Source organism: Cupriavidus sp. UBA2010, assembly GCF_002335265.1.
Lineage (GTDB): Bacteria > Pseudomonadota > Gammaproteobacteria > Burkholderiales > Burkholderiaceae > Cupriavidus > Cupriavidus metallidurans.
Window position 1 is genome coordinate 1 of sequence record NZ_DDCI01000024.1, and the last position, 57671, is coordinate 57671.

At 61.8% G+C, this 57671-nt stretch carries 50 protein-coding genes, 2 tRNA genes and 1 pseudogene (1 of these 53 running past the window's edge); 37 read left to right on the top strand and 16 right to left on the bottom strand.

The annotated features are described in order from the left end of the window. Nucleotides 1-461: 461 nt before the first annotated feature. Genes B2246_RS19195 through B2246_RS19205 form a run of 3 tightly spaced genes read left to right on the top strand, consistent with a single transcriptional unit; the run spans nt 462 to nt 2457 of the window. Nucleotides 462-1088: a hydrolase gene (locus B2246_RS19195; protein WP_008651590.1), complete on the top strand. Its 627-nt coding sequence runs from the start codon at nt 462-464 to the stop codon at nt 1086-1088. 47 nt (nt 1089-1135) lie between these two features. Continuing rightward, entirely contained in the window at nt 1136-1849 is a 714-nt protein-coding gene (locus B2246_RS19200; RefSeq protein WP_008651591.1) for a YoaK family protein, read from the top strand. 8 nt (nt 1850-1857) lie between these two features. Continuing rightward, entirely contained in the window at nt 1858-2457 is a 600-nt protein-coding gene (locus B2246_RS19205) for a TMEM175 family protein (RefSeq protein WP_286880494.1), read from the top strand. Between the two features lie 55 nt (nt 2458-2512). On the opposite strand, the gene B2246_RS19210 is transcribed toward B2246_RS19205, so the two are convergent. Together B2246_RS19210 and B2246_RS19215 are read right to left on the bottom strand one after the other, a co-directional pair. Beyond that, on the bottom strand, nt 2513-3166 hold the full coding sequence (locus B2246_RS19210) for a DsbA family oxidoreductase (protein WP_286880497.1): 654 nt from the start codon (nt 3164-3166) through the stop codon (nt 2513-2515). A gap of 145 nt (nt 3167-3311) precedes the next feature. Next, nucleotides 3312-3989, bottom strand: a complete 678-nt coding sequence (locus B2246_RS19215; protein ID WP_411860069.1) for a hydrolase — start codon at nt 3987-3989, stop codon at nt 3312-3314. On the opposite strand from B2246_RS19215, the pseudogene B2246_RS19220 reads away from it, so the two are divergent. After that, nucleotides 3927-4385 (top strand): annotated as a pseudogene (locus B2246_RS19220) (response regulator transcription factor); the annotation flags it as partial. The gene B2246_RS19215 and the pseudogene B2246_RS19220 sit on opposite strands and share 63 nt — an antisense overlap. A 206-nt stretch (nt 4386-4591) precedes the next feature. Here B2246_RS19220 and B2246_RS19225 read toward each other — a convergent pair. Continuing rightward, a complete protein-coding gene (locus B2246_RS19225) occupies nt 4592-5290 on the bottom strand; it encodes a hydrolase (RefSeq protein ID WP_008651604.1) in 699 nt (232 codons plus the stop codon). A 280-nt stretch (nt 5291-5570) separates the two neighbouring features. On the opposite strand from B2246_RS19225, the gene B2246_RS19230 reads away from it, so the two are divergent. The 9 genes from B2246_RS19230 to B2246_RS19270 all read left to right on the top strand — a co-directional run bounded on the left by B2246_RS19230 (nt 5571) and on the right by B2246_RS19270 (nt 13736). Further along, nucleotides 5571-6137, top strand: coding sequence for an antibiotic biosynthesis monooxygenase (locus B2246_RS19230; protein ID WP_286880507.1), 567 nt, complete (start codon nt 5571-5573; stop codon nt 6135-6137). A gap of 198 nt (nt 6138-6335) precedes the next feature. Continuing rightward, nucleotides 6336-7274, top strand: coding sequence for an intradiol ring-cleavage dioxygenase (locus tag B2246_RS19235; RefSeq protein ID WP_186425109.1), 939 nt, complete (start codon nt 6336-6338; stop codon nt 7272-7274). 67 nt (nt 7275-7341) lie between these two features. Next, nucleotides 7342-8091 carry an SDR family NAD(P)-dependent oxidoreductase gene (locus tag B2246_RS19240; protein WP_040011300.1) on the top strand — a complete coding sequence of 250 codons (750 nt, stop codon included), beginning with the start codon at nt 7342-7344 and terminating at the stop codon, nt 8089-8091. A 28-nt stretch (nt 8092-8119) separates the two neighbouring features. Beyond that, nucleotides 8120-9004 (top strand): 3-keto-5-aminohexanoate cleavage protein, encoded by an 885-nt coding sequence (locus tag B2246_RS19245; protein WP_035882654.1) that lies wholly within the window; start codon nt 8120-8122, stop codon nt 9002-9004. A 26-nt stretch (nt 9005-9030) separates the two neighbouring features. Further along, nucleotides 9031-10008, top strand: a complete 978-nt coding sequence (locus tag B2246_RS19250; RefSeq protein WP_035882655.1) for a quinone oxidoreductase family protein — start codon at nt 9031-9033, stop codon at nt 10006-10008. Continuing rightward, the gene (locus B2246_RS19255) at nt 10005-10355 is read left to right on the top strand and encodes a cupin domain-containing protein (protein WP_008651613.1); all 351 of its coding nucleotides are present in this window, start codon (nt 10005-10007) and stop codon (nt 10353-10355) included. Before B2246_RS19250 ends, B2246_RS19255 begins: the two co-directional genes overlap by 4 nt. Before the next feature lie 112 nt (nt 10356-10467). Next, nucleotides 10468-11583, top strand: a complete 1116-nt coding sequence (locus tag B2246_RS19260; RefSeq protein WP_035882605.1) for a porin — start codon at nt 10468-10470, stop codon at nt 11581-11583. Between the two features lie 51 nt (nt 11584-11634). Further along, the gene (locus tag B2246_RS19265; protein ID WP_186425112.1) at nt 11635-12612 is read left to right on the top strand and encodes a tripartite tricarboxylate transporter substrate binding protein; all 978 of its coding nucleotides are present in this window, start codon (nt 11635-11637) and stop codon (nt 12610-12612) included. A 56-nt stretch (nt 12613-12668) separates the two neighbouring features. Then, nucleotides 12669-13736 (top strand): LacI family DNA-binding transcriptional regulator, encoded by a 1068-nt coding sequence (locus B2246_RS19270; protein WP_286880518.1) that lies wholly within the window; start codon nt 12669-12671, stop codon nt 13734-13736. A 327-nt stretch (nt 13737-14063) separates the two neighbouring features. On the opposite strand, the gene B2246_RS19275 is transcribed toward B2246_RS19270, so the two are convergent. Continuing rightward, nucleotides 14064-14390: an EthD family reductase gene (locus tag B2246_RS19275; RefSeq protein ID WP_286880520.1), complete on the bottom strand. Its 327-nt coding sequence runs from the start codon at nt 14388-14390 to the stop codon at nt 14064-14066. Between the two features lie 133 nt (nt 14391-14523). Further along, nucleotides 14524-15747, bottom strand: coding sequence for an MFS transporter (locus tag B2246_RS19280; RefSeq protein WP_286880522.1), 1224 nt, complete (start codon nt 15745-15747; stop codon nt 14524-14526). Between the two features lie 75 nt (nt 15748-15822). Here B2246_RS19280 and B2246_RS19285 point away from each other — a divergent pair, with 75 nt between their 5' ends. After that, on the top strand, nt 15823-16869 hold the full coding sequence (locus B2246_RS19285) for an AraC family transcriptional regulator (RefSeq protein ID WP_035882611.1): 1047 nt from the start codon (nt 15823-15825) through the stop codon (nt 16867-16869). A 284-nt stretch (nt 16870-17153) separates the two neighbouring features. Here the strand turns inward: B2246_RS19285 and B2246_RS19290 are convergent, their stop codons facing one another. Continuing rightward, entirely contained in the window at nt 17154-18011 is an 858-nt protein-coding gene (locus B2246_RS19290) for an alpha/beta hydrolase (protein WP_286880677.1), read from the bottom strand. Between the two features lie 138 nt (nt 18012-18149). Between B2246_RS19290 and B2246_RS19295 the strand changes: the two genes are divergently transcribed. The 6 genes from B2246_RS19295 to B2246_RS19320 all read left to right on the top strand — a co-directional run bounded on the left by B2246_RS19295 (nt 18150) and on the right by B2246_RS19320 (nt 24424). Then, nucleotides 18150-18935: an AraC family transcriptional regulator gene (locus B2246_RS19295; protein ID WP_286880678.1), complete on the top strand. Its 786-nt coding sequence runs from the start codon at nt 18150-18152 to the stop codon at nt 18933-18935. A gap of 146 nt (nt 18936-19081) precedes the next feature. Further along, nucleotides 19082-19546 (top strand): RidA family protein, encoded by a 465-nt coding sequence (locus B2246_RS19300; protein WP_051705380.1) that lies wholly within the window; start codon nt 19082-19084, stop codon nt 19544-19546. Nucleotides 19547-19549: 3 nt separating this feature from the next. After that, entirely contained in the window at nt 19550-20908 is a 1359-nt protein-coding gene (locus B2246_RS19305) for an adenylosuccinate synthetase (RefSeq protein ID WP_035882612.1), read from the top strand. 12 nt (nt 20909-20920) lie between these two features. Further along, the gene (locus B2246_RS19310) at nt 20921-21547 is read left to right on the top strand and encodes a pyridoxamine 5'-phosphate oxidase family protein (protein ID WP_200876283.1); all 627 of its coding nucleotides are present in this window, start codon (nt 20921-20923) and stop codon (nt 21545-21547) included. Nucleotides 21548-21766: 219 nt separating this feature from the next. Beyond that, a complete protein-coding gene (locus B2246_RS19315; RefSeq protein ID WP_286880527.1) occupies nt 21767-23140 on the top strand; it encodes an MFS transporter in 1374 nt (457 codons plus the stop codon). A 981-nt stretch (nt 23141-24121) separates the two neighbouring features. After that, entirely contained in the window at nt 24122-24424 is a 303-nt protein-coding gene (locus B2246_RS19320; RefSeq protein WP_286880528.1) for a hypothetical protein, read from the top strand. A 724-nt stretch (nt 24425-25148) separates the two neighbouring features. Here the strand turns inward: B2246_RS19320 and B2246_RS19325 are convergent. Continuing rightward, the gene (locus tag B2246_RS19325; RefSeq protein WP_008651640.1) at nt 25149-26168 is read right to left on the bottom strand and encodes an AraC family transcriptional regulator; all 1020 of its coding nucleotides are present in this window, start codon (nt 26166-26168) and stop codon (nt 25149-25151) included. Nucleotides 26169-26267: 99 nt separating this feature from the next. Here B2246_RS19325 and B2246_RS19330 point away from each other — a divergent pair, with 99 nt between their 5' ends. The 5 genes from B2246_RS19330 (at nt 26268) to B2246_RS19350 (ending at nt 32563) form a co-directional block, all read left to right on the top strand. Beyond that, a complete protein-coding gene (locus tag B2246_RS19330; protein WP_286880529.1) occupies nt 26268-27797 on the top strand; it encodes a flavin-containing monooxygenase in 1530 nt (509 codons plus the stop codon). Between the two features lie 31 nt (nt 27798-27828). Next, nucleotides 27829-28776 carry an alpha/beta hydrolase gene (locus tag B2246_RS19335; RefSeq protein WP_035882617.1) on the top strand — a complete coding sequence of 316 codons (948 nt, stop codon included), beginning with the start codon at nt 27829-27831 and terminating at the stop codon, nt 28774-28776. A gap of 83 nt (nt 28777-28859) precedes the next feature. Continuing rightward, nucleotides 28860-30302, top strand: coding sequence for a DUF1254 domain-containing protein (locus B2246_RS19340; RefSeq protein ID WP_051705381.1), 1443 nt, complete (start codon nt 28860-28862; stop codon nt 30300-30302). A gap of 76 nt (nt 30303-30378) precedes the next feature. Then, complete coding sequence (locus B2246_RS19345) at nt 30379-31413, top strand: DUF1254 domain-containing protein (protein ID WP_286880530.1); 1035 nt, start codon at nt 30379-30381, stop codon at nt 31411-31413. A 181-nt stretch (nt 31414-31594) separates the two neighbouring features. Then, entirely contained in the window at nt 31595-32563 is a 969-nt protein-coding gene (locus B2246_RS19350) for a SphA family protein (protein ID WP_286880531.1), read from the top strand. Nucleotides 32564-32965: 402 nt separating this feature from the next. On the opposite strand, the gene B2246_RS19355 is transcribed toward B2246_RS19350, so the two are convergent. Together B2246_RS19355 and B2246_RS19360 are read right to left on the bottom strand one after the other, a co-directional pair. Next, nucleotides 32966-33862: a hypothetical protein gene (locus B2246_RS19355; protein WP_040011301.1), complete on the bottom strand. Its 897-nt coding sequence runs from the start codon at nt 33860-33862 to the stop codon at nt 32966-32968. A gap of 585 nt (nt 33863-34447) precedes the next feature. Beyond that, a complete protein-coding gene (locus B2246_RS19360; RefSeq protein WP_008651648.1) occupies nt 34448-35350 on the bottom strand; it encodes a LysR family transcriptional regulator in 903 nt (300 codons plus the stop codon). A gap of 230 nt (nt 35351-35580) precedes the next feature. Here B2246_RS19360 and B2246_RS19365 point away from each other — a divergent pair, with 230 nt between their 5' ends. Next, nucleotides 35581-35802, top strand: a complete 222-nt coding sequence (locus B2246_RS19365; protein ID WP_080709714.1) for a nuclear transport factor 2 family protein — start codon at nt 35581-35583, stop codon at nt 35800-35802. Nucleotides 35803-36057: 255 nt separating this feature from the next. Then, nucleotides 36058-37770, top strand: a complete 1713-nt coding sequence (locus B2246_RS19370; RefSeq protein WP_286880533.1) for a thiamine pyrophosphate-dependent enzyme — start codon at nt 36058-36060, stop codon at nt 37768-37770. A gap of 29 nt (nt 37771-37799) precedes the next feature. Here the strand turns inward: B2246_RS19370 and B2246_RS19375 are convergent, their stop codons facing one another. From B2246_RS19375 to B2246_RS19385, 3 genes are all read right to left on the bottom strand, one after another. Then, nucleotides 37800-38021 carry an aldehyde dehydrogenase family protein gene (locus B2246_RS19375; RefSeq protein ID WP_411431793.1) on the bottom strand — a complete coding sequence of 74 codons (222 nt, stop codon included), beginning with the start codon at nt 38019-38021 and terminating at the stop codon, nt 37800-37802. 15 nt (nt 38022-38036) lie between these two features. Next, on the bottom strand, nt 38037-38447 hold the full coding sequence (locus B2246_RS19380; RefSeq protein ID WP_035882630.1) for a tautomerase family protein: 411 nt from the start codon (nt 38445-38447) through the stop codon (nt 38037-38039). 138 nt (nt 38448-38585) lie between these two features. Continuing rightward, nucleotides 38586-40130: an acetolactate synthase large subunit gene (locus B2246_RS19385; protein ID WP_035882631.1), complete on the bottom strand. Its 1545-nt coding sequence runs from the start codon at nt 40128-40130 to the stop codon at nt 38586-38588. Nucleotides 40131-40279: 149 nt separating this feature from the next. Between B2246_RS19385 and B2246_RS19390 the strand changes: the two genes are divergently transcribed. Then, a complete protein-coding gene (locus tag B2246_RS19390; protein ID WP_286880536.1) occupies nt 40280-41254 on the top strand; it encodes a LysR family transcriptional regulator in 975 nt (324 codons plus the stop codon). A 38-nt stretch (nt 41255-41292) separates the two neighbouring features. On the opposite strand, the gene B2246_RS19395 is transcribed toward B2246_RS19390, so the two are convergent. From B2246_RS19395 to B2246_RS19405, 3 genes are all read right to left on the bottom strand, one after another. Beyond that, entirely contained in the window at nt 41293-41742 is a 450-nt protein-coding gene (locus B2246_RS19395) for a YdeI/OmpD-associated family protein (protein WP_008651656.1), read from the bottom strand. A 247-nt stretch (nt 41743-41989) separates the two neighbouring features. After that, the gene (locus B2246_RS19400) at nt 41990-42514 is read right to left on the bottom strand and encodes a phospholipase D family protein (protein ID WP_040011307.1); all 525 of its coding nucleotides are present in this window, start codon (nt 42512-42514) and stop codon (nt 41990-41992) included. A gap of 1565 nt (nt 42515-44079) precedes the next feature. After that, a complete protein-coding gene (locus tag B2246_RS19405) occupies nt 44080-44937 on the bottom strand; it encodes a 23S rRNA (adenine(2030)-N(6))-methyltransferase RlmJ (RefSeq protein ID WP_008651658.1) in 858 nt (285 codons plus the stop codon). 123 nt (nt 44938-45060) lie between these two features. Here B2246_RS19405 and mnmC point away from each other — a divergent pair, with 123 nt between their 5' ends. The 8 genes from mnmC (at nt 45061) to B2246_RS19445 (ending at nt 56190) form a co-directional block, all read left to right on the top strand. After that, complete coding sequence (gene mnmC, locus B2246_RS19410) at nt 45061-47079, top strand: bifunctional tRNA (5-methylaminomethyl-2-thiouridine)(34)-methyltransferase MnmD/FAD-dependent 5-carboxymethylaminomethyl-2-thiouridine(34) oxidoreductase MnmC (RefSeq protein ID WP_286880538.1); 2019 nt, start codon at nt 45061-45063, stop codon at nt 47077-47079. 149 nt (nt 47080-47228) lie between these two features. Then, complete coding sequence (tig, locus tag B2246_RS19415; protein ID WP_008651660.1) at nt 47229-48578, top strand: trigger factor; 1350 nt, start codon at nt 47229-47231, stop codon at nt 48576-48578. A 109-nt stretch (nt 48579-48687) separates the two neighbouring features. Beyond that, nucleotides 48688-49338: an ATP-dependent Clp endopeptidase proteolytic subunit ClpP gene (gene clpP, locus B2246_RS19420; protein ID WP_008651661.1), complete on the top strand. Its 651-nt coding sequence runs from the start codon at nt 48688-48690 to the stop codon at nt 49336-49338. A gap of 279 nt (nt 49339-49617) precedes the next feature. Next, nucleotides 49618-50895 (top strand): ATP-dependent Clp protease ATP-binding subunit ClpX, encoded by a 1278-nt coding sequence (gene clpX, locus B2246_RS19425; RefSeq protein ID WP_008651663.1) that lies wholly within the window; start codon nt 49618-49620, stop codon nt 50893-50895. A gap of 246 nt (nt 50896-51141) precedes the next feature. Further along, entirely contained in the window at nt 51142-53553 is a 2412-nt protein-coding gene (lon, locus tag B2246_RS19430) for an endopeptidase La (protein WP_008651665.1), read from the top strand. A gap of 253 nt (nt 53554-53806) precedes the next feature. Further along, nucleotides 53807-53882 (top strand) — tRNA-Val (locus B2246_RS19435). Between the two features lie 41 nt (nt 53883-53923). After that, a tRNA-Asp gene (locus B2246_RS19440) sits at nt 53924-54000 on the top strand. Between the two features lie 243 nt (nt 54001-54243). Beyond that, a complete protein-coding gene (locus B2246_RS19445; RefSeq protein WP_286880544.1) occupies nt 54244-56190 on the top strand; it encodes a SurA N-terminal domain-containing protein in 1947 nt (648 codons plus the stop codon). A gap of 135 nt (nt 56191-56325) precedes the next feature. Here B2246_RS19445 and B2246_RS19450 read toward each other — a convergent pair whose 3' ends face one another. Further along, nucleotides 56326-57006, bottom strand: coding sequence for an arylesterase (locus B2246_RS19450; RefSeq protein ID WP_411860068.1), 681 nt, complete (start codon nt 57004-57006; stop codon nt 56326-56328). On the opposite strand from B2246_RS19450, the gene B2246_RS19455 reads away from it, so the two are divergent. Beyond that, nucleotides 56993-57671, top strand: partial view of an ABC transporter ATP-binding protein gene (locus B2246_RS19455; RefSeq protein WP_008651672.1) — the 5' portion only. It continues 20 nt past the right edge of the window; the window shows 679 of its 699 coding nt (coding positions 1-679); the start codon lies at nt 56993-56995; its stop codon lies beyond the right edge, outside the window. The two genes, B2246_RS19450 and B2246_RS19455, sit on opposite strands and share 14 nt — an antisense overlap.

The following is a 57671-nucleotide window of genomic DNA, read 5'->3' on the forward strand; positions in this document are numbered from 1 at the left end:
TCCAGCGATCAGCATCCGCCCGAAACAGGTGAGCACGTTCCCCCGAAAGCTCTGATCACGCGCCCCGAAATACGCAATCGAGGGATACGACCCTCCTGAGGGGTGGGGGTGGTGCTACGTCGATCGGGAGGAAGTCACGCTTCCGGACCAGACACCGCAGAGAGGACCGATTCCACGGTTCGTCTGATGGTCGGGTGTGCAGTCGCGTCGCCCTTGGCGGCGGCGTCGCTGGATGAAATCTTGAGTTCAAAAAATTTGATTGATTTGTGCGCGAATCCGAGGATTCAAGTACAGAGTCCGCCGCTATAGTTCCCTTCATCGCGCAGAAACTAGCCAAAAACACCGCCAAACAGTGCGACCACGCGACGCCAGTTCGATTGCTGAATTTAGTTGAATAGACTTGCTGCGCAGCCCCCAGGATTGCAACGAGATTGCAGTCCCAGACACACAGGAGAATCCACATGTCCAAACTACCGTTGCTCGACCCTGCCGATTGCGCCCTGATCCTCGTTGATGAGCAGGCGGGCCTAGCGTTTGCTGCTGGGTCTCAAGACCCGCAGATTCTGCGCAGCAACGGGCTTGCGGTTGCCAAGACGGCGGTCGCCTTCGACTTGCCGGTTGTGGTTTCCACCTCGGCCTCGAAGGTGTACAGCGGCCCATTGATGCCAGCGTTCCGGGAAGTGCTGAAGGACGTCACCCCGATCGAACGGCGCAACATGAATCTGTGGGAAGACGATGCGGTGCGCAATGCGATCACGGCGACCGGAAAGCGTACGCTGATCATTGCGGGCTTGCTGACAGAGGCCTGCGTGAGCTTCCCGGTTCTTTCCGCGTTATCAGAGGGGTATCAGGTCTACGTCGTGGCCGATGCCTGTGGTGGACTGAGCCCGACAAGCCATGACCTCGCGTTGCGACGGATGGCAGCCGCTGGCGCAGTCATGACCTCCTGGCTTCAACTCCTGCTCGAATTCCAGCGGGATTGGACCCGCCACGAAACCTATGAGAAGGCTCGCGCGATTGTGGTGGAGCATGGTGGTGGGTACGGCACGGGTCTGGCGTATGCGCGTGACATGATCAAACCGGCGTGAGCGTCCTTGACGCAGGTGCTCAATGCTCTTCGGAGGACGTAACGGACATGACGGCCATCAGCGATTCGCAATCCCACGACAACCCGGCAGCCAGCCTGTGGGCGCAATGCCGCACGGCAGTGCTGCTCACCATCGTGGGTGGCGCCATCGACACCATCGGCTTCATCGCCTTGCTTGGCTTCTTCACCGCCCATGTGACTGGCAACCTGGTGCTGGCAGGCGCGGCCCTTGTGAAAGGGGGCACGGGACTGTGGGTGAAACTGGGCGCCATTCCGCTATTCATCGTCACGGTCATGCTGGCCAAGATGTGGATCGACCGCTGCAGCCAGTCCCACAAGACCTTGGGCTGGCTGTTCGTGGCGGAGGCGGTGTTCCTGTCCGCCTTCATGCTGGTGGGACTGTACTTCGATCCACTCCTTGATCCCGGCGCGGGTGAGCTGGCGCTGACGGGTGGCCTGGGTCTGATGGCTCTGGCAATCCGCAACACGGCGAGCAAGACGTTGATCAAGCACATCAGCCCCAGCACGATGATGACGGGGAACACCACGCAGTTTGGCATCGATCTATCCAACTTCGTGCGCACGTTCAGCCGCGAACATGGGGTTGCCGTGCTGAAAAGCGGAAGCATCGTCGTCGGGTTTGTCGCGGGCGCGTTCCTTGGCGCGGTGCTTTACATGCGTATCGGCTTCTGGAGTGTGCTGCCTTTCACGCTGGCGATCCTGTATCTGGCCAGTCTTGCGTTCCGCAAGCAGTTCATTTGAGCACGGCCATGACCATCAACAAAAGTCGGCTGGAATCATTCAGCGATGGGGTGATTTCCGTGAGCTTGACGCTGATGCTCTATCAGATTCAGCTTCCTGCGGAGTTCAACTGGACTGGCGTACGAGCAGAGGCGCCTCACTTCTTTGGATACGTGCTCAGCTTTATCTATGTCGGCATCTACTGGAACAATCACCATCACCTGTTCCAGATGGTGCGTGGCATCAACGGGAAGGTCATGTGGGCGAACCTCAATCTGTTGTTCTGGCTGACGATGATTCCCATCACCACCACCTGGACTGGCAAGTCAGAATTCTCGGAGATTCCAACTGCGCTGTACGCCTTTGTGCTGTTCATGTGCGCCGTATCCTATTGGATTCTGCAGCGCGTCATCATGGCATCGGAGAGACAGGGCTCCATGCTCGCAGGTGCCATTGGCAAGGATCGGAAGGGCAGGGTGTCGCTCGTCGTCTACGCATTGGCGATCGTGGTGAGTTTCTTCAGCAGTATCGTGGCAACACTCATTCTGATTGCGATGGCTGCATTCTGGTTTCTGCCCGATTCGCGAATCGAGAGCTATCTTCAGGGGCAGGGCGGCAGGGATTCATAGGCGGCCGGGAAGCGCGCCGTCTGTGTCAACCGCAGGCCAGCCTCGCCCCCCGGGGCTACATGTTCTCCACTTCGCCGGCAGCAGCCTGCAGGGCGCGGGCGAAATGCTGGGGCGGTTGACCACCGGTGATGCGCTGGCTGCCGACCCGGTATGTGGGCACCGAACGGATGCCATCCAACTGGGCCTGTAGTTCCTGGGTCACGACGCTGGCTTCTCCGGTCGAGCCGTCCAGATACTCGCGCACGTTGGCTGCGTCAACGCCGATCGAAACCGCGATGTCTACCAGTACGTCCAGAGAACCAATGTCCTGTCCGCGTGTGAAATAGGCTTCCATCACTGCGCTGAACAAGTCATCCGCGCGTGCGGCGTCGTGGTCCTGTACGTAGCGCATAAGGCGGTGTGCCAGGCGTGTATTCGGCGTGACCAGTATCCGGTCGTAGTTGAATGCAAGACCCACGCGTTTCCCAGCCGCCGCAACCTCCGCATCCAGCACCTGGGACCGCTCCCAGCTGCCAAACTTGCGGCTGCGATATGCCTTGCGATCCGAGCTGGGTTTCGGCATGTCCGGGTTGAGCTCGTAAGGCTGGTATTGCGAGCGGAATCGGCCAGCCATGCCAGCCTGCTCGATGCCGGCCTTCAGCGATTGATGCCCGATCCAGCACCAGGGGCAAATGAAGTCATAAGTGATGACGATGTCTATCGGTGTCATGGAGCGCTCCAGTCCTGAAACGAAATGGCGATGACACAAAGGTAAGGCACGCGTCCGGATTCCTGAATAGGGACGCCGCGCAACCCAGCGTTGCGTTCGATGCAAGGCACGGCCGCCGACAGGGCAGCCGTGTGTCAGTCCACCTTCAGCGTGCCGGTACGGGTGCGAGCGATTCGTGCGGCGTGGCGGTCCGTTGCGCGGCTTTATGGACCATCGTGTAGGCGTAGTCCACACCCATGCCGTAGGCGCCGGAGTGCTCCTTCACGAGCTGCATCACGGCATCGTAGGTGTCGCGATGCGCCCAGTCGCGCTGCCATTCGAGCAGTACCTGCTGCCATGTCACCGGCACCACGCCGGCCTGGATCATGCGTTGCATCGCGTAGTCATGGGCTTCCCGGGTATTGCCACCACAGGCATCCGCAACCACGTAGAACTCATAGCCGGCGTCTTGCATGGCGCACAGGGCGAAGGTGGTAATGCACATCTCGGTCCACAGTCCTGCGGCCACGATCTTCTTGCGGCCGGCCGCCTTCAGCGCATCGCGCACCTTCTGGTCGTCCCAGGAGTTCATCGATGATCGCTCGAGTGTTTTCGCGTTCGGGAACACGTCAAGGAGCTCTGGAAACGTGTAGCCCGAGAACGACTCGCTTTCCACGGTGCTGATGGTGGTCGGGATATTGAAGATCTTGGCGGCCTTGGCAAGGCCGACCACATTGTTCTTCAGCGTCTGACGATCGATGGACTGAATGCCGAACGCCATCTGCGGCTGCGTGGCCAGAGGGGACTGGATCTGCAGGCCAGGCTGGGGCAGATAGGCATTCATATTCCGATCATCTTCATGACTGGGTACGGTGACATCGCCATGAGCGTCGCGGCCATGAAGGCCGGTGCCGAAGACTTCATGGCCAAGCCGTTTCGCGACCAGGATTTGCTGGACGCCGTATCCGCCGCGCTGGAGAAAGACCGTTTGCGCCGCCAGGCGGTTGGCAAGGTTGATGAGATTCGGGCGAACTACGCCACACTCACGCCACGCGAATCCGAAGTCATGGGACTGGCCGTGACAGGACTGCTGAACAAGCAGATTGCGGGCGAGATCGGCATCAGCGAGGTTACCGTCAAGATTCACCGCGGGCAGGCGATGCGCAAGATGCGGGCGCGCACGTTTGCCGATCTGGTATTGCTGGCGCAGCAGCTTGGCATCTGCAAGGCCAATCACTGACCGATTGTCAGGACGTTGCGCGCGGGAGAGGGTTCCCCCGCGCGACTGACATGCTCAGGCAATCAGTGTCCGGGCGACCAGCGTTGCGGCCGCCACGCTTGACGTACTGACCGCCAGCCAGCATCCCAGCAGGAGGGCGCCGTTGACCACGCTTCGATCTGATTTCATCTTGTGTGCTCCGTGGGATGACTGGCTGCGGGCAGGCATCAGCGCTCGATCACCGGTGCGTGCACGGGCGCGATCGATGCGTGCGGGGTCGCCGTGCGTTGCGCGGCCTTGTGAACCATCGTGTAGGCGTAGTCGATGCCCATGCCGTAGGCGCCTGAGTGTTCCTTGGCCACGGCCATCACCGCGTCGTACGTTTCGCGGTTCTTCCAGTCGCGCTGCCATTCCAGCAGAACCTGTTGCCACGTCACCGGTACCACGCCGGCCTGGATCATGCGCTGCATGGCGTAGTCATGCGCTTCCTTGGTGGTGCCGCCCGAGGCGTCGGCCACCATGTAGATTTCGTAGTCGCCTTCAAGCATGGCGGAGAGCGCGAAGGTGGTGTTGCAGACCTCGGTCCACAGGCCGGCCACGATTACTTTCTTGCGGCCGTTGGCGGCCAGCGCGTCGCGTACTTTCTGGTCGTCCCAGGAGTTCATCGAGGAGCGTTCCAGGGTTTGCTTGCCGGGGAATACGTCGAGCAGTTCCGGGTAGGTGTAGCCCGAGAACGACTCGCTTTCTACGGTGGTGATGGTGGTCGGCACGTCGAAGACCTTCGCAGCCTTGGCCAGGCCCACAACGTTGTTCTTCATGGTCTGGCGGTCCATCGACTGGACGCCGAAGGCCATTTGCGGCTGGTGGTCAATGATGATCAGCTGGCTGTTGCGCGGGGTCAGGACTTCCAGTTTGGCGTTCGACATGGTGCTCTCCACTAAGTTTTATTCAAGGAATTTGAGTTCTTGATCTGGCAGCGCCGCTTTCGCTTCGTTGCGTTGTTGCGCTGTCCATGTGCAGAACTATAGCGATGGCGAGCGCACAAACATCCGATCTGGATTGTCAGTGTTATTCAAATTTTTTGATCTTTGGAATTGGGCGGTGAAATCATGGGCGCGAAGTCGAACCGCATGCCATGCGCGGTCCTGAAGCCCTGACGCGCTCTCGCATTTCAAAAGCGACTGAGTTCTATCCATTGGGAGCGAGATGAACACGACAACCCTCAACCCTCAGGACATCGTGACCAGCATCATTGTTCACGAGGTCGAGCCCGGCGCCGCCGGGCAGTATGAGACGTGGCTCGCCGACATCCGTGTCGCCTGCTCCAGGTTTCCCGGCTACCTGAGCACCGATGTGATCCGCCCGGTCGGCAAGAGCCGTGAATACGCGACGATCGTCCGTTTCGCTGACTTCAAAAGCCTGAATGCCTGGACGGAATCCGATGAGCGCCGGCAGCATATTGCGCGGATGCAGTCGTCGCTGCGGCAGGGCGATCGCTACGAGATCCGAACCGGTCTCGATTTCTGGTTCACGCCGAAGCACGCACCGGTCAAGGTGCCGACCGCGTGGAAGCAGTGGCTTGTCACGTGGAGCGCGATCTTGCCGCTCAGCATTGTTGTACCGCTGGGGGTGGTGCCAATGCTCACCCGTCTCGGCTTCGCCCGCGACTCGTTTGCCGACAAGGCCGTCGTTTCGGCAGCAATCGTGTTCCTGATGGTCTACGTGGTGATGCCACGCTATACCCGGCTTGTGGCGCGCTGGCTGTTCAAGTGAGGGCGCTGACGGTTTAGGCGGCCTCCCATCGGTCAACTACGGGTTTTGCCTGACACGCACCGTATCCGTTGATTTGATTGGATTTTCCGGGTCGCTGTGACGTTCCGGGTTCCTGCGGACGAAAAATTCTGCTTGATCTTCACGATTCGGTGTCCATAATGCAAACGTTTGCAAAAACATGAGAAGAAGGAAGAAACCATGGAGACGATGCAATCTCGATCGACGCCGCAATCCATTGATGACCTGGCCCTGATCGACGACGAATGGTCGGTAACCGACGTTGTCAGGCGTGCAATGGAGGGAACGGAGAATCCGCGCCTGCGCACGGTAATGGCGGCGCTGGTGCGGCATCTGCACGAATTCCTGCGCGAAGTGCGTCCGACCGATGAGGAGTTCGAGTTAGGGCTCGAGTTCATCGCCGCGCTCGGCCACGCCACGCACGCCACCAACAATGAGGTCGTGCTCGCCGCCGACGTGCTGGGCCTGTCGACACTGGTGACCACGATGAACAACAGCACAGTGGGTGGCCGTACTCCGGGCGCGCTGCTGGGGCCGTTTTATCGCGCCAATGCACCGCGTTACCAGTGTGGCGATTGTGTGGTGCAGGACGATGCACCGGGTCTGCCACTGTTTGTCAGCGGCACCGTGCGCTCGACCGACGGCACGCCATTGCGCGGCGCGACGATCGAAGTCTGGCAGGCGTCGCCGGTCGGGCTCTACGACAATCAGGACCCGAACCAGCCGGACCGCAACCTGCGCGGACTGTTCCAGACCGATGCCGAAGGCGGCTATCACTTCCGCACCGTGCGCCCGGCCGGCTATCCGGTGCCCACCAATGGCCCTGTCGGCGAACTGCTGGCCGCGCAGTTCCGCCATCCGTATCGCCCGGCGCATATCCATTTCATCGTCGCCGCGCCGGGCTATCGCACGCTAGTGACGCAGGTGTTTGCCGACGACTCGGACATCCTCGAAACCGATGTCACGTTCGGCGTGCATCGCCAGCTCGTTGGCCGCTTCCAACAGGTGGAAGCGGGACGCAGCCCGTGGGCGGACATACCCGCGCCGTTCTACACGTTGGCATTTGATTTCACGCTGGAACCCGGCGTTCAGACGTTCCCGCGTCCGCCGATCGATTGATGGGCCGACGAACCCGTCGCTCCACCGTCGCAATGTTTATCACGACCTTCCATTCATCCAACCGAACATGCCTATTCATTCCCTATCCGGCAAAGTCGCCGTGATCATCGGTGGCACCGGCGGCATTGGCCTCGCCACAGGCCATGCGTTGGCAGAGATCGGCGCCAGCGTGGTGCTGACCGGACGCGATGCGGACCGCACCGCGAGCGCCGTCGCCACGCTGCCGGCCGGCAATCATCTGGCTGCTCATGCCGAAGTCGGCGACAGCGCCACGCTGCGGCTGCTTGCGGACGACGTCCAGCATCACTACGGACGTGTCGACATCCTCGTCAACACGTCGGGCTTCACACGTGCGATTCCGCATGCCGATCTCGATGCGCTCGACGATACGTTGATCGACGAAATGTTTGCCGTCAACTGGCGCGGCCAGTTCGCCGCGATTCGCGCGTTCGCACCACTGCTGCGCGCGAACGGTGACGGCCTGATCGTCAACGTCGGCTCGATCGCGGGGCGTACCGGGCAAGGCAGCAACGTTGCGTACTGCGCGGTCAAGGCGGGCCTCGACGTCATGGCAATGTCGCTGGGCCGTGCACTCGCTCCTGCAATCCGCGTGCTCAATGTTTCGCCCGGCGTAGTGGATACCGGCTTCGTACCGGGCCGCGATAGCAGCTTCAATGAACGCGCGGCCAAGACCACACCGCTGCGGCGGATCGGCCAGGCGCAGGACGTGGCCGACGCCATCGTCGCGTGCGCCACATCGCTTCGCTTTGCCACGGGCACGACCATCGTCGTTGATGGCGGGCGCCAGCTCGGCTGATTCCTTTTCCTCTCAGTTCAACGTATCCATGCACGCACGCAAGACCATCATCACCTGCGCGGTGACCGGCAACATCGTCAAGCCAGACCAGCATCCCGGCCTGCCCATCACACCGGAACAGATCGCCAACGCCGCGCTCGAAGCGGCCGAGGCTGGCGCCGCCGTCGCGCACATCCATGTACGCGATCCGGAAACGGGCAAACCGTCGATGCGTCTCGACTACTACGCCGACGTGATCGACCGCATCCGCGCGCGCAACCGTGCGCTGATCATCAACCTGACTACGGGCCCCGGCGGGCGCTTCGTGCCCGACGAGGACGAGCCGCGCGTGGCCGCGGCGGGCACCACGCTGCTGCATCCGCTCAAGCGCGTCGAGCACATCGCCGCATTGCGTCCCGACGTGTGCTCACTCGACCTCAACACGATGAACTCGGGCGCCGACGTGGTGATCAACACGCCGGGCAACGTCCGCAAGATGGCAGAGGTGATTCGCGCCGCGGGCGTGATGCCGGAACTGGAGATCTTCGATTCTGGCGATCTGAACATGGCGCTCGACTTCATGCGTGATGGCGTGCTTGAAGGCCCGGGGCTGTGGACTTTCGTGCTGGGCGTGAAGTATGGCTTCGCACCCACGCCGGAAACGATCTTCTACGCCCGCAACATGCTGCCACCGGGCGCGCACTGGTCGGCGTTCGGCATCGGCCGCGCGGAGTTCCCGATCGTCGCGCAGGCCTGGCTGGCGGGTGGCCACGTCCGAGTCGGCCTGGAAGACAACATCTATCTCGAAAAAGGCGTGCTGGCGCCGAGCAACGCCGCGTTGGTCGCCAAGGCGCGCGACATCGTGAAGTCGCTCGGTGGCGACATCGCTTCATCCGCCGATGCGCGCCGCACGCTCGGACTGCGCGAAGTCTGATTTCTCTCTACTGCATGTCAATCATCATGAACACTATTCAGGTCAAACGAAAAGCCGCGAACATCGACGAACTCGATCTCACCCTGTTGGGCGTGCCACGCCCCGAGGCTGCCGACGGCGAATGCGTGATCGAAGTGGCCAGCGCCGGGGTGAACCCGAGCGACGTGAAGGCGACGCTCGGTCTGATGCCCCACGCGGTCTGGCCGCGCACACCTGGGCGCGACTACGCAGGCGTCGTCATAGATGGACCGGCCGCGCTTATCGGCCAGCAGGTATGGGGCAGCGGCGGCGAGCTTGGCATCCGCCGCGACGGCACCCATGGCAAGTACCTGCGCGTCAACGCGCAATCGGTGCGCGCCAAGCCGGCAACGCTGTCGCTGCTGGAAGCGGGTGCGGTGGGCGTGCCGTTCATCACCGCCTACGAGGGATTGCGGCGCGCGGGCATGCCGAAGGCAGGCGGCGTGGTGCTGGTCGGCGGTGGAAACGGCAAGGTGGGGCAGGCCACGATCCAGATCGCCACGGCGCTCGGCGCGCGTGTCTTCGCCGTCGAGCGTGGCGCCGAACCGTATCGCGGCCACGCAAGCGGACCGGTACGCATGATCGATGCCAGTCGCGAAAGCATTGCCGAGGTGGTCCGGACCGAGACCGGAGGCCATGGTGCGGACATCGTCTACAACACCGTGGGCAGCCCGTACTTCGAGCAAGCGAATCTGGCCATGGCGATTGGCGCCACGCAGATCTTCATCTCGACGATCGAGAAGCCGGTGCCGTTCGACATCTTCGCGTTCTATCGCGGCCAACACACGTATGTCGGCGTCGATACGCTCGCACTGGACAGCCAGGCATGCGCGAGCATCCTGGATGCGCTCGCCCCGATGTTCGCCTCCGGCGCGCTGAAGCCATTCCCGGTACTCGACGACTACACGTATGCACTTGCGGATGCCCGCGAGGCGTATCGCGCGGTACTGCAGGGCGCCAGCGAGCGCGTGGTGCTCAAGCCATGAACACCACCCGGTTCGCACAGGCGCCGGCCTACTTCCCGGCCAATCACGAAGGCATGCATTGCCTGCGCTTGCAGGGGCACGAAGCTGGGCCGTCCGAGGCGTTGTGGATGGGCGTGTCCGTGATCCTCCCGGGCGGCCACACGTCCATGGATGCCTCGCCCGTGGAAAAGCACTACGTGGTGCTGGAAGGCGAGGTATGCATCCGGACGCCCGGGGAGAGCGTCACGCTGGGCCAGTTCGATTCGGTGCGGCTGGCGCCGGGAGAGGGCCGTCAGGTGTCCAACCCTGGCAATCGCCCGGCGATGCTGCTGCTGGCCATGCCTTATCCGAAAGCTGTCAATCCATAACCATAAGCAGTTGACCCTTGAAGTCCTCGTCCGCCCCGGAATGCAAACGTTTGCGTGTTATGCGGCCCGAGGCGGGCATCAGAAGAACATAAAAAAACCTGGAGACAAAAAGATGCCCCCGATACTGCACCTGCGCCGACGCCACGTCATGCCACTGGTCGTCATGGCGACCGGCCTTGTAGCCGACGCCAGCGCGGAAACCAACGTGACGATCTATGGCCGGCTCAACACAGCCATCGAGTATTCGAGCGCCAGTACCTCGACGAATGGCACGTCGCTTGGCAGCGTGGTGCGCCAGACCAACAACCGTTCGGTGTTCGGCTTCCGCGGTGAGGAAGATCTGGGCGGATCGCTGAAAGCGGTGTGGCAGATCGAAAGCAACCTGTCGATCGATACCGGGCAGGGACAGATCGCGGGACGCAATTCGCGCATCGGTCTGCAGGGCGACTATGGCCTGTTTTTCATGGGGCATTGGACCACGCCCTACACCGAGGCAACGATGGGTTACGACCCGTACTACCCGACCACCGCCGGCTACATGGCGCTGATCGGCAACGGATCGACCTCGAGCTCCGACAACGTGCAGGACACCAGTTCGTTCGACCGGCGTCAGAAGAACATCGTGCAGTACCGTTCGCCGTCACTGGCCGGCGTCAGTGTTTCGCTCGGCTGGGGGCTGCCAGAGGAAAAGCTCACCGTGCCGCGCAATCCGGCGCTGTACTCGATGGCTGCCGTCTACGAACGGGGCCCGCTGAACGCCACCGTCGCCTACGAAATCCACCAGCACTATCAGGCAGCGGGCCGCAACGACGATGCGCTGAAGTTCGGCATCGCATACCAGTTGTTCCAGGGGACGCGCATTGCGGCGATCTACGAGCACCTGCATTACCGCACCGATACGGGCGACCTGCAGCGCAACGCCTATTACGCGTCGCTGGTGCAGCAGGTGGGTACCGGCAGCGTGCGCGCTGGCGTTGCGTATGCGGCGAACGGTACAGGGTCGTCGACCAGCACGATTGGCTACTTCCGTAGCGGCGCCGAGACCGGGGCTATCCAGTTCACGGTTGGCTACGACTATCCGCTGTCGAAGCGCACGGCGCTGTTCGCGTACTACAGCCGCATCAACAACAAGAAGAACGCGATCTACGACTTCGCAATCAACCAGCTTGGCATCAAGGCCGGCGCCGACCCGCAAACGGTGGCGCTCGGCATGCGCCACTTCTTCTGACGTTCGAATACCCGCACCCGCACCCGCACACGCATCGCGAGGAGACCTATCATGTTTCGACGTTTCAAGGCGCTTGGCGCCATGCTTTCCCTTGCAATCGCATCGACCATGGCGACGGCAGCGCCGCCGCACTATCCCAGCAAGCCGATCCGGCTGGTCGTGCCGTTCTCGGCCGGCAGCGCCACCGACATACTGGCGCGCATCATCAGCACCAAGATGGGTGAAGGCGGCACGTATCAGATCGTCGTCGACAACCGGCCCGGCGCGGGCGGCACGCTTGGCGCCACCACGGTGGCCCGGTCGGCGCCGGATGGGTACACCCTCATCCTGGTCTCGGTGGGCCACGCCATCAATGCGACGCTGTATCCGAAGCTCGGCTATGACACGGTCAAGGATTTCGCGCCGGTTTCGCTGGTGGCATCGGTGCCGAACGTGTTGGTGGTGAACGCGGCGAGTCCGTACAAGTCGGTGCGTGATCTGGTGACGGCGGCGAAGGCCAGGCCGGGCGCGATGAACTTCGACTCGGCGGGATCGGGCAGTTCCACGCACCTGAGCGGCGAGTTGTTCAAGATGCAGGCCGGGATCGACATCGTGCATATTCCGTACAAGGGCACTGGCGAGGCTCTGACCGATGTCATGGCCGGGCGCGGTGACATGATGTTCGCGCCGACGCTTTCCGCCATGCCGTTTGTCAAGCAAGGCAAGCTGCGCGCGCTGGCAGTGACCACGCCCGCGCGCACGAGCGTGCTGCCCGATATCCCGACGGTAGCGGAGGCCGGACTGCCGGGCTACGCCTTCGACTCCTGGTTCGGCGTGCTGGCGCCGGCGGGCACGCCGAAGGAAATCGTCGATGCGCTTAATGCGGAGATCGGCAAGGTGCTGGCTTCGCCTGACGTGCGCGAGCGGATGGCCGCACAGGGTGCCGAGCCCCGCCGCAGCACACCGCAGGCGTTCGCCAGCTATATCCAGGTGGAGATCGGCAAGCTCGCGCCAGTGGTGCGGCAGTCGGGGGTGACGGCGGGGCAGTAACCGGCGCCACCATCCGGCAGCAAGCGGGCACGGGCGTGCCGATCGCAGGCGCTAGAATGGCGCATCGCCAACCCGAAATCGCACCGCCCGCTGCCAACATGCCCGAGCGCAAACGCCTGACTCTCAAAGACCTGGCTGCCGAGATTGACGTCCACTACTCCACCGTCTCGCGCGTGATGAATCCGGCCACGCGGCATCTGGTGGCCGACGAGGTGGCCGCACGCATCCTGCAGTTGGCCGAGCAGCGCGGCTTCCGGCCGAACCGGATCGCGGCCGGGCTGCGCACGCAGCGCTCCGGACTGGTCGGTGTGGTGCTGCCCGATATTGCCAACCCGGTGTTCCCGCCGATCCTGGCTGGTATCGAATCGGTGCTGGCGCGTGACGGCTATGTGCCGATCGTCGTCAATGCCGGCGCCGACAAGTCGCGCCAGCGGTTCGTTATCGACCAGTTGATGGGGCGGCAGGTGGAAGGGCTGGTGCTGGCCACGGCCGAGCGCGACGACCCGATCCTCGACTACTGCCTGAAGCTTTCCATCCCGGTGGTGATGGTCAACCGGGGGGAGCCGACGGGGTGCGCGTCGTGCGTGGTCAGCGATGGCCTGCTGGCGATGCGGCTGACTGTTGATCACCTGGTGAAGCTCGGTCATCGGCGCATCGGTCATATCGCCGGGCCGGAGACTACGTCTACGGGCCAGCAGCGTCGCGAAGGCTTCCTGCAGGCGGTCAAGCGCCATCGCCTGCGCCGCGACGACTACGCGGTGGTGGAGGCCGCCAGCTATTCGCGCGAGGCCGGCCGTGAGGCCTGCGCCGAACTGTTCCAGTCACTGCCGGGCCTGACGGCGATCGCGGCCGGCAACGACCTCGTCGCGATGGGCTGCTATGACTATTTGCGCGAGCACGGCATCCGCTGCCCCGATGACGTATCGGTTGTCGGGCACAACGATATGCCGTTTGTGGATGCGCTGACCCCACCGCTGACGACGATCCGCATTGCCGTGCATGAGATGGGCGAGCAGGCCGCTACGCTGCTGCTCAGGAAGATCGGCAAGCCCGAGGCGCCAGTGGTATCCGTTTCGCTGACGCCCGAACTCGTCGTGCGTGGCTCGACGGCCGTGCCGCGCTAGGCGGCTACGGCCAGCATCGGCGCATCTTCAGTCCGAATTGCCGTTACATTGCACCGAATCCTGAATCACCAAGTCATCCTTGCCACGGCAAACGGGGAGGGGATGCTTGCGAAGCAACCCTCTTTTGCCGCGGCGGCAATTATTGTCCACCCCAGATTCAAAGGCCGTAGGGCCAGGCGTTTTCAGATGTCGGCACGGGTGCGCCTTTTGTGATTCGTTTTTATCGCTATGCTGCTGCCCCATCGGGCGGCGGCAATGGCCAGCGGCGGCCGGGCGAGCGCAGGGTGGGGCGCCGGCGCCGCCGCTGGAAGGCGGGCTGCGGAGAATTCAACGATCCGACCGTTCGACGACGATCTCGCTGACCTGGAGCACCGGCGCGATGTCGGTGTAATTGGCGATGTCGCCCATGATCTCAGCGCCGTGCTGTTGCATCGCGGCCTGAAAACCTTCGACGGAATCACAGATGAACGCGCACATCGCTACGAAGGCGGGTGGCGCACCTGGCGCTCCGCCAGCCAGGCCCTTTTCGACGGTGTAGTAGTTGCAGGCACTGCCTAGCCTCGCCTTTACCATCGGCATGTGCCGGTCGCGGTAGTAGGTGTGGTCGAAGCGCGCGCCTTCGGTGTACGGATACATCACGTTGACCTTGATCATGGGGTTCTCCTTGCTTTGCACTGACTGCGATTTGGGGCGGTAGAACGCCGTTCATGCATGGCGAGTGGTTCAATGGTTGCTTGGCCGGAATCGTCTGGCGTGTTGGGGCGTCTACTGTCGCACTGTGACAGATTTAATGCGGTCTACGCTCGACCAGCGCGGATACTGTCTCCACGCGTTGCGGTACGCCCGTCACGATCGTCGCAACCGCGATGGCTAGCACGACGGCGGCCCCGGCGAACACACCAGTCGCGCCGTTTGCATCAAACACGACGCCCCCTGCCGCCGCACCGGTTGCGATCGCGAGCTGCACGGCCGCGACGATCAGGCCGCCCGCGCTCTCGGCTTCATCGGGAACGGTGCGCGTGACCCATGTCGACCATGCGACCGGCACGCCGCCGAACGCCATCCCCCAAAGCGCGACTAGCACCGCATCGATCATCGGCGCGCGGCCGAGCACTACGAGCCCGATGCCGAGCACGACCATCAGTGCGGGCATTGCGATCAGCATTGGCCGCAGCCGGTGTTCAAGCACGCGGCCGGCGAGCGACGTGCCGAGGAAGTTCGCGACCCCGTAGCCGAGCAGGATCGCTGACAGCCCGTTTACTCCAACGCCCGCGACCTGTTCGAGGAACGGCCGCAGGTACGTGAAGAACGCAAAATGTCCGGTGAACACGAGCGTCGTCGCGAATATTCCGAGACCGACGGTCGGCCGGCGCAGCACGTCGATCAACGTGCGCAGGCGCGTCGTTCCGCTCGGCGGCATCGACGGCAGCGTCGCGACCTGCGACAGAAACGCGACGCCGCCAAGCGTGGCGGCTAACAGGAACACGTTGCGCCAGCCGATCAGGTGGCCGAAGTAGCTGCCGAGCGGGGCAGCGGCGATCGTCGCGACGGCCACGCCGCTGAAGATGATCGACAGCGCGCGCGGTACCATCGCAGCAGGCACGAGTCGCATAGCAGTGGCCGTTGCCATCGTCCAGAAGCCTCCGAGCGCTATGCCGAGCACAACGCGGCCAATCAGAATCGTCGTGAGGTTGGTGGCAAACGCAACCGCGAGATTCGACGCGATCAATAGTATCGAAAACGCGAGCAGCACGCGCCGTCGGTCGATCGTACGCGTCGCGGCGGCGGTCAGCAGGCTCGCGACGAGCGCGACCGTTGCGGTGGCCGTCACCGTCTGCCCGGCGACACCTTCGGTCACGCCGAGGCTGTCGGCCATTGGTGTGAGCAGGCTTGCGGGCAGGAATTCGGCCGTTACGAGGCCGAACACGCCAAGCGCCATTGCGAAGACCGCGCCCCAGGCGGGTTCACTGGAGGCCGCTTGCGGAGCGGCCTTGGAAAATCCGGGATTCATGCGTCGTTCCATGTCAGGAAAATCGGGAAAAGTGCCAATGACGGCATATCGTAAGCAGCGATGGCAGGACGGTATATGACATACAATCCGCAATCATTGATTAATCGTCCGGATCCAATGTCCGCTTCCCTTCCGGCTCCCGTTCCCGACGTGCGCGACCTCGTCAGCGAGCTGCTGCTGGGGATGCGCCTGAGCGGCGTCCAGTATCGCCGCATCCAGGTCCCGCGACCGTTCGGGTTGAGCTTCGGCCACGTCCCGGGACGCGCGCAGTTCCATTTCGTCGGGCGCGGGCCCGTGCTGCTGCGCGACGCGGCTGGCGCAACGATGAGGCTTGAAACTGGTGACGCGATCCTGTTACCGCACGGCAGCATGCACGCACTTGTGTCCGATCCAGACGCCCCGTGCCGTCCCATCGGTGCCTTCGAGAGCGCGAAGATCTGCGACTCGGTCGCGTCGGTCGGTACTCCACCGCCGTGCGCGAAATCCGATCCGACGCTCGGCGACGCGCTGATCTTCAGCGCGTGCATGGAGTTTGATCTTGGCGGCATGCAGCCGCTCGTCGGCACGATGCCGGAGTTCATGCACGTCGGCACACTGCTCGCGCGCTACCCCGAAATCCGCCCGATGCTCGATGCGATGGAGCGCGAAGCCTGCTCGGAACGCGCAGGCTTCGCGGGCATCCTCGCGCGGCTCGCGGACGTAGTCGCCTCGTTCATCGTGCGCGGCTGGGTCGAATGTGGCTGCGGCGACGCGACGGGCTGGGTGCAAGCGCTGCTCGATCCGAAGCTCGGCCGCGCGATCGTCGCGCTACATCGCGATCCGGGCCGAAACTGGAGCGTCGCGGAATTGGCCGCCGAAGCAGGTGTGTCGCGCTCGGTGTTCGCCGAGCGATTTCTCGCGGCGACTGGGATGACGCCCGTGCGCTACCTGACCGAGCTGAGGATGCGGCTCGCCGCGCAATGGATCGCACGCGACCGCGAGGCCATTGAATCCGTTGCGTACCGGCTTGGCTACGGGTCGCTCGCCGCGTTCAGCCGCGCATTCAAGCGGGTGGTCGGGCGGCCACCGGGCGCGGTACGTGCGGAGATTGACGCAGCCTACGCCACGCGTGCCGTGCCGTAGGCTGGTCGGAGAGCTGTGTTGCAACGACCGGTTGAATCCGCAATCCTTAGCGGCCTTCGCTGGCTCCCGGGCCGTTGAACGAGTGCGCCTTGGCGATGATGTAGTCGATGACGATGGGCGTCACGATATCGGCTAACGGGATGCCAAGCGCGGGCGGAAAGAGCCTTGCAGTGTAGACAACCGGCCGACAGCGAACTGGGGTCGCATGAGATTGGCCGGCTTTTCTTGCAAAGGCGGACTAGGCTAACGACTGCAAGATATCAGCGAGGCCCGCAACCTGAGCTTCAGGTTCGTTCGATCATGCGCAATACGGACGCGGCAAGGGTCCCGTCGGCATCGCCCAGCAGATCGACCGCATCGAAATGATGTCCACCCTCCTGCGGCACGATTTGCACGTCGAATCCGCATTCGGTCAGCAGCGCCTGATACTCTCGCTGGAGCCGGTGGTACTCCGGCGACTCATCTCCACCAACGGTCAGGATCATGGGCACTTTCACCATCGGCAGATGGCGCATCGGGCTGTAGTTTGCGACATCCGCTTCGGTCAACTGCACCACCTTGTTGAGATAGCACAGGCGGATGGGCTCCAGGTCATACAGGCCGCTGATCGCGCAGCCTCCCTTTACGATATCGGCGGGCACGCCGAGCGTCTCCCAATCCGTCCCTGCCAGCGTAGCGGTTAGATGCCCGCCGGCGGAGTGTCCCGAGACAAAGATACGGCTCGCGTCGAAATCGAGTTCCTCAGCGTTGCGATAGAGCCATGCCACGGCATCGCGATTGTCCCGAACGATGCCGGCCATGCCAACATCGGGGGCGAGGCGGTAATTCACCACGGCGACATTGATGTCGCGCTTCAGGTAGGGCGCAGCAATGTAGCTGAAGTCTGACTTGTCGAGCGATTGCCAATAGCCACCATGGATAAAGACAAGCAACGGACGGTTCTTCGTTCTGGCGGGAAAGAAATCCAGCGCCTGTTTGACGTTCGGTCCGTATGCAAGATTCTCCCTAACCAGATTGGCGCGCCGAAACGCCGCGCTGGTTTTTTCCCATGCCAGGAAGATGTCCTGGAAGCCAGGGATGCCCGCCCTGACGTTGTACTGATGGTCCAGTTCTTCCTGATTGAAGTTTCGATACACTGACATTACATTTGGCTCCAGACTGTTGGATCGATGTCTCGATTCCACTAGATTGTTCCGACGCGAATTGACGTCCGGCCCAAGATACTTGTCGGTGCCTGATGCGTCGCGCCCGTGGATGACAACGACTATCGCAAGGACGCCATGTTTGGAAAGAGCGAAAACCGGGATGACTACCAGGCGATAGATCGGCCGGTAGGCGGCATGGCGCGGAAGCTGAAGGATGGCTTCCATATCGGCGCGCATTCACATCCACGTGCTCAACTCATCTACGCCTATGTAGGCGCAATCCTGGTCACAACCGATTTCGGTTCGTGGGTCGTGCCGCCGCAGCGCGCGGTATGGGTCCCGTGCAATGTCGAACATGCCATGCAAGCATGCGGTGACGTCGAGATGCGAACGGTCTATGTCCGATCCGATGCCGTTCCCGAGGAATTGCATGACTGCTGTGTCGTGGCCGTCCCGCCTCTGTTGCGGGAGCTGATATCGGCGGTGGTTCGCATGCCCTTGACCTACGAAGAAGGTAGTCGTGACAGCCTGGTGGTCGAATTGCTGCTGCAGGACTTGCGACCGCTTTCCGTTGTTCCGCTGCATTTGCCGATGCCGAGGGATACGCGGCTAAGCAAGATCTGCGCGAAGATCCTCGACGATCCCTCTGACGAGACTTCGGTGGAAGCATGGAGTCGATCGGTGGGCGCCAGCGAGCGGACCATCATCCGGCTCTTCCCGGAGGAAACAGGCATGACTTACAGCCGCTGGAAGCAGCAGGCGAGACTGATGGCAGCTGTACGGCTGCTCGCCGAGGGCTGTCATGTCACGGACATTGCCTTGCAGCTTGGATATGAGAGCCCGAGTGCATTCAGTGCCATGTTCAGGCGAGCGCTGGGCATGACGCCTACTGAATATTTCAGGGATATGGCTGGGGATTAGGCATCGCGGACAGTTTGGCGTCTGCTCGACATCAACTGGCGTCACCGCGCGAATCGCATACCGCGCCGTGCGGCACAGTCAGGGTGTCGGCGGATTGCTAGCACCGTGCAGGCTCCGTCGACCTTTTATCAAGTCGAGGAGTCAGTATGTCAGTGATGGATCGTATCCGGGCCGCCGGTATTGTCTTGCCTGCGGCGGAAATCCCCAAGGCACTTTATGTCCCATACACGCTTCACCATGGTTTGCTGACTGTATCGGGGCAATTGCCGCTGCAGAATGGCAAGCCGATACTTGTCGGCACGGTTCCCGACGCAGTCACCGTGGAAGCAGCTCAGGATGCCGCACGACTGTGTCTGGCCAACATGCTGGGTTGGGTTGGCGCGGCCGTGGAGGGGGACTTCGAGCGTATTCGTGGCGTGGTCCGGGTTGGTGGCTACGTCGCGGTGAAGCCGGGTTTCAATGATGCGCCGCAGGTGATCAACGCGGCGTCCGAGCTTCTCAATCGGATCTTCGAGGAGCGGGGACGTCATGCACGCGTGGCGATGGGGGTGGCGAGCCTTCCCTTCGGTGCCCCGGTGGAAATCGAGGCGACGTTTGCCCTGGATGCGTAGTCGATGAATACCGCGACAAGAGCAGCATACGCGGACGTGCTGGTGGGGCTGCAGTACGGCGATGAGGGAAAGGCCCGGGTGGTCGACCATCTCGCCGGCGAGTATGACGTGATCGCGCGCTTCAACGGCGGCGCGAACGCAGGGCATACCATCGTCACGCCTGACGGCACATTGCGGCTACGCCAGGTTCCTTCCGGCGTGCTGCATCCAGGGGTCGCCCTCTACATCGGTTCCGGCTGCGTGATCGGCTTGCAGCAACTGGCGTCGGAAATCGAAATGCTGGCCGGGCAGGGGATCAACCTGGCCGGGCGACTGACCATCAGTGACCGATGCCCGATCGTTCAGCCCGTCCATTTCCTGTCAGATCGCCAGGATGGCGGGCAAATCGGCACAACCGGTAACGGCATCGGGCCGTGTTACGCGGACCTGGCAGCCCGCATGCGAGGCGGCGAGCGATCCGCGTGTCAGATTCGCGATCTGCTGCTGGATGAGGGCAGCGCATTCGAGCGGATGGCACGGTTGGCTGCGCAGGACAGCGATGAGGAATTGTCAATCTTCATGGATGGAATGCGCCAGGCGTGGCGGGTCGTCAAACCATTTGTGACAGACAATCCGGCGGCACTGCTGGAGCGGGTCGAACGCGGTGCGCGGGTACTCTTCGAGGGCGCACAGTCGGTCATGCTGGATGTTGTGCAGGGCGCTCAGCCTTGGGTGACGTCCAGCCATACTCTGCCTTCCTACGCCTTCGTGGGGGGCGACCTCCCTTGTCAGTATCACCGCAAGACAATCGGCGTGGCCAAGGCCATCGTCTCCCGCGTGGGCAGCGGGCCGTTGCCAACGGAGCTCGGTGCGGAGCGGTCCGAGGCCTATTGCGCCCGGGCCGGACGAGAGGGGTGGGGAAGGGCCGACGAAGCCGTCCGTTTTGATCCACAGGCGTTGCTCGCGGAAGGGGATGCGTTCTCCATCGGTGTGGCGATCCGGATGCTGTCGAACGAATATGGCACGGGGACCGGGCGACCGCGTCGGATTGGGATGCTGGATGTCGCGCAACTCCAGCTTGCCGTGCGGCAGTTTGGCGTCGACGAGGTCTACCTAAACAAGTGCGACAGCCTGGCCGCCTTTGCGCAGACTCCCAACCGATGCATTCCGGTGGTCGTCAGCCCGACGGACGGGGATGAGTCGCAGGTGGCGTTGTTTCCAGCTTTCGATGCGGACGCCATCCCGCGCGACCACGCTTCTCCGCTTCCCCCACAACTTGAAACCCTGCTCGAGTGGCTGGCCGATGCCCTTCGCCGGCCGCTACGCGGCATTGGTTTAGGTCCGGAACGTAATCAGATGCGGTTGTTCAGGACTCAACATTGAACCCACCCGATCATGACCATCGAGAAACCTTCCTACTTGCACAACGAAATGCGCCGGACCGATCTGGCCTGGGCAGACTGGCCCGCGATCGAGGAATTCCTCAGGAATGAACTGATCTGCAGGGTGGCGGTGCACGACACGCCGTTCCCCTACATCACCGCGCAGAGCTTTACCTTTACCGGCGACGCGTTCCTGATCCACAGCTCGAGATTTGGCAAGCTCGCGTCGGCGATCCGGGCGAATCCCCTGATCACTATCGAAGTGGATCGACCGGTGGCCTTGTTGAAGGCGCCCAAGGGACAGAACACGAGCCTTGAGTACTATAGCGTGATCGCGCGATGTGAAGTGAAACTCCGGGAGAGCACCGACGAAGTGCGGGCACATCAGAACCAGGCGTTGGATAAGTTCCGACCTGAGAAGGACTATTCGCCGATCGAGGACGGTGCGGCGAATCAGATCATTGCCTATCGATGCGAGATTCGCGAACTGAGTGCAAAGAAACGCATCCTCGCGGATGGCCAGTACTCGCCGCCGGGGCAACCAAAGGCTCCATACTTACGCTATCCATTCCAGTCCGGTGCCACGCTGTCCGGCTTGCCGCCGGAGGCATTTGATCCGCACAAGTTCGCGACAAGGTAACGGCTGCGCGCTGACGGCTGACGAAAAGAGGGGTGCTCAAGCACCCCTCTTTTTTTTGATACCACGTGAGTGGCTTGGCACCTTCGAGACAGACCTTGGCGTTTCCGCACGGGCCTCGACTACGTCTCCACGCGACAGTAGAAAGCGATGACGCATCGATGCGTCATCCCATTGTGATCAGCGCCTGCAGGCGCTGGCATCAAAACTACTGGAGACAACATGAAACACACACCGCTCGAGCTGATGCGCGTGCGCACAGGCGACCGGCTGGAACGACTGCCCGTGTGCGGGTACCACCGATTCCTGTTTGCCGTGATTGCCATGGCCTTCTTCTTCGACAATCTCGACCTGGCCATGATGACCTATCTCCTGGGGTCGATCCGTACAGAGTTCGGATTGACCTCCGCGCAGGCGGGGATGCTCGGCAGTGCCAGTTTCGTCGGGATGGCCATCGGCGCGATCTGCTCTGGGGTACTGGCGGACCGGTTTGGCCGTAAGCCGGTTTTCCAGTTCAGCATGATCATCTGGGGAGTTGGCAGCTACCTCTGTTCCACGGCGAGCAGTCCAATGGAACTCGGCGCCTATCGGATACTGCTTGGTCTTGGCATGGGTATGGAGCTGCCGTTGGCCCAGACGCTGTTGTCGGAGTTTATTCCGGCACGCCAGCGTGGCAAGTATCTGGCATTGATGGACGGAAACTGGCCGATTGCTTTCATCTGCGCCGGCTTGATGTCGTACTACGTGTTGAGTGCCTATAGCTGGCGCACGATGTTCCTGCTCGGTGCCGTCCCGGCCGTCTTCCTGCTTGTCATCCGCCGCTACGTGCCGGAATCCCCCCGCTGGCTGGAATCGCAGGGCCGGCATGCTGAAGCGGCCGACATTGTCGAGCGCATCGAGCATTCGGTGATGCGGCGGTTGAAGCTGGATGCGTTGCCCGAAGTCAGCCCCGTGATCACCATGGCGGAGTCAAACGCATCGGGTCCGCGTGTGCTTTGGTCTCGTGAGTATCGCAGCCGGACGCTGACTGTGTGGGGTTTGTGGTTCTTTGCCTTGCTGGGGTTCTATGGGCTGAATACCTGGATTGGGGCGTTGCTGCAACAGTCCGGGGTGGAGGTGACCAAATCCGTCCTGTACACGGTCTATATTTCCATCGGAGGAATTCCGGGGTTCCTGTGGGCCGCATGGGCAGTGGAGCGGTGGGGACGCAAGCCGGCATGCGTGGCGACGCTGGTGGGCGGTGCATGCATGGTGTTCATCTACGGCAGCCTGGCGGGCTCCAATCCAGACGCCACGGTGCTGATACTTTCAGGCGGCATGATGCAGTTCTTCATGTTCGGTATGTGGGCGGTGCTCTACACCTATACGCCTGAACTCTATCCCACGCGTGCACGCGCCTCTGGATGCGGGATGGCATCGACGGTCGGGCGGGTGGGTTCGTTGTTGGGCCCGGCGCTGGTGGGTCTGATATTGCCGGTTGCTGGGCAAGCTGGCGTGTTCTGCCTGGGTGCGCTGTGCTTCCTTGCGGCCGCAGGGATCGTGAGCAGGTTCGGCGTCGAGACCCGAGGCAGGGCGTTGGAGACCATTGCCGACTGATACGATCGCGGCAACTCACGGCGCGACGACCAGTCGAATCCGCAGTCGGATATGGTGATGTAAGGAGAGGGCGCCCGGTCGGCGCCTTCCGACCCTTCTGAGACGTTCAAAGCGAGCGGGAAGAGTGGCTGATACGCGCCGATGCCAACGGTCGCCACCTCGGAGAGGTGTTCTATTTTCGGAATCGTTTGATCCTCGCAGCGAGTTCATTGGCCGCGCTAACGCTCCCACTTATGGCTTGCCCGCCGATCGTTATCCAGCCGAGCACAATGCCGATGAAACCGACTAGAACTCCGAATATCGTGATACCAAAGCCAAGCAGAGACAGCCACCGCGTCTCGATCCCGAAGCCGATAAACCCTGTTATCGCGCCCATTGCTGCTATGCAAAATCCAGCAAAGCCGATGTTTAAATAGAGAAATCGCCTAGCCATGCTATTACCCCTTCTCGTGTGAAACCGTAGGACGCCATCACCCCAAACTAGTTGCCCTCATAATCGCGGACGCTTTTTGGGTGCGCTACGGGAAAGCGAAGAAAAGCTAGAGCAGACATGTGACCCATGGTAATGGGGGGCTGGCAGTGCGCAACGGCCGCTCCTGGCCGAACCGTGCCCTAAGCCGACGAGCGCCTGGCCTACCAAACCGCGATCCCTACCAATTCGCCAAGCAGACGAGGCTCTAGTTGCCCGTATCACCTGGATGGAGCCAGTGCGTTCACCAAGGCGTTGCGGGTGCGCAGCAGCCCCGCGAGTTGCTCGGCATCTCGCCGTGCCCCATCTCTTTGCGCTTCGAACTGAACGACGAGCGCTCCGCCCCCCTTTGGTGAATTCTCGGGGCGAGGCACACGTATCGGCGATGGGCTCTGCAGAAACATTGCTTACGGTTTGTCACAACCTCATCGTCAACGCCAAATCAACGCGGGTCGTTTTTACGGGCAAGCACGGCAACTTGCTGTGCCTCTAACCTCAAAGAAGGATTCATCATGAAGAAGCTGTTCGCCGCTGTCGCCTCTCTCGCCATCACCGGCGCCGCTTTCGCCCAAGGCGTTGCCCCGGCTCCCGCTGTTGCCCCGGCACCGGCCACCCCGGTTGCGCAAGCCGCGCCGGCTCCCGCTGTGAAAGCACCCGCCAAGGCCGCTACACATAAGCACGCCACCGCGCACGCCACCGCGCACGCCAAGGCCACCAAGGTGAGCACGGCGAAGGCTGCTGCTCCGGCAGAAGCGAAGGCCACCCCCGTAGCGGCTGAGAAGGTCGCGCCGGCCCCCACCGCCACGAAGCAGTAAGGCGGCGTTCGCAAGGCGGGCGGAAGGGTGCTCGTTCGAGCCAGACCTTCCGCAAGCCTTCAGCGGCTTCTTAAGGGAACAGCCGACCGATTGGTCGGCTGTTTTGTTTTTGGCTGTCGCGATCGGTGTGTTCTGGTCTGAACGTGATCGTGACGCCGGCTTTTGGGCGTGGCCGGTTGGGCTCTTCCCCGGCGACCGCCATCAAATCGCTCGCATGCCAGATCAATTCATCCCAGTTCAGTGCACCGTGTAATTGGGCTGCAAGATCGACGCCACGCGCGAAGTGGGATGCGTAACTCTCTGGCCAAGTTCTGGTCATGCAGATGACCGCAGCGACCGACTCTGCCCGACCCGGAACTGCCGTTCGGTGACGTCATAACAAGACGTCTCCTGCCGACGTACAGAGGGTCGTTCGCGTGCCGGTTTGGCTGGCGGATGATCGGCCGTCGGGGTTGCCCTGCTGCGCCCAGCATGAACCTGAAAGACGTCATTTAGCAAACTAAGTCCTGCAGAGTATCTTCGGCTCGGAAGGAAGCTGCGGCCAGCGTCGACCGGGTTACGCGGTAAAAGGATTCCCTGAGCGGTAGCGGTGATCCGGACGGCCGTAAGATCAGCCTCTCACAGAGCGCGACGTCGGCATCCTCTCCCCAGTCGCGGACCGTTGAGAAGCCCCTCACGATCACACATGTCGAGGGGATTTTTCAGCCTGGCAGCGAATCACTCATCAATCTGCGGTGCGTTTATGTTTGCGCAGTGTCGAAGGGGCGGCGCCATACCACTGACGGCAGGCCCGCGACAATGCAGATTGGGCGGGAAGGCCAAGAAGCAGGGTGATCTGCCCGAGAGGCAGATTGGTTTCAGACAAATAGCGCATCGCCAATTCCTTGCGCACATCGTTTCTTATGGCCTCGAAACTGGTTGCCTCCGCGGCAAGGCGGCGTTGCATCGTGCGCGGGTGCATGGCCAGCAGATCGGCCACGCTGGCCTTGCTGTGGCTCGACGTGCCCAGCGTGTCGCGCAGCACCTGCCGGACACGATCCGAAACACTGCCGTGCTCGCTGCGGAAGTTGCGGAAGATATAGTCCTCCGCGATCCGCCGCAACGTCGCGTCGACGCCCAGCAGGTCGGCCGCAAGCGTGCTGCGGCTGAGATGCAGACTGGCCCTTGGCTGCTCCACCAATACCCTGGCGCCAAAGAAGCGCTCGTAGGTGCTAAGCGACGCAATCGGCGTGTGAGGAATGGACACCGCGCGAAGCGCGTATCGGTCGCCGGCGAGTAGCCGGGTGAAGTTGTGCATATCCGCCAGGCACAGGTCAATGGCTTGCCGCTGGGCCGGCTGCCGCGAGAGCCGTATCTCGATGGAGACCTCGGCCGCATCCTTCGCAATCTCGCTGTGCTCGTGGACTGTGTAGACGAGACCCGGACTATGCACAAACATATGGTGCGCCGCGAAATCCATACCAGCGCGGATTGTCGTTGCATTCTGCAACGCAATGCTCAAGGGCCCCAGCACGTCAATGCTCTGGTGCTTGGACAAGCGCAGGCCGAAGTCAGCGGTCCGGGTCTGTTCCGCGCTGGCCTCCAGAAGATGCACGACAGCGCGCAGGGAAATCATGGCGTCGTCGCTGTCGAGCGTCCCTTCGTCGACGTGATAGCGCCGCAGCAGCGGCGCGGGGTCGCAACCCATGGCGCGCATCAGTGCCGGGTATCCACGCAGTCCGCTTGTTCGCACGAGGGCATCCATGGCTCGTAACGTAAATTAATTGTCTCGTGACGTCAAGAGTCGCTTGGCTCCACGCGCTACAGTTTCCGGACGACAAGGCAAGCCATAAGGAGACGCTGCGTGAACGCCAATTACGACGTATTGATTATCGGTGCCGGACTATCCGGCATCGGCATGGCATGCCACCTGGCTGAGGCATGTCCGGACAAGCGCGTCGGCATCCTGGAGCGGCGCAGTGCCATCGGTGGGACATGGGACCTGTTCCGGTATCCCGGCATCCGGTCAGATTCGGACATGTTCAGCTTTGGCTACAAGTTCCGCCCCTGGCACGAGTTGAAAGTCCTTGCCGACGGCCCTTCGATCCGTCGCTACATTGGCGATACCGCGCGCGAATACGGTGTCGACGAATGCATTCAGTTCGGGCAGAAAGTCCTGCGGGCATCGTGGTCGAGCGAGGACCGGTACTGGACCGTCACCACGCAGCAGGAAGGCAGCCACGATACCTGTACCCTCACTTGCAAGTTTCTGATCCCCTGCACGGGCTACTACAACTATGACCACGGGCACCGGCCTGACTTTGCCGGCCTTGAGCGGTTCCGGGGCATCTGCGTTCATCCGCAACACTGGCCTGAAGACCTGGACTATCGGGGCAAGCGCGTCATCGTGATCGGCAGTGGCGCAACGGCGGTGACGCTGGTGCCGGCCATGGCCGGTCAGGCGTCGCACGTCACGATGCTGCAGCGCTCGCCCAGCTACGTCTTCTCGGTGCCGGCATATGACAAGATCTCTGCCGTCCTGCAAACGATACTGCCCGCACGCTGGGTGTATGGCCTGGCACGGTGGCGCAATATCCGCTTGCAGCGCCTTATCTACAGGACCGCAAAGCGGTGGCCGCGGCGCGTCCGTTCCTGGCTGCTGTCGCATGTTGAACAACAGCTCGGTCATAGCGCCGACATGCGGCACTTTTCGCCCAGCTATAACCCGTGGGACCAGCGGTTGTGCGCAGTGCCTGACGGCGATCTCTTCAAGGTTATCTGCGAAGGCAAGGCCTCTGTGGTGACGGACCACATCGAGACCTTTACCGAAACCGGCATCCGTCTGAAGTCGGGCAAGAGCCTCGAGGCTGACATCATCATCACGGCCACCGGGCTTCAGCTCCAGTCCCTTGGTGGCATGGAGGTACAGGTGGACGGGCAGCCGCGGCACCCCAGCAGCCTCATGACCTACAAGAGCGTGCTGATGCAGGACGTGCCCAACCTGGCCAACCTGTTTGGCTATACCAACGCATCGTGGACATTGAAGGTCGACCTGGCTGCCAACTACATCTGCCGCCTGCTCAACCACATGGACCGCCACGGCTACGACGTCGTAACGCCATTCGCCCCAGCCGGGGAAATGCTGGAAGAAACGGTCATGGATTCCCTGCAGTCCGGTTACGTGCAACGCGGCCGGAGCACCTTGCCTCGCCAGGGCCGGACGCCTCCCTGGCGCGTTCTCCACAACTTCGCGGCCGATCGCGAGATGTTGACGAGGCATCCGATCGACGATCCAGCGCTGAGGTTCGTCCGTGCCGCAACGACTACGACGGTGGCGCGCGGCCGGCCAGCCGGCGACCTTGTGGCAACCGGCATGGACGAAACAGCCGTGTGAGGTTCAGCCGCATTCCGCATCGGAGCCCTGCATGGTCAGCATTGATTCTTCCTTCCAAAGCCACGGTGAGCGTTGCGCGGCCACGCTGATGCTGCCGAGCCAGGGGACGCGCCCGCCCGTCGTCATCATGGCGCATGGATTCGGCGCCATTCGCGCCGCCGGTCTGCCAGCCTTTGCCGAGCGGTTCGTGGCCGAAGGCTACGCCGCATATCTCTTCGATTACCGGAACTTCGGTGACAGCGAAGGGGAGCCGCGGCACTGGGTCAGCCCGCGCCGCCACCTGCAGGACTGGGCCGCCGCCATCGCACATGTGCGCTCACTCCCAGAGGTTGACGCCGATCGCATGGTGTTGTGGGGGACGTCGTTCTCGGGCGGACACGTCATCCAGACTGCTGCTGCAGATCATCGGGTCCGAGCCGTCATTGCCCAAGTCCCGCATGTCAGCGGGCTGGCCAGCATGAAGCAGGTACCCGTCCATCTCTTGCTGCGCATGATGCTTGCGGCGATGCGTGACCTTTGCGGCAGCGTCATTCGTCGCGAGCACTACAGCCCGATCATCGGTCGTCACGGCGATATGGCCGCGTTGACCGGCGACGACGCCTGGCATGGCTATGCAAGGCTGCTGCCTGCGGGAACGGCGTGGGAGAACAAGGTACTGTCCCGCATCTTTCTGGAGGTGCCACTCTACAGCCCGATTCGGCACGCGCACAAGGTCGCCGCGCCTACGTTGATCGTGGCCGGAACCCGTGACACGATCACGCCGGCCAGTGCCGCGCGACGGGCGTCCAGGCGCATACCGTACTGCGAGTTCCATCTCGTGGAATGCAACCACTTTGAGCTGCATTTGCACGATGAACCGGCGTTCGCAAGCAGTATCGCGGCGCAGGTAGCCTTTCTGAACCGACACGTTGGTGTCGTCCCCCTTGCCCCCGCAAGAGGCGGCCGAGATCATCGTGCGGGCAGTGGAAGCCGACCGTGAACGCGTGCTGTTGGGCGTCGCAATTTTCCATGTGTGCTGCACATGGCGCATGTAACCCTCTGCTGTAATGTCTGGGAGCCGTGATGTCGATGAAGGATCTGTTGGTGGCCGCTTTGCTGTCGGTCTTTGCGTTGTCGGGATGCCAGTCCGTGAAGATTGGTCCTGCGACGGAACAGGCAAATGACGAGGGAGCCGCGAGCGCAGTCAACGAAGCGGAAGTTCGCGCCATCGCGCGCGAAGCCTACATCTACGGCTACCCGGTCGTCGAAGCGTACAAGACGCTCTACGCCCAGGCAGTCGACCAGGGCGGTCCGAACTTCAAAGCGCCGTTTAACCAGATAGGCAACACGGCCAACGTCTTCACGCCGAACGACACGGCGATCATTACGCCCAATTCGGACACGCCATATTCATTTGTCTGGATGGACCTGCGCGCGGAGCCGCTGGTGTTGACGTTGCCGCCCATCGAGAATAAGCGCTACTACTCCGCCCAGCTGATCGATCTCTATACGCACAACTTCGCCTATCTTGGCACTCGCACCAGCGGCAACCAGGGCGGAAATTACATGATCGTGGGCCCCGACTGGAGCGGCGAGAAGCCAGCCAACGTGAAGGCCGTGATTCGCAGCGAATCCAGTATTGCCTATGCTATTTATCGCACGCAGCTCTTCAATGCCAAGGACCTGCGCCGGGTGCGTGCCATCCAGAACGGCTACAAGGTGCGGACGCTGAGCGCGTTTCTCGGTAGGCCGGCACCAGCGCCAGCCTCTCCCGTCGATTGGCCGAAGCCCGTCGCGGATGCCACGGATTCGCTGGCTTTCTTCCGCTACCTGAACTTCATGCTGCAGTTCGCCCCGACGGTGCCGAGCGAGCAGGACGTGATGGCGCGCTTCGCAAAAATCGGTGTGGGCCGCGGCCTGTCGTTCGACAAAAACTCGCTATCGCCAGAGATACAGAAGGCCATGGCGGCCGGCATGGCTGATGGCAAGTCGCAGTTCGTGGAATTCAAGAAGACGCAACTGGACACCAGGAAGCTCACCAGCGGCGACTTGTTTGGTACACGCGAGCACCTGAAGAACAACTATATGTACCGCTATGCAGCGGCAGTACTGGGGATATTCGGTAACTCGGCGGAAGAGGCGATTTATCCCGGCTACTTCCTGGATGTCGCAGGCAAGCCGCTGGATGCTGCCGCCACGCGCTATACCCTGCATTTCGACAAGGACAAACTGCCGCCGGCCAACGCGTTCTGGTCTCTGACGATGTATGACGGCCAGAGCAAGCTGCTGGTGGCTAACCCTCTGAACCGGTATTTGATCAACGCTTCGATGCTCGGCCAACTCAAGCGCGATCGCGACGGTGGGCTCACCCTGTATGTCCAGAAGGACAGTCCAGGCAAGGATAAGGCGAGCAACTGGCTGCCGGCGCCTGAAGGGTCTTTCTATGCCATCTTGCGCGTGTACTTGCCGAAACAGGAGATGCTGTCCGGCCAATGGCGCCAGCCGCCTATGGTGGCGGCCGAGTAAAAATCAGGCACAGGCGCCGAGGCGCCTGTGTGACTATGAAAACCCGATACGACGGAGGGGAACTGTGAAGAAAACAATGATTTCCAACGCCTTGATGGGCTTCGCGCTCGTTGGCGTGGGTACGACCTATGGCCAGATTGCCGCTGCTCAGGCGACCGGCGCACCCGTGCCGGTCACGGTAGACAACTTCGTGCGGGCGGAGTCCGACATGTATATCGTCGGCGTGGCAAAGCAGGGCGGCGTCGGTAAGCTGCAACACCGGCGCGAACCCGCGTCGATTGATGACCAGGCCGTCATCCGCCTGAACCGTGACACGCTGTATTCCTCGGGCGTGTTCGATCTCGATGCTGGCCCGGTGACAATTACCATGCCGGACCCGGGCAAGCGCTTCATGTCGCTGCAGGTCATCAGCGAGGACCACTATGTACCCAATGTGTTCTACGGTGCCGGCACGCATACGTTGACGCGCGAGAACGTCGGCACGCGCTATGTGGCCGCAGCCATCCGCACGTTGGTGAATCCAAACGATTCGAATGACCTGAAGCAAGTCCATGGGCTGCAGGACGCCATCAAGGTCAGCCAAAAGGCGACGGGGAAGCTGGAGGTGCCCAACTGGGACCAGGCCAGCCAGAAGAAAGTGCGTGACGCGCTGCTGGCATTGTCGGCCACGACACCGGACTTCAAGAGGTCATTCGGCAAGAAGGGCGAGGTCGATCCGGTGCGCCACCTGATGGGCACGGCGGCTGGCTGGGGTGGTAACCCCGACAAGGACGCCATCTACCTGAACATCACACCGGAAAAGAACGACGGAAAGACCGTGTACCGGGTGAACGTGAAGGATGTGCCCGTGGATGGATTCTGGTCGGTCAGCGTTTACAACGCCGAAGGTTACTTCCAGAGAAACGCGGCCAATGCCTACACCGTCAACAACATCACAGCGCAGAAGAACAGTGACGGGTCGATTCCGATCCAGTTCGGCGGGTGTAACGGACAGTTGCCCAACTGCCTGCCCATCGTCCCCGGGTGGAACTACACCGTACGCCTGTATCGGCCGCACGCCGAGATTGTCCGTGGCGCATGGAGTTTTCCGCAGGCTCAGGCTGTGGATTAAGCAGAGCGCGCCGGGGAAGGCGGAAGGTACTTGGACGAAGGCGGCATTCTGGATCTGAGAACGCCTTTGTCCTCTCCTGGATGGCGTTGGCCAAGGGTGAGGCGCGTCTTGGCGTTCCCTCGCAATGTCGCATCCGCACCCACTGTAATTCGTAGCAACACTCTTGACACGGAGACACACCATGAAGCGTGCAGGTGCACCCGTCCTGGCCGCCATCGCCGCTGGCAGTCTGATGGCGCCGCTGGCTGGACATGCCACGGAGGGCGCTTTGGGCCGACCGGTGGCGGGCACCAGCGTGTCGTCCAACGTTGCCGTCATCCCGGACCAGCCGGTATGGATAGCCAATCTCCAGCAACTCTACATGGACGGATCGATCAGCGGCGGTCGCCAGGTGCCGATTGGTGGCCGTACCACGCTGGGCGTTGACGCGAAGATCGCGTTCACGCTGGCCACACTGATGAAGGTGTGGGATACGGGCCCCGGCGCCTGGAGTTTTGCATCGAGCTTCACGCTACCCTATGTCTGGACTTCGGTGCACACCAACGCGGGCGTGACCGCCGGCGGCGCCAGTTTCTCGCGTGGCGCCTCGGATCGGGCATCGAATCTTTACGACATCTATTTCAGCCCGATCATCGCCGGCTTTCACTTCTCGAAGAACAGCCACATGGCCTTGAGCTTTAATGTCTGGGCCCCCACTGGGCAATATGACAAGAACGCGCTGGCCAATCCGAGCCTGAACAACTGGACTTTCGTGCCGCAGGCCGCATTCACGCACGTGATGCCGCAATACGGGCTCGAATTTAACGGCGTGGCTGCGTTCCAGTTCTATACGCGCAACAGCGCCACTAACTATCAGAATGCACCGTTGTTCACGCTCGATGTCATGGGGCTGAAGAAGTTCGGCGCCTGGGGTACAGGGATCGTCATGGGCACGGTTCAGCAACTGGGTAACGACACCGGGCCCACGGCCGACCGCCTCAATGGCTTCCGCGGCCACGACTTCACGATCGGGCCGATCGTCACGTACGACACCAAGCTTGGCGGCAAGGCGCCGCTTTCATTCAGCGTGCGCTGGGTGCCTACGGTCACCAGCAAGAACCGGCTGGATAGCACTGCCACTGTCTTGGCAACAGCAACGCTTGTATTCTGACAGCTCCATCCTGCGACTTGCATCGGTAGCCCTCGAATGCCAGATGGCCGGGCGCGGAGGCCGACGTTCGAGAGGCTATTTGGAGCCGTTGACGAACGTCGGCAAATGGCCGGTCTCGGCCCTCCGCCTATCCAGGCAAGGGCTTCCTGGCACAGAAGGCGGCTACCGAGCCTTATGAGGCAGCCGGCGTGCTGGATAAGCTGGCCGGAGCCGTTCGGTATTTGGCCATTCCGGCTTGCGGGGACCGACAGCGAGCCACGAAGTTGTATCGCAGGCGACTACCGACTCCCAGGCGGTCATTAGGTATGGATCGTTTGCACGACCATTGCAGGGGTAACACCGGACTACGTGATTGCCAGCCCCTGAGGTGGGGCGCCAGGCGCGCTGATGGCAAACGAGCATTTAGAAGCGAAAGGCCACGCTTAGCATGGGGCCCTTCAGCGTAAGCCTTTGAACAAGGTCGCCGCTGCGGAGTTGATACGTCAAGTAGCGATAGGTCAATTGCACATCTCCCCAGCTTGCCGCATAGGCCGCGCCACCGGACGCTTGCACGGTATATCTGGAAGAGCCGGTCCCGACGTCGACGTAGTACGGCACATACCATCTATCAAGGTTTCCGAGACGTAGGCGACCGCGAACACCAATAATTCCATCCCAGATATTTGCTGTCTGCGACAGGCTTCCCTGCGTCGCCAGAGTCGCGCCTTGCTGCGTGAACGTGGCGGATAGTGTCCAGTTCGCGCTGGCGCTGAGGTTCAGGTATCTAAGCCCGCCGAGCGGCTCGACCGTTCCCCATTGCGATCGCACCGCGGTATAGGCAGCGGCAAGCCCGAAGAGCCCACCGCTCAGGCTACTGCTTGTATTCGTCGCCAACTCGCGAGGGATGGCAACCACGGCGCCGCTCCCGGCGCCGACGGCATTGAGGGTGGTTTGTTGGTGGCTGAAGTCGAGATATGCCCCATCAGCGATGATCGCCCAGTCCCCCTTGCTGGCTTCGGCCTGCACCATCAGAAGAAACTGCAGATTCTGGAGATAGCTGTCCGGCCCGGTTCCCAGGTCGAGCCTACCCCCTCCTGTTGATGAGTTTCCGGAGAAGCTGAAAGCACCGCTCACGTTGGGTAACCAGAGATAGGGTGCGACTGCAAATTTCCATCCACCCGCGTCCGGCGATTCGGCATGTCCCGAGCCAGTAGCGATAGCAAGGAGGATAGCGAGGCCGATACGTTTCGCACGGAGCCTCGAAATGGGCACCCCGAAATCGCCCCTACCTGGACGACGTCCCCATTGCACCAATTCCATTGATCACGCCTTCGATGATCGAATTGTTGTCACACAGCTGCTGCGCGATGCCGTGAATGAATGAGGTAGCCCGGCTACCTCTGGGCACGAAACGTCCCGCTTCCCAACCTATCCGGTCTTGATGGGCGACTCAATTGGCCCAAAGGGAAGGCCAAGAACGCCTACCAGTTTCTGGGAGGAGGCCGCCGCCGCTCTGCCGGCATTGCGGCGGCTTACCCGGGAACAGGAGGCGCAACCGGTGTTAGACCGCAAGCTGCTGCTGGTTGCAGTCTGCGCGTTAAACCACTGGTCGGCGGAAGAGATCATCACTGCTTACCAGATTACCCATGCGGAGTGTGTGAAGCCGGATTTGCGAGCGTGCGCTAACGGCCTCGGTAAGAGGGGGCTGTAAGCCCTATGGCTCCCGCAGCGAAGAAAAGCGGAAGCCCTCAGGCTTTCGCCGCAGATTGGGGAGCGGCGCAGCAGCTATGGGCGCCGATTCCAGTCCTCTGGGTCAACTGTCTGTTGGAAGCGTTTCATAGCGCCTCTTCTGAGGCATCCGACAGGTTCGAGGTGTACGGCGATCGCGGTCATGCGACGCTGCCGTCAGCTATCGCGCGCACTCGTTACCGTCCAGACGTTTTCCAGAAACTCGCGCAGTAGTGTCGAGGAATTGTTTTTCTTCCAGATCAAATAGAACGGCAATGGAAAGTTCAAATCGTCGACAGGGCGAAGGGCCACGCCAGCCGGGCACTGCCACCGCGTCGCGTCGCTGACGAAGGCGACACCGAGGCGACAAGATACCAAGCTGAGCATCGTCGCATGATCTGTGACCTGCTGGACAATTTGTGGCGCCAGAGCCCCGTCGCGAAGGCACGCGCGTATTAAGCGATCATGGAAGAGTGGATAGACCCACCGATGGAACCAGATAAAGGGAACATCACGGAGTTCACGCAAGCGCACGCTGTCGAGCGACATGATGGGATGATCCTTCGGTGCGGCCAGCACCAGCTTGTGCCTGGCGACATTTCGATGTGCGAACTCCGAAGGGGGCTTTGTCAGGCTGAAGATGAATCCTGCGTCCAGATTTCCCGAGCTGACCGCATCAATCTGACGACTGGAAGCCATGGCATGGAGTTCGAGTTCCACAGCCGGGTGCTGTTCACTGAACGCGCGTAGCGAGTCAGGTACGGCACCATGCCACGCCTGGGTTTCACCGAATCCCACTCGCAGCGTTCCGGTTTGACCGGCGGCGATCCGCTCCACCCGAAGCTTCGCCTCATTCACCTCGCGCAGAATACGACGGACGTCGTCGAGAAATGAGCGCCCCACAGCATTTAGCCGTACTCCGCGCGGCAAGCGATCGAAGAGCGCGACGCCCAACTCAGCTTCCAGATCCCGGATCTGCCGCGAAAGCGCTGGCTGTGCGATTTTGAGCACCTTCGCTGCCCTCCCGAAGTGCTCCGCCTCGCCGACGCACGCGAAATAGCGCAGATGCCTCAGTTCCATTTCATGCCTCAAGGGTATCGGACAGATAAATAGTAGGTCTTGGACGCATCGGATGAGGCTATCTAAACTCGAAACGTCCGGCGCGGGCAAAACTGTGGTGCCCAACCGAACGCCCAGGTTGCTAGCGATATGAGCGACGACTTGGACTGCGCCTTGCTTGCACGCCCTGATAACCGCCGTTCGACCTGCGGGATGCCGGTTTTCGCTGACCTGAATCAGTACTACGCACCATGCATTGTCCTGGTCAGAGCACCTTGTTCGATCTGACATCTGACCGCGCGAAGGGAGAAACATTCTGCCTGGCTCGCCACGTAACAGTGGACGGTGAAGCGCGACAAGTAATGATCGCCGCGCTTCGGTACACCGATTCCTTCGTCAAGCAAGAAGGCGCATGGCGCTTCGCCGAACGGTTGTTGTTTGTGGTCTGGAGCGAAAACCGCGCATTGAGGTGAAGGGGAGGGTGCGACAGGTATGGTTGGAGCAACTGCTGTGTGCGCTGGTCTGGGTCGCCCCGATGCTCTCGGCGTGCGATTGATCTGACGCAACAGCGCGGCCTGGCTCTCACGAACGACGGACATCAGGCACAGCAAGCTCGGCTTTCCACTGGCGAACCAAAGAATGTTCGTCGATCTCCGGGGCCATAGGGGTGACAAGATGGCGAAGCGGACCCTCGCCAGCTTTCCAGTTCCAGCGTAGAGGAGATAAGAATGGGCAAGAAAGTTGCGGAGATCATCGTAGAGGTACTCGAGCAGGCTGGCGTCAAGCGCTGCTATGGCATCGTCGGCGACACCCTCAACCTGATCGCCGAACACCTCGATCGAAGTTCCATCGACTGGGTCGGTGTTCGTCACGAAGAAGCGGGCGCCTTCGCCGCAGGCGCTGAAGCGCTATACACCAACAACCTGACGGCGTGCGCCGGAAGCTGCGGCCCAGGCAGTCTGCACTTCATCAACGGCCTGTACGAGGCCAATCGCAATCGCGCTCCGGTTGTCCTGATCGCCAGTCAGGTAGCGATGAGCGAGATGGGCTTCGAGTTCATTCAAGAGGTAGATTTCAAGTCGGTCTTCAAGGAATGCTCGGTGTTCTGCGACATGATCCTGACGCCAGAACAGGCCCGCAGGAAAACCGCGATGGCCTGTCAGACCGCACTGGCCAGGCGCGGCGTTGCCGTGCTGATCGTGCCGGTAGACATTTCCCATGGCGAAGTGAAGGAGGACTTCCCTTATCGCGTGCACCACAGCCGTCCGACCATCCGGCCGAATGATGCGGAGATTGGAGCCATCGCGCAGGTTCTAAATACCGGCAAGAAAACTGCCATCTATGCGGGGTCCGGCTGCGAGCATGCGCTCGCCGAGATCATGACCGTCGCGGAAAAGCTCAAGGCACCGGTCGCTCACACCTCGCGCGCGAAGAACTGGCTCGAACCGGGCAATCCGTACAACATCGGCATGACGGGCATCCTGGGGAATGAAGCTGGCTATAACGCGGTGCTCGAATGTGACACGCTGCTGTTGCTCGGCGCGGACTTCGCGTGGCGCCAGTTCTATCCCGACGGGGCAAAGATCGTGCAGATCGACATCGACCCAACGCATCTGGGCCGGCGCCACCCCATCACGCTGGGCGCGGTAGGCGACATCCAGACCACGCTGCAGGCATTGCTACCGCATCTGGACCAGCGCGAGGACGCGTCATTCCAGGAGAAATACATCAAGCGCTATGCCGAAGCGATGGCAGCGGCAAGGAAGCCTCTCATCCCGGGGCACAACGACAGCATTCCCGGTTCGTACCTCGCGTCGATCATCGATAAGCACGCCGCCGAGGATGCGCTGATCTGCGCTGACGATGGCAGTCCGATCGTGTGGGCGCTGCGTCTGTTCGATGCCAACGGCAAACGCCAGATCTTCGGCAGTCTCCTGCACGGCACCATGGCGAGCGCCCTGCCCAGCGCGCTGGGCTTGCAAAAGGCATGCCCCGATCGCAAGATCATCGCCATGTGCGGCGACGGCGGCATTGCGATGCTGTTCGGCGAACTGCTCACCACGATCCAGGAAGAGGTGCCAATCAAGATCGTGGTGTTCGACAACAGCAAGCTTGGCTTCGTCGAGATCGAGCAGAAGGCCGAGGGCATGCTCGACACCTTCACGAAACTGAAGAACCCAGACTTCGGCAAGGTGGCGGAGGCCATCGGCCTCTGGGGAAAGACCGTGCGCAAGGCCTCCGAGCTGGACGCGTCCGTGCGGGAGTGGCTGTCGCAACCCGGCCCCGCGCTGCTTAACGTGATCGTCAATCCGCTGGAACTGGTCAAGCCACCCTTCCTGGAAGCCGGCCCCGTGATCGGTATGGCGATGTACTCCGTGCGCGCCATCCTCAACGGACGTGGCGCGGATGTACTGGAAATGGTGCGCGAGAACTTCCGCTGAAGACCCAAGCGTTTGACCCAGGCGTTGCTTCAAGTCAGCAACGTCTTGGGCTCAAGGTACGCGCTCATGCCCCATCGGCCCATCTCTCGCCCGAGCCCGGAATGCTTGAAGCCGCCAAACGGTGCGCGCGGCTCGTGGGCCAAGGTGTTGACAAGCACGGGGCTCGAATCGATCTGGTGTGCCACACGTTCGCGGCTTTCACGATTCTTGCCCGGCAACAGGGCACTCAGGCCATCGCTTCGTGCCCGCACGGTTGCGCGCGCTTGTCAGCCTGGTCCATGAGTTGCGTCTGGCTGAAGCGCAGTAGCGATTGGTAGCCCGTTGCCAGGGGACCAGTTCTCGTTGGCGACTTCGATCAGATTGATGAACACGTCGGCCGGCTTGACGCCGGAACCGGATTCGAGCCGTGCGACGAGATGGCGATAGAACCGCTGCTTGTCGCCGGTAGACCGGCCCGCTGTCAGCGTGATCTGGATGAGCAGAAGATTTGGCGAACGCACGAACGGATACGTCATGTTGGCGTGGAAGTTCGCATCCTCGTGTTCGCTGATGGTCATGAAGAACGCTTCCGGATGCACATCGAGCGATGTTTGCAGGGACTCGTGTATGGCTTCCAACACCGCGGCGCGGAACGCCGCGGGCTGGCCTTTGCGCATGGATACGTGGGTCATTGGCATGATCGATTCTCTTCGGTCGATGAAAGGGTGTGAGTCAGCCGGCAGCGGGCGTTGATCGCTGCTTCCGATTCCGGCTGATACGGTGGTCGCATCGGCAGGTTCGATTCGCCGCCCGGGAATGGCTCCAGCGCATAGCGCTCAGATCAGCGCCTCGATAAGCATCGGCCCGGGGCGCTGCATCGCGGAAGCGAACGCGGCGTCGAAGTCTGCTGCAGAGACCGTGCGGACCGCTTCCACGCCCATGCCTGTGGCCAGTGCCACCCAGTCGAGCGATGGATCTTGCAGATCGAACATCGACGCGGCACGCGCCCCGTCCTGTGACGCGCCAACACGCTTCAGTTCGTTGTTGAGGATCTTGTAGCCGCGGTTCGCGTAGATGACGTTGACAACGTTGATCTTCTCGCGAGCCTGCGTCCACAGCGACTGCACCGTGTACATGGCGCTGCCGTCGCCGAGCAGGTTGACGATCTTGCGGTCCGGGCAGGCGATGCCGGCACCGATCGACAGCGCCATCATGCTGCCGATGGCCCCGCCGGACAGCGTCAGGAAATCGTGCGGCGCGGCTGATTCGGTCAGACCGTAGTACGCCATCGCCATGCCCGATTCCTCGGTGACGATGGCCTGCTCGGGCAGGTGCCTGGCCACGCTGCGCATGATCGACTCGGGGGTCAGGGGGCCGCTGGCAGAAGGCTCCAGGTACTTGCGTACGCTGCGACCCGCGATCGAACCTTTTGCGCCGAGCGCGTCGGCCAGCGCTTCCAGCGCGCCGGTGCCGTCCTCGTGCGCATGGGAGAGCACCGCCAACCGGCATCCTTCCGGCGTCAGCCAGCTTGGTTTGTCAGGGTAGGCGAAGAAGCTGACGGGTGGCTGCGCGCCGACCAGCACGATCAATTCGGTGCCAGCCAGGAAATCCGCAACTTGCTCGGCAAAGTACGGCAGGCGTTCCACGGGCACGCGCCCGGCGCCACGCTGCAGGCGCGGGGCGAACGTATCGGAAAGCAGGCGGGCACCGGTCTTCGCAGCGATCTTGCCTGCGGCGTGCAGGGCCGGTTCCTGCAAAGCGTCACCGCGCAGCAGAAACGCCGTCTTCACGCCACGCTGGACGAGCGCGGCGATGTTCGCAATGGTGGCGCCGCTTACCGGCGCCCGACTCGGTAGCGGCAGTGGCGCTGCGACGGTATCGGCCTGGCCCCAGGCGGTATCCGCGGGCAGGATCAGTGTGGCCACCTGGCCGGGTGCCTCCATCGACGCTTGCACGGCGCGCGCGGCGTCGGCGCCAACCGTCAGCGCGCTTGCGGATGAGTGAATCCATTGCGATACCGGCCGCGCGAATCCCTGGATATCGGAAGTCAGCGGTGCCTCGTAGCGCGAATGGGACGCTGCATGGTCGCCAACAATGTTGACGATCGGGCTCGATGCCCGCCGCGCGTTGTGCAGGTTGGCCAGGCCATTGGCCAGGCCCGGACCCAGATGCAGCAGCGTGGCGGCGGGCTTTCCTGCCATGCGGCCGTAGCCGTCGGCGGCGCCAGTGACCACGCCTTCGAACAGGCCGAGGACGGGGCGCATGCTATCCACCGAATCGAGCGCCGCCACGAAATGCATCTCCGACGTGCCCGGATTGCCAAAACACACCTCCACGCCACACGCCACCAGCGAGCGCAACAGACTTTCCGCACCGTTCATGCTTGACACTCCGAAATCGAACCACTATCGAACCCTCGTCCGCCGCGGTTTCGTAGCGGGGCAACGAGGTTGTGCAACCGAGCACGGATCGATAGTAGAAACTTCGATTCGATGTAAAAATACAGTCAACTCGGAAACTCTGTTACGTCATGCGTAAGAATCTCGACTATGGATTGCTCCATGCGATGACAGCGTTTCTGCGGGTCGTCGATGCGGGCAGCTTTACGGCCGCCGCCGCCCAGATGGCGCTCACGACGGCGCAGGTCTCGCGGCTGGTTTCCGAGTTGGAAAAGCGCCTGCAGGCCAAACTTCTGCAACGGACAACACGCAGGCTGGCGCTGACCAGCGCCGGCGAGCGGTATGCAGACCAGTGCCGGAGCATTCTCGACATGGTGGCCGAGGCGGAAAGCGGGGTGGGCGGCGCAAATGTCGAACCGGCCGGCCGGCTCAGGGTGCGTTGCATGGCGGCGTTTGGCGAACGCTATGTGGTGCCGCTTGTGTCGAAGTACTGCGCGATGTATCCGAAGGTGACAGTGGAGTACGGCACGTCGCAATACGCCCCGGACCTGATTGCCGAAGGCGTGGACGCCAGCGTCTACCTGGCGCAACGGCTCCCCGATTCGAACCTGGTGGCGCAGGCCCTTGGGGAAACCTACGGCTTGCTGTGCGCGGCGCCAACCTATCTGAAGCGGCGCGGCACGCCGAAGTCCGTCGAAGAACTGGCAGCCCATGCCTGTCTGCGCATCGCCAACCCGTCCACGACGCCCGATTGGACGATGACGGACGGCACACGCAGCTTCACGCTGGACGCGGGCGGCCCACTGGTGGGTGACAACCCTGGCGTTGTCCTCCACGCGGCGAGCAGCGGGCTGGGCATTGCGCTGCTGCCGATCTTCTCGGCCGTGGACCACATCCGCAATGGCGAACTACGCGTCGTACTTCCCGCGTGGCGCTCCCCGGCTATCGGCGTCTACCTGATGATGCCGTCGCGGAAGTTCCTTGAGGCCAAAACGCGCGCGTGGATCGAATTGCTGAGGACCGAACTGCCGACTGCACTGCGGCGAGATGCGGGTCATCCCGCCACGGCGTCGAAGCCTAAACCGCGTCGATACCCGTCTCGCTGAACTGCTACGGCCGTAGCACGTCGGTGTGCGGCGAAGGGTTAGGCCGAACTTTGCTGCAGTTCGCTGACGAGCTTGGCGATGCGACGCTGCCGCGTATCGAGAGACTTGGCCTCCTCAATCGCAGCGATGTGCTTCCGTTTGAGCCCAAACGGCAACCTATTAAAGGCGGCTCTGGCGCCTTTATTTTTCCTCAGGGCCTCAGAAAGGTCTGTCGGTTCCGGCAGTGTTCTCGGCTCTTCGTCGAGTTCTATTAGAACGTCGACGAGGTCGCCCTCCGCGATACCGCTTTCTCGCCGGTTGGCCGCGCTGATACCCACCAAGCATTTGCCATTCATCACGGCGATTCTGCTTCGCCATCTGTGGCCGTTGATGGAGATGGCGACCGGTGGTCGCGCGCCCGCGCCGAACGACTCGATGCCATCCTTCGGAACTTCGACGGCCGTTGCGTTGCCCGAAGGGACGACCTTTGCCTGGAATTTGAGTTTCATGCGATCGGAGAACCGAAGATGTGGTGCGGCCCGACGCGGATGTGCGCGGCTATCGTACTCAAAGGAAGGCTCGATGACGCCCGAGCATAACCTGAAGAGGTGACCGCGTGCTGGCGCCTGCGAAGGATCAAGACGACATCCCGCCAGTCGAAGCCGGGGCAATCTAGTATTGACAGCTTCAAATCCCTGCCCCTGAACCGCCATTTACGTGAACCGACCAGCCGCCAAGGTTCCCGGTGCGGTTCCGTTATCGTGCCGGATAAGCCTTCCCCAGATTCCACCGTGATTGCCAATGCTCGATGTACTGGCGTGAAATCTCCGGCATGTCTCGAATGACGACCACATTCTCGGAGTTGGATGTCTCGGCGGATGGCGCGAAGTTGAAGGAGCCCGTTTCAACCGTGTTGCCATCGACGATGATCGTCTTGTCGTGATGGATGTGGAAATGGTCATTGGTTCGCAGTTCCACACCATTGCTGGTCACAAAGTCCATGGCCGCCAAGCTCGTCTTGCCCAGGTTGCGCTTCTTGTCGATTACCACGCGCACCTCCACGCCTCGATTCCTGGCATCAACCAGCGCCTGCATGATGTCAGGAGCTTGAAACGAGTAGGCGAGCATCTGAATGGAATGCTGCGCACTACCGATAGTCTTCAGGACAAGCTCTCGTGCCGAACCCTCTGGGGAGAAGCCGACCTGAATGCTGGGACCGGCATGGGCGAGAGATGAAATGCTGAGGAGGGTGGCCAGGGCGATGCTTCGGATTCTTGTCATGACGTTAGGGCCTTGGTCGGAGTGCATGGCGCTGGACCGGCTATGCGCCACGTACATCGACGCTCGCAGTGGTTGTTTTGGCGTCGGCGTGGCCGGTGGTCCCGCAATGGGAAGTTTCCTAGGTTCAATTCGGAGCTGGATGGTTGGATCCGCTCTTGCTGGTTGCTGAAATGAAGTTGTACCAACCAGTTAAGGAAGTTTGCCATGTTCGCCTATTTTGTTGTGTTCTTCGCGCTCTGGGGCGTCATGAGGCTGGCAGATCGTTGGGAGATCTAGGGGGCATTGACGACTCGGAACATTCAGGCGTGGCGGCTAATACGGGCCATCAATTGGTCGATGCAAGCCCGGTCAGCAGCGGTACGCGTGTTGGCGATGCGGGCCGCGTGACCGACGGGTCAGGGCCAAATCATTCGGAAGTGAGTCGATGCAATTTAGGAAAAATTCTATGTATCGATCGTAGTTCCTTGCCTTTACTGAACCTTGTCCAGTCCAGAGTTTTGGTGGCTGTATGAGCGGGAGCATCGATAAGTGATGCCCCGGCATTGATGGTCGAGGTTTGAAGTGAGTGAAGTTGAATTTGTGAACTGGTTGCGCGGTTTTGTGAACGCCCGAGGTGCAGTACCGCCTACCGCCGTCCAGTGGCGAGAGATCATGGCGCGCGTGTCGATTTGCGCTGTGGATCCACTGGGTCCAAAGCAACGCGAGGCTGTGGAGTTGTCTGAGGCCATTGGGCGCCTTCGCGTGGCGGCCACGCAGCAGGTTAGGGCGCTTGTGCCGTAGCCGTTGGCTGCTACGCGGCAGTGAAGGGGCGCTCATGTTCTTCCCTGTCTACTGCGGTTTCTTCTGGGCGCTACGGGCCAAAATAATATTCCCCTGCTGATCACCGCTGAATCGTTGCGGTGATTTGTCGAATTCAACCCGCCTTGTGCAAGCCTGGCGGGTTTTGCTCAGTCTCGGATGGTGCTTCTTGCTACCGGAGATCTGCGGATGGACGCGGCTCCAATGCGAGGCATCGCATGCCATGGTGGGTGGGGGATCGAGCTTTCTGCCAGTTACTGGTCCTGGGTAGACGGATTCCCGCCACGCGCCCTGTCACGCTCCCGCTCATAATCCTCATAGGGCGGAAGCGTCTGCCTTACCGTTCCCGGAGTCATAGGATTCACCGCGGCATCGTGGCTGCGGACACCTTCGTAGGTGCCGCGCCAAAGATCGAAGGATGAGCATCCTGCGCTGAAGGCTGCCGAGGCAAGGGCAAGAAGAGCTGAGATCAATCGGTTCATGCGACTAGGGACTGGAAATCTGATTGCGTCTACAAGTCTGGCGCATCGAGACATGCAGCCTATTGTCCCCATACGTTCAAAGCCGAAAAAAAAGCCCGCTGCGCGAAGCAGGCGGGCCGGGATGAATTATCGTGGGGTCAATCACGACAGTTTGAATTGTCTGATAATGTATCTTCGTCGTCTGCCCTACGTGCGAGGGGATTAACTCAAATGAGTTAGTTTTATCCCACTCATAGCCAAAAGGATTTGCATGAAGCACTTTCTGGTGATAGCAGAAGTGCGGATTTAGCCATCCAATGACTCGAGCGTGAACTTCGCGCCGCCGTCCTGCCCAAGCAATTCGACCAGTTTCGGCATGGCTTCCTGAAGCGCGGTCTTGAGCGTCCAGGGTGGATTGACGATGAACATGCCACTGCCATGCAGGCCCAGGCCACCCGCGACCGGGTGTTTGACGGTCAGTGAGACATGCAGCCAGCTCTTGAGCGGCAGGCGCTTCAATTGGGCCGGTAGCTGGGTCGATTCCCGTCGTTGCACCTCGGGATACCAGATTGCGTAGATGCCCGTGGCGAAGCGTTCCAGGCCAGCCTTGAGCGTATCGAGTGTGCGGGCGTAGTCTTGCTTGTCTTCGTAAGAAGGATCGATCAGCACCAGTGCGCGGCGGGGCGGGGGCGGCAGGATAGCCTTGATGCCGTTGAAGCCATCGCCGTCATAGAGCATGACCTTGCGTCCCGCGCCGCGGAAATTGTCGCGCAGTACCTGGATCTCGGTGCTGTGCAGTTCGAACAGGCGCAGGCGGTCCGCATCGCGCAGCATTTGCCACGCCAGCCACGGCGAGCCGGGATAGTGCTTGAGACTGCCGTCCTCGTTCAGCGCACGTACCTGTTCCAGGTAGGCGTCGAGCAGGGCGGGCATTGGTTGGCCATTCGCGGCGGCGCGCCAGAGCGGGCCAATGCCGGTCTCGAACTCCGACTTCTTCTGCGCGTAGGCGTGATCAAGGGCATAGAGCCCGGCGCCGGCGTGGGTGTCGATGTACCAGAACGCCTTGTCCTTCTGCGTCAGGTAGTCCAGCAACTGGACGACGACGGCGTGCTTGAGGATATCGGCATGATTGCCGGCGTGGAAGGCGTGACGATAACTGAGCATGGCGAGGGAATGACGGCGCGCAAACTTCGCGCAAATACGGCCTTGAAGGCATTTTCAGGGCGGTGCGCGGGGAGGGCGCTATGCTACCATCCGCCGCCATTTCCGGCCGTATGAATCCTTGCCATGACGCGCGTTCTCGAGCCCGCCGAGCCCATTCTGTCCAGTGACGGTACTCCCTATTCGCCCCGCTATGACGATGTCTATCACAGCGCGCGTGGAGGTCTGGCGCAGGCGCATCACGTGTTTCTCGGTGGCAATGGTCTGCCCGGAGGCTGGGCCGGGCGCGAGCAGTTTGTCATTGTCGAGACGGGGTTTGGGCAGGGCCTGAATTTCCTCGCCACCTGGCAGGCATGGCGTAGCGATCCGCAGCGTTGCCAACGGCTGCATTTCGTGTCGATTGAGAAGCATCCCTTCACGCGCGAAGGTCTGGCGCAATTACATGCACATGCTGGCCTGGGCGAGCTGCTGCCGTTAGCCGACCAATTGCAGCAACAATGGCCTGACGCGCTGCCCGGCTTGCACAGGCTGTCGTTCGAGGATGGGGCGGTCACGCTGACGCTGGCATTGGGCGACGTGGAAACGATGTTGCCGAAACTCGTGCTTGGCGCCGATGCGTTCTACCTCGATGGGTTTTCGCCATCGCGCAACGCCGACATGTGGTCCGACAGCGTGTTCCGCGGCCTGGCGCGTCTCGCTCGCATCGGTGCGACGCTCGCGACCTACACAGCGGCGGGATTCGTGAGGCGCGGGCTCAAGGCGGCCGGGTTCGAGGTGCACAAGGCGCCCGGATTTGGTGGCAAGCGGGACATGACCGTGGCGCGTTTCGCGCCAGTCTGGAAGAACCGTCGTCATGCGCCGCCCGAGGCAGCGCAATGGGCGGAGCGACACGCCATCGTCATCGGCGCGGGGCTGGCGGGCTGCGCCGTGACCGAACGCTTGACTGCGCGTGGGTGGCGCGTGACGTTGTTTGATGCCCACGACGGACCGGCGCGACAGACGTCGAGCCACCGTGCCGCGGCGATGCATGCGCATGTGTCCGCCGACGACAGCTTCCTTTCGCGACTGTCCCGTGCAGGCAACCTCCATGCGTTGCGCGCGTGGGGCGCCTTGGAGGCGGCTGGCTATCCCGCGGGATGGCACGGCACTGGAGTCCTGCAACTCGGCGAGGATGATGCTGAGAGCGCGGCGCAGCAGGCCGCGCTTGCGGAGCTTAGGTTTCCGGAGTCATTTGTGCGCTGGATGTCGCCGCAAGAGGCTGCGGAGCAGCATGGCGCAGCGGTTCCGAGAGGCGGCTTGTGGTTTCCGAAGGGAGGCTGGGTAGCGCCGCCCGACATATGCTGCGCGCAGCTTGCGAAAGCTGGTGCGGCTGTGGATGCGCGATTCAATTGCCGCGTGGCGGCGATCAGCCAGATCGGCGATGCGTGGCAGGCGCTTGCCGATGGCGGTGGCGTATTGGCCGCCGCGCCGGTTCTTGTGCTCGCCAATGCCTACGAAGCCGATCGGCTGACCTCGGGCCAGTTCCTGGCGCTGCGCCGGGTACGTGGCCAACTGACGGATCTGGCGCCCGCGCAGGCAGAGGCGCTGGGTGGCTGGCCTGATTGCGTCGTGACCGGCGGTGGTTACCTATTGCCGCGTGACGCGGCGGGCGGAGCAAGGATGGGCTCGAGTTATGAAGAGGACGAAGGGCCGCTGGTCGAGCGTCCGGAAGTGCACGCTGCCAACCTCGATCGTCTGGCGTCGCTGCTGCCGGACCGGGCGTCACAAATCGCGCAGATCGACCCCGCCACGCTGCAGGGTTACGTCGGCGTGCGCACGGTCACGTACAACCGCCTTCCACTCGTCGGGCGCATCGCCGACGATGCGCAGGCACTGTCCCATGCCGGTGCGTTGCGTGGCGCGCATTTGCGCGATCTGCCACGGCTTCCCGGTCTGTATGCGGCCCTTGCGTATGCGTCGCGAGGCCTCACATGGGCTGCCTTGTGCGCGGAACTGATCGCCAGCCAGATCGAGGGTGAGCCACTGCCGCTCGAGGCCGACCTGGCAGATGCGATTGATCCCGCACGGCTCCTGCTACGCGCGCTCCGACACGGTCAAGCGCAGGCGCCCGAATCGGTGGGTCCTGGGGTGGATACGGCCGGCTAGGGTAAAAACTGCCGGAAGCGAATCAAAACCGTGCGATAATCCCCGTTTTCCGTTTGCACGGAGACCCCCGCTCGTCGGCGCCAGTCGCGGGTGGACCGAGATGCAGGCGGTTGCGCTGACAACAACATTTCTGGATTGGATTAACGACCATGTCGAACGTCATTGAAAACCTCGGCAAGCTGGACCGCAAGGTGACCCTGGCTATTCCCAAGGCCGAAGTGCAGAAGGAAACCCAGGAACGCCTGGCTCGTCTGTCGAAGACCGTGAAGATGTCCGGCTTCCGCCCGGGCAAGGTGCCGATGAAGATGGTCGAGAAGCAATATGGCCAGCAAGTCGAGTTCGAAGTGCGCTTCGACAAGGCTGCCCGCAAGTTCTTCGACATCACCCAGGCCCAGGAAGTGAAGGTGGCCGGTCAGCCGAAGTTCGACATCAAGACCGAAGGCGTGGCTGACGACGAACTGGCTTTCGAAGCCACGTTCGAGGTGTATCCGGAGGTCAAGATTGGCGACCTCGCGTCGGCCGAAGTGACCCGCACCCAGACCGAAATCGGCGATGCCGAGATTGACAAGACCGTTGACATCCTGCGCAAGCAGCGCGTGCACTTCCACGGTCGTGGCGATGCGGGTGCCCACGGTGACGGTGGCGCCGATGTGGCTGCCCAGAACGGCGACCGCGTGACGCTGGACTTCGTCGGCAAGATCGACGGCGTCGAGTTCGCTGGCGGCAAGGCCGAGGACTTCGTGTACGTGCTGGGCGAAGGCCGCATGCTGCCGGAGTTCGAAACGGCCACGCTGGGCCTGAAGGTGGGCGAAAGCAAGTCGTTCCCGCTGACGTTCCCGGCCGATTACCACGGCAAGGAAGTGGCCGGCAAGACCGCTGAATTCACGGTCACGCTGAAGAAGGTCGAGTGGGCGCACCTGCCGGAAGTGGATGACGCATTCGCCAAGTCGCTCGGCATCGCTGACGGCAGCGTGGAAAAGATGCGCGCCGACATCCGCGAAAACCTCGAGCGCGAAGTCAAGCGCCGCACGCACTCCATGCTGAAGGATCAGGTCATGGAAGCGCTGCTGAAGGTTAGCGAACTGGACGTGCCGAAGGCGCTGGTCGAGCAGGATCAGGAGCGCCTGGTGGAAATGGCCCGTCGCGACCTCGAGCAACGTGGCATGCCGAACGCCAAGGACATGCCGATTCCGGCCGAGATGTTCACCCAACAGGCCGAGCGCCGCGTGAAGCTGGGCCTGATCCTGGCTGAGATCGTCAAGGCCAACGGCCTGGAAGCCAAGCCGGACCAGATCAAGGCCGAAATCGAGGACTTCGCGAAGAGCTACGAAGACCCGAAGGAAGTCATGCGCTGGTACTACGGTGACCAGCAACGTCTGGCCGAGATGGAAGCCTACGTCCTCGAAAACAACGTGGTAAATTTCGTGTGCGACAAGGCCAAGGTCGCGGACAAGACGGTGTCGTTCGAAGAACTCACCGCCGCGCCCGCACAAGCCTGAGGTTGGGCATAAGCCGGAAGCCGCGCGAGTATGGCGCGGCGCTGGCTTGCGTCAATCGGCCTCGCGCGCTGGCCGATTGACGCCATTCCTGAATATCTGGAGAACCTGCATGACCCGCAATGATTTGCTTGATCGTCTCGCCACCACGCAGGCTTCTGCTCTGGAGACCCAGGGTCTTGGTCTGGTGCCGATGGTCGTCGAGCAGTCCGGCCGGGGCGAGCGCGCGTACGACATCTACTCGCGCCTGCTCAAGGAACGTGTCGTCTTCATGGTCGGCGAAGTGAACGACCAGACTGCCAACCTGGTAGTGGCCCAGCTTCTGTTCCTCGAAAGCGAGAATCCCGATAAGGACGTGTCGCTGTACATCAATTCGCCCGGCGGTTCGGTTTCGGCCGGTCTGGCGATCTATGACACGATGCAGTTCATCAAGCCCGATGTGCAAACGCTGTGCATGGGCATGGCGGCCAGCATGGGTGCATTCCTGCTCGCAGCCGGCGCCAAGGGCAAGCGCAGCGCGCTGCCGAACTCCCGAATCATGATTCACCAGCCGTTGGGCGGTGCGCGTGGCCAGGCTTCGGACATCGAAATCCAGGCACGCGAGATCCTGTATCTGCGCGAGCGCCTGAACAGCATTCTTTCTGAGGTGACCGGCCAGCCCGTGGAGAAGATCGCGCGCGATACTGACCGCGACAACTTCATGAGCGGCGACCAGGCCGTGGATTACGGTCTGATCGACAAGGTGATTACCCGTCGTAGTTGAGACGGATCGGCCGGTGTGCCGGCAGGCCATTCCGGGCGCGATCCAGAAAGGATTGCCCGGGTGGCGCCCGGTAACGCCGGGCGTAGGCTGTACGAATCCGCTCGCCGTAAATGGCGAAGGCTACACCGGAACGAGGCTGTATGCCTCGTTTTTGCGTTTTGCCCCACATGGAGGGGTTGCCGCCGACTGTGCCAATTTTTTTGGCGTATGATGCGTTTAATGCGTTTCCCACCCGGTCTCCCGCCCGGTGGGAACACACTGCTAATGTGACTGATTCCTATGGCGGACAAAAAAGGTTCATCCAGCGAGAAGCTTCTCTACTGCTCCTTCTGCGGCAAGAGCCAGCATGAGGTGAAGAAGCTGATCGCCGGCCCGTCGGTGTTCATTTGCGACGAATGCATCGACCTGTGCAACGAGATCATCCGTGACGAGGCCGCCGCGACCGACAAGGACGCCACGGCCGCCACGCGATCGGATCTGCCCACGCCCCACGAGATCCGCGAGAGCCTCGACCAGTACGTGATCGGGCAGGATCAGGCCAAGAAAATTCTGGCCGTCGCGGTCTACAACCACTACAAGCGCCTCAAGCATCTCGGCAAGAAGGACGATGTCGAGCTTTCGAAGAGCAATATTCTGCTGATCGGGCCGACTGGCTCCGGCAAGACGTTGCTTGCCCAGACGCTGGCCCGCCTGCTCAACGTGCCGTTCGTGATTGCGGACGCGACGACGCTGACGGAAGCCGGCTACGTGGGCGAGGATGTCGAGAACATCATCCAGAAGCTGCTGCAGAACTGCAATTACGAGGTGGAGAAGGCACAGCGCGGCATCGTCTACATCGACGAAATCGACAAGATCTCGCGCAAGTCCGACAACCCGTCGATCACCCGCGATGTCTCCGGCGAGGGTGTGCAGCAGGCGCTGCTGAAGCTGATCGAGGGCACGATGGCCTCGGTGCCGCCGCAAGGTGGCCGGAAGCATCCGAATCAGGACTTCCTGCAGGTGGATACCACCAACATCCTGTTTATCTGCGGCGGCGCGTTTGACGGCCTGGAGAAGGTCATTATGCAGCGCTCGGACAAGACCGGCATCGGTTTTGCCGCCCAGGTGCAGAGCAAGGAAGAGCGGGAAGTCAGCGAAGTGCTGCCGCAGACCGAGCCTGAGGATCTGATCAAGTTCGGCCTGATTCCGGAACTGATCGGTCGTCTGCCGGTGGTGGCCACGCTTGCCAAGCTGGATGAGGCCGCACTGATGCAGATTCTGATCGAGCCGAAGAACGCGCTGGTCAAGCAGTATCAGAAGCTGCTGGCCATGGAAGGCGTGGAGCTGGAAATCCGCCCGGCCGCACTGTCCGCGATCGCTCGCAAGGCCATTCGCCGCAAGACCGGTGCACGCGGCCTGCGTTCGATCCTTGAACAATCGCTGATGGACGTCATGTATGACCTGCCCAACTACAAGGGCGTCCAGAAGGTCGTGATCGACGAGAACACGATTACTGGCGACGCGGCGCCGCTCCTTGTGTATGAGGAGCAGCAGCCCAAGGTGGCGGGGTCCAACTGACGATCGCGCCGCACATGGGTGGCTTCGACCACACCGGCAAATTTCAAGCGGCCGTTCGCAGCGAAGCGAACGGCTTTTTTTCTTCAATTCCACAAACGAACGGGAGCAAACGCGGGTATGCTGTTTCACTGGGGGTCGCAAGTGCAGTTTGCAGCATGTTTTTCTGCGTACAGATTCGATGATGGGCATCTTGCAATCGAATTCCGCGACCCTATTTACGCCTTAAATGACTGACTGGGGAAAATGATGTCCGGAACACAACTCCTCCCGGCTGAGCCGATTCGCCTCCCACTGTTGCCGCTGCGCGACGTGGTGGTGTTTCCGCACATGGTGATCCCGCTGTTCGTGGGACGCCCGAAGTCCATCAAGGCGCTTGAGACTGCGATGGAGGCGGGCAAGAGCATCATGCTCGTGGCCCAGAAGACTGCGGCCAAGGATGAGCCCACCGCGGATGACCTGTACGAGGTCGGCTGCATCGCCAATATCCTGCAAATGCTGAAGCTGCCCGACGGCACCGTGAAGGTGCTGGTGGAAGGTACGCAGCGTGCAAATATCACCGAGGTGAGCGAGGACGATTCGCACTTCATGTGCGAAGCCGTGCCTGTGCCCCCCGCACCGGTTGAATCGGCCGAAACCGAGGCCCTGCGCCGCGCAATCGTGTCGCAGTTCGACCAGTACGTGAAGCTGAACAAGAAGATCCCTCCCGAGATCCTGACGTCGCTGTCCGGTATCGATGAGGCCGGTCGTTTGGCCGATACGATCGCCGCGCATCTGCCGATCAAGCTCGAGCAGAAGCAGAAGATCCTTGAAATGGTCAAGGTGACCGAGCGTCTCGAGAGCCTGCTGTCGCAGCTCGAGGGCGAGATCGACATCCTGCAGGTCGAAAAGCGCATTCGTGGCCGCGTCAAGCGCCAGATGGAAAAAAGCCAGCGCGAGTACTACCTGAACGAGCAGGTCAAGGCGATCCAGAAGGAGCTGGGCGAGGGCGAGGAAGGCGCTGATCTGGAAGAACTGGACAAGCGCATCAAGGCCGCTCGCATGCCCAAGGAGGCCAAGAAGAAGGCCGACGCCGAGTTCAAGAAGCTCAAGCTGATGTCGCCGATGTCGGCCGAGGCCACCGTCGTGCGCAACTATATCGACACGCTGGTCAGCCTGCCGTGGCGCAAGAAGAGCAAGGTCAACAACGACCTGGCCAACGCTGAGCGCGTTCTCGACGAAGACCACTATGGTCTCGAGAAGGTCAAGGAACGGATTCTCGAGTACCTTGCGGTGCAACAGCGCGTGGACAAGGTGAAGGCGCCGATCCTGTGCCTGGTCGGACCTCCGGGTGTCGGCAAGACCTCGCTTGGCCAGTCGGTCGCGCGTGCCACGAACCGCAAGTTCGTGCGTATGGCGCTGGGTGGTGTGCGTGACGAGGCCGAGATCCGCGGTCACCGTCGTACGTACATTGGATCGATGCCGGGCAAGATCTTGCAGAGCCTGTCGAAGGTCGGCGTGCGTAATCCGCTGTTCCTGCTCGACGAGATCGACAAGATGGGCATGGATTTCCGTGGCGATCCTTCGTCGGCGCTGCTCGAGGTGCTGGACCCGGAACAGAATCACACGTTCCAGGACCACTACATCGAGGTGGACTTCGATCTGTCGGATGTGATGTTCGTGGCGACGTCGAACTCGCTGAACATTCCGCCGCCGCTGCTGGACCGGATGGAAGTGATCCGCCTGTCGGGCTATACGGAGGACGAGAAGATCAACATCGCCACGCGTTATCTGTTGCCCAAGCAGATCCGTAACAATGGCCTGAAGCAGGGCGAGATCGAGGTGGCCGAAGCGGCAATCCGCGACATCATCCGCTACTACACGCGAGAAGCCGGTGTGCGCTCGTTGGAACGCGAAGTGTCGAAGATCGCTCGCAAGGTTGTGAAGATGCTGCTCCTGAAGAAGGAGTCCACGGCGGTGAAGGTGGATTCCGAGAACCTGGACAAATTCCTCGGCGTGCGCAAGTACGACTTCGGTTTAGCCGGCAAGGAAAACCAGGTGGGTCAGGTGACGGGTCTGGCGTGGACGGAAGTCGGCGGCGACCTGCTGACGATCGAAGCTGCGATCATGCCGGGCAAGGGCAATATCACGCGCACGGGTTCGCTCGGCGATGTGATGAAGGAGTCCGTCGAAGCCGCGCGTTCGGTGGTGCGTTCGCGGGCGCGTCGTTTGGGCATCGCCGATGAGATGTTTGAGAAGCGCGACATCCACATCCACGTGCCCGAGGGCGCCACGCCGAAGGATGGTCCGTCGGCCGGTATCGCGATGACGACCGCGCTGGTATCGGTGCTGACTGGCATCCCGGTGCGTGCCGATGTGGCGATGACGGGTGAAATCACGCTGCGCGGAGAGGTGCTGCCGATCGGCGGTCTCAAGGAGAAGCTGCTGGCTGCCCATCGCGGCGGTATCAAGCTGGTGCTGATCCCCGAAGAGAACGTCAAGGATCTGGCTGACATTCCGGACAACGTGAAGAACGCCATCGAGATCATGCCGGTGCGCTGGATCGACCGGGTGCTGGAACTGGCGCTCGAGCGAAAGCCCGAGCCGCTGCCTGAGGAAGATGCCAAGCCCGCCGAGGTGGCGGACAAGGCCGCATCCCAGGTGGAGCGTATCCATCACTGATCGACGCACGCGTCAGTCTGAGATGTAGTTGGGAACGCCGCAGGGTCAAACCTGCGGCGTTTTTGTTTGCGCGCCGCCTGCTGCGGCGTGTGCCTTGCGGTGCGCAGAAGAATGTTGCAATCAATGCTTGGCAAATCGAAAAGTCTCGTATTACAATCGCGGCCTCGCAACGCAAACAGCGGCAACGAAGCAGTAACCGCCGAATCGTGCGAAGCGAGATTACCCGGCAGGCAGCAGCTTGCGATGGTCTAGTGGGTGCTTAGCTCAGCTGGTAGAGCGGCGCCCTTACAAGGCGTAGGTCGGGGGTTCGAACCCCTCAGCACCCACCACTTCACCATTGCGATGCGTTGCCACTGATTGGGGCCGACACGGAGTGGTAGTTCAGTCGGTTAGAATACCGGCCTGTCACGCCGGGGGTGGCGGGTTCGAGTCCCGTCCACTCCGCCAACAAAATTAGCCCGCGTCAGCGGGCTTTTTTGTGTCCGCAATTCGGGCTTTCAGACGGGCCTCTGGCATCGGAGTGGAACGAGTCACCTGTGCGGCCTCCGCTTCGTTGGCGCGACCACTCCAGCAAGATTGACAGATTGCGGCTTCGCATCATCTCTCGACGCACATTCAAGCAGTACAACCCCTCGCTTTTGATAGAATCGCAAGGTTTGACTTTCGAGCCACCCCTTTAACCGGATCAGCATGCTTGATTTCGTACGCAACAACCGGCGCCTGATGCTTCTTCTGCTGCTGGTGCTTGTCTTCCCGTCGTTCGTATTCTTCGGCGTGGAGAGCTATTCGCGCTTCATGGACAGCTCGCACGATGCTGCCAAGGTCGACGGCCGGACCATCACCGTGCAAGAAGTCGACAACGTGGTGCGCGACCAGAGCGAACGGATGCGCCAGATGCTCGGCAACAACTACGATCCGCGCATGTTTGAAGGCCCTGCCGCGCGGCAGGCCGTGCTGGATCAGCTAATCCAGCAGCGCGTTATTTCGGAAGCCACGCAGAAGAAGCACCTGACGGTTTCCGATGCGCAGATCGCCGCAGCGATCCAGAGCATTCCCGCCATTTCCCAGCTTCGCACGGCGGACGGCAAGTTCGACGAGAAGGCCTACGTGCAGCTGCTGGCGGCGCAAGGTATGACGCCCGAGCAGCTCGACGCACGGATGCGCTTCGAACTCTCCACGCAGCAACTGGGTGGCGCCATCGGTACGACAGCTTTCGTGCCGAAGTCGCTGCTCGATCGCCTGATCGCGATTCGCGACCAGCAGCGTGATGTGCAGGCCATCGTCATCAAGCCGGCCGATTTCGCGGCCAAGGTGACGCCGGACGCCGCCGCGTTGAAGGCTTACTACGATGCCCATCTGGCAGCGTACACGATGCCCGAGCAGGCCAAGGTCGAGTACCTGGTGCTGTCGGGTGATGCCCTGGCCGCCAGCCAGACGATCACACCTGATCAGTTGAAGTCGTACTACGACAGCAACATCCAGCGTTTCCGCACTGACGAGCAACGTCGCGCCAGCCACATCCTGATCGCCGCGCCGAAGGATGGCAAGGAGGCAGACCGCAAGGCCGCCAAGGAGAAGGCCGAAAAGCTGCTCGAGGATCTGCGCAAGCATCCGGACACGTTCGCCGAAGTTGCGAAGAAGAACTCGCAGGATCCGGGTTCAGCGGAGAAGGGCGGCGACCTCGGCTTTATGGGTCGTGGTGCCCTGGTCAAGCCGTTTGAAGACGCGATGTTTGCGCTCAAGGATGGCCAGATCAGCGATGTCGTGGAAACCGATTACGGCTATCACATCATCAAGTTGACGGGTATCAAGCCGGCAGCGACCGAGCCGCTCGAGGCAGTGCGTCCCGAACTCGAGATCGAACTCAAGAAGCAGCTTGCTGCGAAGGCGTATACCGAGCAGGCCGATGCGTTCGGCAACATGGTGTACGAGCAGTCCGAGAGCCTCAAGCCCGCCGCCGACAAGTTCAAGCTGACGATCCAGACTGCGGACAACGTCACGCGTACGCCGAACCCGGCGCTGGGCAAGGACAACCCACTCAATAACGAGAAGGTGCTCAAGGCGCTGTTCAGCGATGACGCCATCAAGAACAAGCGCAATACGGAAGCCGTGCAGGTGGGCCCGACCACGCTGGTGTCGGCCCGCATTGTCGACTATCGTCCGGCCGCCGCGCGCAAGTTCGAGGAGGTGGAGCCGCTGGTGCGTCAGGCCTACGTCGCACAGCAGGCGGCGGAACTGGCGCGCAAGGATGGCGAAGCCCGTCTCGATGCCTTGAAGAAGAGCGGCAGCGCCGATGGCTTCGGCCCGATGGTGACGGTGTCACGTGCCAAGGCTGATGGCGTGTCGCCGAAGGCCGTTGATGCAATCATGCGTGCCGATGCCTCGAAGCTGCCTTCGCTGGTGGGTGTGGACCTCGGCGCGGATGGGTACGCGATCTACCGTATCGCCAAGGTTGGCACGCCGCCGCAGGCCAATGCGAACCAGCGTGAGGCTGACGCGCAGCAACTGGGCCAGATGGCCGGTCAGACGGAACTGGCAGCGTTCTATGACGTGCTCAAGGCCGGTGCGAAGGTGAAGATCCTGCATCCGGCCAAGACGGACGACGCGGCCGGTGCGAGCGCACCTGCTGCGAACTAGCGGGACGTCGCCTGCGATGAAAAAAAGCCCCTGCGGTTGCGAGCCTGCAGGGGCTTTCTTGTATCTGGTCTTGTCGATCAGCTCGGGAAGCCGTGGCGCGGACCGGCAAGGCCAGCACAGCCGAAGGTCCGGTGTCTACGCCGCCTTTTTCAACAACGGCTTCAACTGCGACCAGACGTTGTCCAGCAACGTGGGCTGCGCAGCGGAGGTCGGGTGAATCCGATCGCTCTGGAACCATTCGGGACGTGAGATCACGTTGTCCAGCAGGAAGGGCACCAGCGCAGCCCGTTTTTCCTTGGCCAGCTTGCTGTAGAGTGCGAAGAACCGCTCGGTGTAGTCCTGACCATAGTTCGGCGGGATTCGCATTCCTACGAGCAGCACGGTGGCGCCAGCTTGCTGGGCATCGCTGACGATTGTTCTCAGATTGGCCTCGGTGGTCTGCAACGGGAAGCCTCGCAAGGCGTCGTTGGCACCCAGCTCGACGATCACCACTGCCGGCCTGTGTCGCTTGAGCAGGTCAGGCAGGCGCGTCTTGCCACCGATTGTGGTCTCGCCACTGATGCTCGCGTTGACGACGCTATAATCGAACCGCTCCTTGCTCAGGCGGTCCTGCAGCAGGCTGACCCAGCCAGTGCCGCGTGCAATGCCGTACTCCGCCGACAGACTGTCGCCCAGTACCAGCAGCGCGGGCTTGTTGCCAGATTGCGCGTGCGCCGGCACAGCCGTCATGACGGCAGTTGCCAGTGTGATACCCAACGCCGCCAGCCATTGCCGGCGCCTACTGTTTGTCATCCTCTCTCGCATGTCCACGTCCATTCTTGCCGTCGAGTCATTGGGAAAGACCGTAGCCGATACGACCGGTTCGCTGACGATTTTGCACGACGTAACGTTTTCCGTCACGGCGGGTGAAACGTTGGCCATTGTCGGGGCGTCTGGGTCGGGCAAATCCACGCTACTTGGCCTCCTTGCCGGGCTCGATCTGCCGAGCACGGGATCGGTCCGGCTCCATGGTCAGGATCTGTTCCGGCTCGATGAAGACCAGCGTGCCGCGCTGCGCGGGCGTCACGTTGGTTTTGTGTTTCAGTCGTTCCAGCTGGTCGGCCATCTGACCGCGCTGGAGAACGTAATGCTTCCGCTCGAGTTGCGTGGTGAGACCGATCGCGTGCGCGAGCGGGCCGTCGACATGCTGGAGCGAGTCGGGCTCGGCCAGCGGCTGTCCCATTATCCGCGCACGCTTTCCGGCGGCGAGCAGCAGCGTGTGGCGTTGGCGCGCGCCTTCGTTGCGCGGCCCGATATTCTGTTTGCGGACGAGCCGACCGGCAGCCTGGACACCGCCACGGGCGAGGCGGTCATCGCGCTGATGTTCGAGCTCAATCGCGATGCCGGATCGACGCTCGTGCTGGTCACGCACGACCGTTCGGTGGCAGCGAGATGCGGCCGCATCCTGACGATCGAGGCTGGCCGTGTAGCTAGCGACGAGT

Coding starts and splice junctions, on each gene's coding strand:
- B2246_RS19365 (WP_080709714.1), top strand. CDS start 35,581: ATGCATTGTCCTGGTCAGAGCACCTTGTTCGATCTGACATCTGACCGC.
- clpP (WP_008651661.1), top strand. CDS start 48,688: ATGACCCGCAATGATTTGCTTGATCGTCTCGCCACCACGCAGGCTTCT.
- B2246_RS19255 (WP_008651613.1), top strand. CDS start 10,005: ATGAACACCACCCGGTTCGCACAGGCGCCGGCCTACTTCCCGGCCAAT.
- B2246_RS19195 (WP_008651590.1), top strand. CDS start 462: ATGTCCAAACTACCGTTGCTCGACCCTGCCGATTGCGCCCTGATCCTC.
- B2246_RS19445 (WP_286880544.1), top strand. CDS start 54,244: ATGCTTGATTTCGTACGCAACAACCGGCGCCTGATGCTTCTTCTGCTG.
- B2246_RS19245 (WP_035882654.1), top strand. CDS start 8,120: ATGCACGCACGCAAGACCATCATCACCTGCGCGGTGACCGGCAACATC.
- B2246_RS19450 (WP_411860068.1), bottom strand. CDS start 57,006: ATGGACGTGGACATGCGAGAGAGGATGACAAACAGTAGGCGCCGGCAA.
- B2246_RS19270 (WP_286880518.1), top strand. CDS start 12,669: ATGGCGCATCGCCAACCCGAAATCGCACCGCCCGCTGCCAACATGCCC.
- lon (WP_008651665.1), top strand. CDS start 51,142: ATGTCCGGAACACAACTCCTCCCGGCTGAGCCGATTCGCCTCCCACTG.
- B2246_RS19380 (WP_035882630.1), bottom strand. CDS start 38,447: ATGCCAATGACCCACGTATCCATGCGCAAAGGCCAGCCCGCGGCGTTC.
- B2246_RS19215 (WP_411860069.1), bottom strand. CDS start 3,989: ATGAATGCCTATCTGCCCCAGCCTGGCCTGCAGATCCAGTCCCCTCTG.
- B2246_RS19360 (WP_008651648.1), bottom strand. CDS start 35,350: ATGGAACTGAGGCATCTGCGCTATTTCGCGTGCGTCGGCGAGGCGGAG.
- B2246_RS19210 (WP_286880497.1), bottom strand. CDS start 3,166: ATGACACCGATAGACATCGTCATCACTTATGACTTCATTTGCCCCTGG.
- B2246_RS19225 (WP_008651604.1), bottom strand. CDS start 5,290: ATGTCGAACGCCAAACTGGAAGTCCTGACCCCGCGCAACAGCCAGCTG.
- B2246_RS19305 (WP_035882612.1), top strand. CDS start 19,550: ATGAATACCGCGACAAGAGCAGCATACGCGGACGTGCTGGTGGGGCTG.
- B2246_RS19285 (WP_035882611.1), top strand. CDS start 15,823: ATGACATACAATCCGCAATCATTGATTAATCGTCCGGATCCAATGTCC.
- B2246_RS19295 (WP_286880678.1), top strand. CDS start 18,150: ATGTTTGGAAAGAGCGAAAACCGGGATGACTACCAGGCGATAGATCGG.
- B2246_RS19340 (WP_051705381.1), top strand. CDS start 28,860: ATGTCGATGAAGGATCTGTTGGTGGCCGCTTTGCTGTCGGTCTTTGCG.
- B2246_RS19395 (WP_008651656.1), bottom strand. CDS start 41,742: ATGAAACTCAAATTCCAGGCAAAGGTCGTCCCTTCGGGCAACGCAACG.
- B2246_RS19325 (WP_008651640.1), bottom strand. CDS start 26,168: ATGGATGCCCTCGTGCGAACAAGCGGACTGCGTGGATACCCGGCACTG.
- B2246_RS19200 (WP_008651591.1), top strand. CDS start 1,136: ATGACGGCCATCAGCGATTCGCAATCCCACGACAACCCGGCAGCCAGC.
- B2246_RS19310 (WP_200876283.1), top strand. CDS start 20,921: ATGACCATCGAGAAACCTTCCTACTTGCACAACGAAATGCGCCGGACC.
- B2246_RS19335 (WP_035882617.1), top strand. CDS start 27,829: ATGGTCAGCATTGATTCTTCCTTCCAAAGCCACGGTGAGCGTTGCGCG.
- clpX (WP_008651663.1), top strand. CDS start 49,618: ATGGCGGACAAAAAAGGTTCATCCAGCGAGAAGCTTCTCTACTGCTCC.
- B2246_RS19300 (WP_051705380.1), top strand. CDS start 19,082: ATGTCAGTGATGGATCGTATCCGGGCCGCCGGTATTGTCTTGCCTGCG.
- B2246_RS19240 (WP_040011300.1), top strand. CDS start 7,342: ATGCCTATTCATTCCCTATCCGGCAAAGTCGCCGTGATCATCGGTGGC.
- B2246_RS19370 (WP_286880533.1), top strand. CDS start 36,058: ATGGGCAAGAAAGTTGCGGAGATCATCGTAGAGGTACTCGAGCAGGCT.
- B2246_RS19400 (WP_040011307.1), bottom strand. CDS start 42,514: ATGACAAGAATCCGAAGCATCGCCCTGGCCACCCTCCTCAGCATTTCA.
- B2246_RS19260 (WP_035882605.1), top strand. CDS start 10,468: ATGCCCCCGATACTGCACCTGCGCCGACGCCACGTCATGCCACTGGTC.
- B2246_RS19390 (WP_286880536.1), top strand. CDS start 40,280: ATGCGTAAGAATCTCGACTATGGATTGCTCCATGCGATGACAGCGTTT.
- B2246_RS19355 (WP_040011301.1), bottom strand. CDS start 33,862: ATGGAATTGGTGCAATGGGGACGTCGTCCAGGTAGGGGCGATTTCGGG.
- B2246_RS19230 (WP_286880507.1), top strand. CDS start 5,571: ATGAACACGACAACCCTCAACCCTCAGGACATCGTGACCAGCATCATT.
- B2246_RS19385 (WP_035882631.1), bottom strand. CDS start 40,130: ATGAACGGTGCGGAAAGTCTGTTGCGCTCGCTGGTGGCGTGTGGCGTG.
- B2246_RS19250 (WP_035882655.1), top strand. CDS start 9,031: ATGAACACTATTCAGGTCAAACGAAAAGCCGCGAACATCGACGAACTC.
- B2246_RS19350 (WP_286880531.1), top strand. CDS start 31,595: ATGAAGCGTGCAGGTGCACCCGTCCTGGCCGCCATCGCCGCTGGCAGT.
- B2246_RS19265 (WP_186425112.1), top strand. CDS start 11,635: ATGTTTCGACGTTTCAAGGCGCTTGGCGCCATGCTTTCCCTTGCAATC.
- B2246_RS19235 (WP_186425109.1), top strand. CDS start 6,336: ATGGAGACGATGCAATCTCGATCGACGCCGCAATCCATTGATGACCTG.
- B2246_RS19275 (WP_286880520.1), bottom strand. CDS start 14,390: ATGATCAAGGTCAACGTGATGTATCCGTACACCGAAGGCGCGCGCTTC.
- B2246_RS19280 (WP_286880522.1), bottom strand. CDS start 15,747: ATGAATCCCGGATTTTCCAAGGCCGCTCCGCAAGCGGCCTCCAGTGAA.
- B2246_RS19405 (WP_008651658.1), bottom strand. CDS start 44,937: ATGCTCAGTTATCGTCACGCCTTCCACGCCGGCAATCATGCCGATATC.
- B2246_RS19205 (WP_286880494.1), top strand. CDS start 1,858: ATGACCATCAACAAAAGTCGGCTGGAATCATTCAGCGATGGGGTGATT.
- tig (WP_008651660.1), top strand. CDS start 47,229: ATGTCGAACGTCATTGAAAACCTCGGCAAGCTGGACCGCAAGGTGACC.
- B2246_RS19320 (WP_286880528.1), top strand. CDS start 24,122: ATGAAGAAGCTGTTCGCCGCTGTCGCCTCTCTCGCCATCACCGGCGCC.
- B2246_RS19345 (WP_286880530.1), top strand. CDS start 30,379: ATGATTTCCAACGCCTTGATGGGCTTCGCGCTCGTTGGCGTGGGTACG.
- B2246_RS19290 (WP_286880677.1), bottom strand. CDS start 18,011: ATGTCAGTGTATCGAAACTTCAATCAGGAAGAACTGGACCATCAGTAC.
- mnmC (WP_286880538.1), top strand. CDS start 45,061: ATGACGCGCGTTCTCGAGCCCGCCGAGCCCATTCTGTCCAGTGACGGT.
- B2246_RS19315 (WP_286880527.1), top strand. CDS start 21,767: ATGAAACACACACCGCTCGAGCTGATGCGCGTGCGCACAGGCGACCGG.